The sequence below is a fragment of the Streptomyces venezuelae genome (assembly GCF_008642375.1).
Taxonomy (GTDB): Bacteria; Actinomycetota; Actinomycetes; order Streptomycetales; family Streptomycetaceae; genus Streptomyces; species Streptomyces venezuelae_G.
The window spans coordinates 2,271,419-2,329,089 of the sequence record NZ_CP029194.1 but is presented as its reverse complement, the minus strand read 5'-3'; the positions used below and the strand labels follow the sequence as shown (position 1 = coordinate 2,329,089).

Annotated in this window: 47 protein-coding genes (2 of these 47 running past the window's edge); 36 read left to right on the top strand and 11 right to left on the bottom strand. The window is 71.7% G+C overall.

Annotated elements, in window-relative coordinates:
• The 5 genes from DEJ46_RS10285 to DEJ46_RS10265 form a co-directional block, all read left to right on the top strand.
• Positions 1-1,145, top strand: the 3' end of a protein-coding gene (locus DEJ46_RS10285) for a DNRLRE domain-containing protein (RefSeq protein ID WP_150265425.1). Its footprint begins 7,102 nt before the window's first position; the window shows 1,145 of its 8,247 coding nt (coding positions 7,103-8,247); its start codon lies beyond the left edge, outside the window; it ends in the stop codon at positions 1,143-1,145.
• A gap of 94 nt (positions 1,146-1,239) precedes the next feature.
• On the top strand, positions 1,240-1,671 hold the full coding sequence (locus DEJ46_RS10280; protein WP_150265423.1) for a hypothetical protein: 432 nt from the start codon (positions 1,240-1,242) through the stop codon (positions 1,669-1,671).
• A gap of 4 nt (positions 1,672-1,675) precedes the next feature.
• Positions 1,676-2,257 carry a hypothetical protein gene (locus tag DEJ46_RS10275; RefSeq protein WP_150265421.1) on the top strand — a complete coding sequence of 194 codons (582 nt, stop codon included), beginning with the start codon at positions 1,676-1,678 and terminating at the stop codon, positions 2,255-2,257.
• Positions 2,258-2,422: 165 nt separating this feature from the next.
• Positions 2,423-3,952: a tRNA (N6-isopentenyl adenosine(37)-C2)-methylthiotransferase MiaB gene (miaB, locus tag DEJ46_RS10270; protein WP_150265419.1), complete on the top strand. Its 1,530-nt coding sequence runs from the start codon at positions 2,423-2,425 to the stop codon at positions 3,950-3,952.
• A gap of 138 nt (positions 3,953-4,090) precedes the next feature.
• Positions 4,091-4,798: a class III extradiol dioxygenase subunit B-like domain-containing protein gene (locus DEJ46_RS10265; RefSeq protein ID WP_150265417.1), complete on the top strand. Its 708-nt coding sequence runs from the start codon at positions 4,091-4,093 to the stop codon at positions 4,796-4,798.
• 145 nt (positions 4,799-4,943) lie between these two features.
• Here the strand turns inward: DEJ46_RS10265 and DEJ46_RS10260 are convergent, their stop codons facing one another.
• Both DEJ46_RS10260 and DEJ46_RS40740 read right to left on the bottom strand, forming a co-directional pair.
• A complete protein-coding gene (locus tag DEJ46_RS10260; RefSeq protein ID WP_150265416.1) occupies positions 4,944-5,201 on the bottom strand; it encodes an antitoxin in 258 nt (85 codons plus the stop codon).
• A 69-nt stretch (positions 5,202-5,270) separates the two neighbouring features.
• Positions 5,271-5,720 (bottom strand): hypothetical protein, encoded by a 450-nt coding sequence (locus tag DEJ46_RS40740; RefSeq protein WP_150274293.1) that lies wholly within the window; start codon positions 5,718-5,720, stop codon positions 5,271-5,273.
• Positions 5,721-5,859: 139 nt separating this feature from the next.
• Between DEJ46_RS40740 and miaA the strand changes: the two genes are divergently transcribed.
• The 6 genes from miaA (at position 5,860) to hflX (ending at position 14,088) form a co-directional block, all read left to right on the top strand.
• Entirely contained in the window at positions 5,860-6,798 is a 939-nt protein-coding gene (gene miaA / locus DEJ46_RS10250) for a tRNA (adenosine(37)-N6)-dimethylallyltransferase MiaA (RefSeq protein ID WP_150265414.1), read from the top strand.
• 108 nt (positions 6,799-6,906) lie between these two features.
• Positions 6,907-7,383 (top strand): hypothetical protein, encoded by a 477-nt coding sequence (locus DEJ46_RS10245; RefSeq protein ID WP_150274290.1) that lies wholly within the window; start codon positions 6,907-6,909, stop codon positions 7,381-7,383.
• Positions 7,384-7,511: 128 nt separating this feature from the next.
• Positions 7,512-8,420, top strand: a complete 909-nt coding sequence (gene dapF / locus DEJ46_RS10240) for a diaminopimelate epimerase (protein ID WP_150265412.1) — start codon at positions 7,512-7,514, stop codon at positions 8,418-8,420.
• Between the two features lie 140 nt (positions 8,421-8,560).
• The gene (locus DEJ46_RS10235; protein WP_150265410.1) at positions 8,561-10,807 is read left to right on the top strand and encodes a RelA/SpoT family protein; all 2,247 of its coding nucleotides are present in this window, start codon (positions 8,561-8,563) and stop codon (positions 10,805-10,807) included.
• A 155-nt stretch (positions 10,808-10,962) separates the two neighbouring features.
• Positions 10,963-12,453, top strand: coding sequence for a M1 family metallopeptidase (locus DEJ46_RS10230; protein WP_150265408.1), 1,491 nt, complete (start codon positions 10,963-10,965; stop codon positions 12,451-12,453).
• A 141-nt stretch (positions 12,454-12,594) separates the two neighbouring features.
• The gene (gene hflX, locus DEJ46_RS10225; protein ID WP_150265406.1) at positions 12,595-14,088 is read left to right on the top strand and encodes a GTPase HflX; all 1,494 of its coding nucleotides are present in this window, start codon (positions 12,595-12,597) and stop codon (positions 14,086-14,088) included.
• 99 nt (positions 14,089-14,187) lie between these two features.
• Here the strand turns inward: hflX and DEJ46_RS10220 are convergent, their stop codons facing one another.
• Together DEJ46_RS10220 and DEJ46_RS10215 are read right to left on the bottom strand one after the other, a co-directional pair.
• A complete protein-coding gene (locus DEJ46_RS10220) occupies positions 14,188-15,360 on the bottom strand; it encodes a trypsin-like serine peptidase (protein ID WP_150265404.1) in 1,173 nt (390 codons plus the stop codon).
• A 100-nt stretch (positions 15,361-15,460) separates the two neighbouring features.
• Positions 15,461-16,639: a trypsin-like serine peptidase gene (locus DEJ46_RS10215; RefSeq protein ID WP_190622550.1), complete on the bottom strand. Its 1,179-nt coding sequence runs from the start codon at positions 16,637-16,639 to the stop codon at positions 15,461-15,463.
• A 325-nt stretch (positions 16,640-16,964) separates the two neighbouring features.
• Here DEJ46_RS10215 and DEJ46_RS10210 point away from each other — a divergent pair, with 325 nt between their 5' ends.
• The 5 genes from DEJ46_RS10210 (at position 16,965) to DEJ46_RS10190 (ending at position 24,963) form a co-directional block, all read left to right on the top strand.
• Positions 16,965-18,401 (top strand): diaminobutyrate--2-oxoglutarate transaminase family protein, encoded by a 1,437-nt coding sequence (locus tag DEJ46_RS10210; RefSeq protein ID WP_190622547.1) that lies wholly within the window; start codon positions 16,965-16,967, stop codon positions 18,399-18,401.
• Between the two features lie 38 nt (positions 18,402-18,439).
• Positions 18,440-20,293, top strand: a complete 1,854-nt coding sequence (locus tag DEJ46_RS10205) for an IucA/IucC family protein (protein WP_150265402.1) — start codon at positions 18,440-18,442, stop codon at positions 20,291-20,293.
• A gap of 53 nt (positions 20,294-20,346) precedes the next feature.
• A complete protein-coding gene (locus DEJ46_RS10200; RefSeq protein WP_150265400.1) occupies positions 20,347-21,045 on the top strand; it encodes a GNAT family N-acetyltransferase in 699 nt (232 codons plus the stop codon).
• A 61-nt stretch (positions 21,046-21,106) separates the two neighbouring features.
• On the top strand, positions 21,107-22,936 hold the full coding sequence (locus DEJ46_RS10195) for an IucA/IucC family protein (RefSeq protein WP_411757739.1): 1,830 nt from the start codon (positions 21,107-21,109) through the stop codon (positions 22,934-22,936).
• A gap of 50 nt (positions 22,937-22,986) precedes the next feature.
• Positions 22,987-24,963: an ATP-dependent DNA helicase gene (locus DEJ46_RS10190; protein ID WP_150265398.1), complete on the top strand. Its 1,977-nt coding sequence runs from the start codon at positions 22,987-22,989 to the stop codon at positions 24,961-24,963.
• Positions 24,964-25,047: 84 nt separating this feature from the next.
• On the opposite strand, the gene lexA is transcribed toward DEJ46_RS10190, so the two are convergent.
• A complete protein-coding gene (gene lexA / locus DEJ46_RS10185; RefSeq protein WP_024754934.1) occupies positions 25,048-25,836 on the bottom strand; it encodes a transcriptional repressor LexA in 789 nt (262 codons plus the stop codon).
• Between the two features lie 450 nt (positions 25,837-26,286).
• Between lexA and nrdR the strand changes: the two genes are divergently transcribed.
• Together nrdR and DEJ46_RS10175 are read left to right on the top strand one after the other, a co-directional pair.
• On the top strand, positions 26,287-26,796 hold the full coding sequence (nrdR, locus tag DEJ46_RS10180; RefSeq protein WP_024754935.1) for a transcriptional regulator NrdR: 510 nt from the start codon (positions 26,287-26,289) through the stop codon (positions 26,794-26,796).
• Positions 26,797-26,968: 172 nt separating this feature from the next.
• Complete coding sequence (locus DEJ46_RS10175) at positions 26,969-29,869, top strand: vitamin B12-dependent ribonucleotide reductase (RefSeq protein WP_150265396.1); 2,901 nt, start codon at positions 26,969-26,971, stop codon at positions 29,867-29,869.
• Positions 29,870-30,009: 140 nt separating this feature from the next.
• On the opposite strand, the gene DEJ46_RS10170 is transcribed toward DEJ46_RS10175, so the two are convergent.
• Complete coding sequence (locus DEJ46_RS10170; protein ID WP_150265394.1) at positions 30,010-30,540, bottom strand: TerD family protein; 531 nt, start codon at positions 30,538-30,540, stop codon at positions 30,010-30,012.
• Between the two features lie 146 nt (positions 30,541-30,686).
• Between DEJ46_RS10170 and DEJ46_RS10165 the strand changes: the two genes are divergently transcribed.
• From DEJ46_RS10165 to DEJ46_RS10150, 4 genes are all read left to right on the top strand, one after another.
• Positions 30,687-31,517 (top strand): arylamine N-acetyltransferase family protein, encoded by an 831-nt coding sequence (locus DEJ46_RS10165; RefSeq protein ID WP_223834584.1) that lies wholly within the window; start codon positions 30,687-30,689, stop codon positions 31,515-31,517.
• A gap of 42 nt (positions 31,518-31,559) precedes the next feature.
• Positions 31,560-32,165 carry a YdbC family protein gene (locus DEJ46_RS10160; RefSeq protein WP_150265390.1) on the top strand — a complete coding sequence of 202 codons (606 nt, stop codon included), beginning with the start codon at positions 31,560-31,562 and terminating at the stop codon, positions 32,163-32,165.
• A gap of 104 nt (positions 32,166-32,269) precedes the next feature.
• Complete coding sequence (locus tag DEJ46_RS10155) at positions 32,270-32,929, top strand: histidine phosphatase family protein (protein ID WP_150265388.1); 660 nt, start codon at positions 32,270-32,272, stop codon at positions 32,927-32,929.
• Positions 32,930-32,941: 12 nt separating this feature from the next.
• On the top strand, positions 32,942-33,853 hold the full coding sequence (locus tag DEJ46_RS10150; RefSeq protein ID WP_150265386.1) for an ADP-ribosylglycohydrolase family protein: 912 nt from the start codon (positions 32,942-32,944) through the stop codon (positions 33,851-33,853).
• Between the two features lie 137 nt (positions 33,854-33,990).
• On the opposite strand, the gene DEJ46_RS10145 is transcribed toward DEJ46_RS10150, so the two are convergent.
• Positions 33,991-35,544: an MFS transporter gene (locus DEJ46_RS10145; protein WP_150265384.1), complete on the bottom strand. Its 1,554-nt coding sequence runs from the start codon at positions 35,542-35,544 to the stop codon at positions 33,991-33,993.
• Between the two features lie 135 nt (positions 35,545-35,679).
• Between DEJ46_RS10145 and DEJ46_RS10140 the strand changes: the two genes are divergently transcribed.
• From DEJ46_RS10140 to DEJ46_RS10130, 3 genes are all read left to right on the top strand, one after another.
• Positions 35,680-36,306 (top strand): TetR/AcrR family transcriptional regulator, encoded by a 627-nt coding sequence (locus tag DEJ46_RS10140; RefSeq protein ID WP_150265382.1) that lies wholly within the window; start codon positions 35,680-35,682, stop codon positions 36,304-36,306.
• Positions 36,307-36,358: 52 nt separating this feature from the next.
• On the top strand, positions 36,359-37,069 hold the full coding sequence (locus DEJ46_RS10135; protein WP_150265380.1) for a ribonuclease HII: 711 nt from the start codon (positions 36,359-36,361) through the stop codon (positions 37,067-37,069).
• A gap of 106 nt (positions 37,070-37,175) precedes the next feature.
• Entirely contained in the window at positions 37,176-37,802 is a 627-nt protein-coding gene (locus DEJ46_RS10130) for a hypothetical protein (protein WP_150265378.1), read from the top strand.
• An 89-nt stretch (positions 37,803-37,891) separates the two neighbouring features.
• Here DEJ46_RS10130 and DEJ46_RS10125 read toward each other — a convergent pair whose 3' ends face one another.
• Positions 37,892-38,521: a hypothetical protein gene (locus DEJ46_RS10125; RefSeq protein ID WP_150265376.1), complete on the bottom strand. Its 630-nt coding sequence runs from the start codon at positions 38,519-38,521 to the stop codon at positions 37,892-37,894.
• A gap of 377 nt (positions 38,522-38,898) precedes the next feature.
• On the opposite strand from DEJ46_RS10125, the gene DEJ46_RS10120 reads away from it, so the two are divergent.
• The 8 genes from DEJ46_RS10120 to DEJ46_RS10085 all read left to right on the top strand — a co-directional run bounded on the left by DEJ46_RS10120 (position 38,899) and on the right by DEJ46_RS10085 (position 51,545).
• On the top strand, positions 38,899-41,058 hold the full coding sequence (locus DEJ46_RS10120) for a RecQ family ATP-dependent DNA helicase (RefSeq protein WP_150265374.1): 2,160 nt from the start codon (positions 38,899-38,901) through the stop codon (positions 41,056-41,058).
• A gap of 168 nt (positions 41,059-41,226) precedes the next feature.
• A complete protein-coding gene (locus DEJ46_RS10115; protein WP_150265372.1) occupies positions 41,227-42,600 on the top strand; it encodes a DUF4192 domain-containing protein in 1,374 nt (457 codons plus the stop codon).
• Positions 42,601-42,715: 115 nt separating this feature from the next.
• Positions 42,716-44,794: a glycogen debranching N-terminal domain-containing protein gene (locus DEJ46_RS10110; RefSeq protein WP_150265370.1), complete on the top strand. Its 2,079-nt coding sequence runs from the start codon at positions 42,716-42,718 to the stop codon at positions 44,792-44,794.
• A gap of 109 nt (positions 44,795-44,903) precedes the next feature.
• Positions 44,904-45,683, top strand: a complete 780-nt coding sequence (locus DEJ46_RS10105; RefSeq protein ID WP_150265369.1) for an NUDIX hydrolase — start codon at positions 44,904-44,906, stop codon at positions 45,681-45,683.
• Positions 45,684-45,804: 121 nt separating this feature from the next.
• Positions 45,805-47,610 (top strand): ABC transporter ATP-binding protein, encoded by a 1,806-nt coding sequence (locus tag DEJ46_RS10100; RefSeq protein ID WP_150265367.1) that lies wholly within the window; start codon positions 45,805-45,807, stop codon positions 47,608-47,610.
• A gap of 160 nt (positions 47,611-47,770) precedes the next feature.
• A complete protein-coding gene (locus tag DEJ46_RS10095; protein ID WP_079037384.1) occupies positions 47,771-48,658 on the top strand; it encodes a FadR/GntR family transcriptional regulator in 888 nt (295 codons plus the stop codon).
• Positions 48,659-49,035: 377 nt separating this feature from the next.
• A complete protein-coding gene (locus DEJ46_RS10090; protein WP_055645983.1) occupies positions 49,036-50,583 on the top strand; it encodes an RNA polymerase sigma factor in 1,548 nt (515 codons plus the stop codon).
• Positions 50,584-50,726: 143 nt separating this feature from the next.
• On the top strand, positions 50,727-51,545 hold the full coding sequence (locus DEJ46_RS10085; protein WP_150265365.1) for a serine protease: 819 nt from the start codon (positions 50,727-50,729) through the stop codon (positions 51,543-51,545).
• 109 nt (positions 51,546-51,654) lie between these two features.
• Here the strand turns inward: DEJ46_RS10085 and DEJ46_RS10080 are convergent, their stop codons facing one another.
• Complete coding sequence (locus DEJ46_RS10080; protein ID WP_055640955.1) at positions 51,655-51,888, bottom strand: hypothetical protein; 234 nt, start codon at positions 51,886-51,888, stop codon at positions 51,655-51,657.
• A gap of 433 nt (positions 51,889-52,321) precedes the next feature.
• Between DEJ46_RS10080 and DEJ46_RS10075 the strand changes: the two genes are divergently transcribed.
• The 3 genes from DEJ46_RS10075 to DEJ46_RS10065 all read left to right on the top strand — a co-directional run bounded on the left by DEJ46_RS10075 (position 52,322) and on the right by DEJ46_RS10065 (position 56,679).
• A complete protein-coding gene (locus DEJ46_RS10075; protein WP_150265363.1) occupies positions 52,322-54,439 on the top strand; it encodes a type IIA DNA topoisomerase subunit B in 2,118 nt (705 codons plus the stop codon).
• A 231-nt stretch (positions 54,440-54,670) separates the two neighbouring features.
• Positions 54,671-55,087 carry a DUF485 domain-containing protein gene (locus DEJ46_RS10070; RefSeq protein ID WP_190623181.1) on the top strand — a complete coding sequence of 139 codons (417 nt, stop codon included), beginning with the start codon at positions 54,671-54,673 and terminating at the stop codon, positions 55,085-55,087.
• Positions 55,084-56,679, top strand: coding sequence for a cation acetate symporter (locus DEJ46_RS10065; RefSeq protein WP_150265359.1), 1,596 nt, complete (start codon positions 55,084-55,086; stop codon positions 56,677-56,679). The genes DEJ46_RS10070 and DEJ46_RS10065 overlap by 4 nt, the downstream gene beginning before the upstream one ends.
• 51 nt (positions 56,680-56,730) lie before the next feature.
• Here DEJ46_RS10065 and DEJ46_RS10060 read toward each other — a convergent pair whose 3' ends face one another.
• Both DEJ46_RS10060 and DEJ46_RS10055 read right to left on the bottom strand, forming a co-directional pair.
• The gene (locus DEJ46_RS10060; RefSeq protein WP_150265357.1) at positions 56,731-57,423 is read right to left on the bottom strand and encodes a response regulator; all 693 of its coding nucleotides are present in this window, start codon (positions 57,421-57,423) and stop codon (positions 56,731-56,733) included.
• A protein-coding gene (locus DEJ46_RS10055; protein WP_150265355.1) for a sensor histidine kinase crosses the window boundary here: on the bottom strand, positions 57,420-57,671 show its end. The gene runs 1,437 nt beyond the window's last position; only the last 252 of its 1,689 coding nucleotides appear in the window; its start codon lies beyond the right edge, outside the window; its stop codon occupies positions 57,420-57,422. Before DEJ46_RS10055 ends, DEJ46_RS10060 begins: the two co-directional genes overlap by 4 nt.

Below are 57,671 nucleotides of genomic sequence, written 5' to 3'. Positions count from 1 at the left end.
AGCACACCGGCGGTGGCGGCGAGGAACTCGGCGTCTACGGCTACAACAGCCACACCGACGCCGAAACCCTCACCGACAGCGCCGGTGACACCAAGGCCACCTACGGCTACACCGCCTACGGCTCCGACGACAAGTCCGAGTTCACCGGCATCGACAAGCCCGAGACGGCCGACCCCGACAAGGAGGCGTACAACCCGTACCGCTTCAACTCCAAGCGCTGGGATGCCGCCACCGGCACCTACGACATGGGGTTCCGCGACTACAACCCGGGGCTGAACCGCTTCACCACCCGGGACATGTACGACGGCGCACTCGCCGACATGAGCCTCGGCTCCGACCCGTACACCGGCAACCGGTACGCCTTCACCGGCGGCAACCCCGTCACCAACGTCGAGCTCGACGGTCACAGGACCGACGACGGCGGAAGCGCCCCCACCAGCGGATGCGGTTCGCCCGGTTTCATCGGGCCGTGCCCGACGACGTCGACCCCCAAGGCCGCGGCATCCTCCATCACGTCGAACACGCACTACATGGCCCAGCTGATCATGTTCGGCTGGCTCGAAGCCCAGGCCATCAAGAAGTACGGCCCCACCGGCGGATGGCGCGTTCAGATGGAGGCCCCGGTCGCGGGTGGCGCGAAGGACGGAAAGGGCGGCGAAGGAGCCGCGGACATCACCTACCGGGACGGGAACACGCTTTATGTGTGGGAGCTGAAGCACAAGGCGAAGCTTCCGTGGCTGAACAACCAGTACGCACCCGCGGAGGGATACGGCATCGATGATGTCGACTGGTACGTCGACTTCATGAAGCGGGATTCGCGTTATGCGGGGCTGGACGTCAAGCCGGGATTCCGGCTGCCGCACCCCCTCGTCGGTCCCGGCGGGAAGCGAGGTCAGTTCCTCGAACTCGAGAACTCCGACTTCTTCTCCGGTCAGCACGGAGTCGTCACGTATCAGGCGTTCTATCTGCCGACGTCCCGTACTCCCGGTCCCGCCACGGAACCGGCGACCGAACCGATGACGGTCCCGAACGAGGTCAAGGCAGGTGCCGGCGCCCTCGCGGTGGGCGGCACGCTGTGGTGGCTCGGGAAACTCCTCTCCCCGGCCTGCGGGCCCGCGATGCCTGCTTGCGCCGTGGTCCTGTAACACTGAGCACGAACCCGGTCGGGCACACTGTCCGTGTGCCCGACCGGGCCTTATCCGCCTCGCCCAGGGCGATTTCGCAACGATGGGAGCCACAGTGGGAGCATCCCGGTGGATTTACTTCACCGACAAGCACGACGATCCTCAGGCTGCGCTCGAAGAACTCCGTCAACAGGTTTTCGAAGAGTCATGGCGGAATGAGGATCCCTACCCGGAATCGATCGAAGAGCTGATCGAGGGCGGAGGTCTGGAAGCCGAGGGGGCTCATTCCATCCTCGATGTCGACCACGTGATCGTGTCGGACGACAGCGATTACGAGGAGACCGGTGCGATCAGGATCGTCAATCCTGAGGAACTGGTCGAATACTTCGGTACGGATCACCCGACCCGAGAGCGCATCGAGGACGTCTATCGCACGTCCGCCTCGGACCTTCCCCCCATGTTCCGCGGCTCGGGTTGCTGCGCACCCGTTTACCACGGTCAGGGAAACTGCGTCGGGTTGGTCTTCTGGGGAATGTCAGGGGACTGACCGCATGATTCAGCACTTCAGGCTCGCGCTGGCCCGGTTCGCGGCGGGCAAAGGTCACCAGGCGGTCCTGTCCCGCCTTCTCACCGGCGAGGATCTTCCCGGCCGATGGAAGACGGTCGACGAGCGCACCTGGCTGACCGGACGGGCGGGAGCGCCGACGCCCTGGGCCGATCGCGCGCGGGAGAGCGGCAGCGTCACCGCCTGGCGGTCCTTCCACGACGGCCACGACCGATGGGCCTGGATCCAGGTCGTGCCGCTGGCCTCCGAGTCCGACGCGCATCGCGCGCTGCACGAGGCAGGTGACCGGCTGCTCACCAACCCGCGAGCCGCGGTCGGGGTCGTGGACGAGCGCGATGTCGAGGCGAAGCCGTTCGCCGGAGCGACCGCGGTCTGGGCCCGCGAACAGCGAGCCGAGCGTGCCACCACGGGCGAATTCGCCGGACTCACCCTGCTCCTCGCCGGCGTGGTGGGGACGCACCTCGTCGTCCTCAGCCTCAGCGGCACTCCGGCCTGGGACTGGGAGGCGGCATCGGCGCTCGCCGGGCGCCAGGCGGAGCTGCTCACCCGCGACGCCGGCCGGGACTGAGCCGGTCACCGCGCGACAGGGACGGACCGTCCGGTCGAGCTGCCCGCCGATCCGGTCGATCGGCGGGCACACCGCGTTTCCGGGACGCCCGGGCCCCGGGCCGTCCAGGTCCTGTGGCGCCGAACCTCGGGCCTGGCAGCTTCCGGGAGCACCTACCCTTGAGCCATGACCAGCAGCAGCGACCGGAGTCCCGCAGTGAGCGTTGAAGGATCCAAGACCTACGAGGTTCGCACCTACGGGTGCCAGATGAACGTCCACGACTCCGAGCGGCTCTCCGGTCTGCTGGAAGACGCGGGGTACGTCCGGGCCCCCAGCGGGTCCGACGGCGACGCCGACGTCGTGGTCTTCAACACCTGCGCGGTCCGCGAGAACGCCGACAACAAGCTGTACGGCAACCTCGGCCGGCTCGCCCCGATGAAGACCACGCGTCCCGGCATGCAGATCGCCGTCGGCGGCTGCCTCGCCCAGAAGGACCGCGACACCATCGTCAAGAAGGCCCCCTGGGTCGACGTGGTCTTCGGTACGCACAACATCGGCAAGCTGCCGGTCCTCCTGGAGCGCGCCCGCATCCAGGAGGAGGCGCAGATCGAGATCGCCGAGTCGCTGGAGGCCTTCCCCTCCACGCTGCCGACCCGGCGCGAGTCCGCCTACGCCGCCTGGGTCTCGATCTCCGTCGGCTGCAACAACACCTGCACCTTCTGTATCGTCCCCGCGCTGCGCGGCAAGGAGGAGGACCGCCGCCCCGGCGACATCCTCGCCGAGGTCGAGGCGCTGGTCGCCGAGGGCGTCTCCGAGATCACCCTGCTCGGCCAGAACGTCAACGCGTACGGCTCGGACCTGGGCGACCGCGAGGCCTTCTCGAAGCTGCTGCGCGCCTGCGGCCAGATCGAGGGCCTGGAGCGGGTCCGCTTCACCTCCCCGCACCCCCGCGACTTCACCGACGACGTGATCGCGGCGATGGCCGAGACGCCGAACGTGATGCCGCAGCTGCACATGCCGATGCAGTCCGGCTCGGACTCGATCCTGCGGGCGATGCGGCGCTCGTACCGGCAGGAGCGTTTCCTCGGCATCATCGAGAAGGTCCGCGCGGCCATCCCGCACGCCGCCATCTCCACCGACATCATCGTGGGCTTCCCCGGCGAGACCGAGGAGGACTTCGAGCAGACGATGCACGCGGTCCGCGAGGCCCGCTTCGCGAACGCCTTCACCTTCCAGTACTCCAAGCGGCCCGGCACCCCGGCCGCCGAGATGGACGGGCAGATCCCCAAGGACGTCGTGCAGGAGCGCTACATGCGCCTCGTCGCGCTCCAGGAGGAGATCTCCTGGGAGGAGAACAAGAAGCAGGTCGGCCGCACGCTGGAGATCATGGTCGCCGAGGGCGAGGGCCGCAAGGACGGCGCCACGCACCGCCTCTCCGGCCGCGCCCCCGACAACAGGCTCGTCCACTTCACCAAGCCGGAGCAGGACGTCCGTCCCGGCGACGTCGTGACCGTCGAGATCACCTACGCCGCCCCGCACCACCTGCTCGCCGAGGGCCTGACGACGTCGGTACGCCGTACCCGCGCCGGCGACGCCTGGGAGAAGCGCAACACGGAGGCCGCCGCGAAGCCGGCCGGCGTGCTGCTCGGCCTCCCGAAGATCGGCGTCCCGGAACCCCTTCCGGCCGCCGACGCACCGGCCTGCGGAAGCCACTGAGCCGTCGGGGGCCGGTGACCCCGGGGCTCCGCTGAGCCACCGGGGGCGGGTGGCCCGAGGGCCCCGGTGACCCACCGGCCCGCGGCCCCAGGGCCTGTCCGGGTGGGCGTGGTGCGGCGGCGCAGTAGGGTGCGGATCATGCTTGTCGCCGCAGCCGTCTGCCCCTGTCCGCCGCTCCTCGTCCCCGAGGTCGCGACCGGCGCCGCCCCCGAACTGGACGCCGCGCGCACCGCCTGCGCCGACGCCGTCGGACTGCTCGCCGCCTCGCGTCCCGACCGGCTGTACGTCGTCGGCCCCGCCGGCGCGGGTGCCACCGGTGTTTTCCCGGCCGGTTCGACGGGCTCCTTCGCCGGCTTCGGGGTCGACCTCTCCGTACGCCTCGGCGACGGTCCCGCCGCCGACCGCCCGCTGCCCGCGAGCCTCGCCGTCGGCGCCTGGATGCTCGGCCGCGCCGACTGGGCCGACGCGCCCGTCGAGGGCCGGGGCGTGGACGAGCGGGAGGCGGCGGAGGCCTGCGCCGCGACCGGCCGTGAGCTCGCCGCCTCCGCCGACCGGGTCGCGCTCCTCGTGATGGGTGACGGCAGCGCGTGCCGGACCGTGAAGGCCCCCGGCTACCTGGACGAGCGGGCGGCCGGCTTCGACGCCGGGGCGGCCCGCGCGCTGGGCGCGGCCGACGTGGCCGCGCTGCTCGCGCTGGACGAGGAGCTGGCGTACGAGCTGAAGGCGGCCGGCCGCGCGCCCTGGCAGGTCCTTGCGGGCGCCGCCGAGGGCGCGGGGCTCGAAGGCCGGCTCCTCCACGAGGACGCGCCCTACGGCGTGGAGTACATCGTCGCCGCCTGGTCCTGACGGACCGCGCGACAGCGACGGACCGCGCGACAGCGACGGACCGCGCGACAACGCAGGACGCAGGAACGGCGGACGGCCGCGGAGCGCGATGCTCCGCGGCCGTCCGCCGTGCGGAGGGGCTGCGTCGTGGGGGTGACGCCGGTCGTCAGGCGGTCGGCGGCGGGGTCGTGCCGCCGCTCCCGGGCGTGCCGTCGTCCTTGTGACCGATCCGGTCCACCACGTTCTTGGCCTTGCCCGTACCGGACTGGATCTTGTCGCTGTACTTGCCCTTGGTCTTCTCGTCGACCAGCTTCGCGGCCTTGTCGAGACCGTTGTCGATCTTGCCCCCGTGCTGCTGCGCGAGGTCGGCCACCTTGTCCTTGGCCGGGGCGAGCTTGGCCTTCAGTGAATCCAGGAGACCCATGGGGCACCTTCCCTCCGCGGACCCTCGGGGGATCCGTGTTCCGTGTCCTGCCCCCAGGACCCCGGGGGCCTACTTGCGGGCGCCTTCGCCTGCCTCGTTGTCCGCGGCGGCCTCGGCCGACTGCTGCTTCGGGATCTCCACGACCTCGGAGGCCACCGTTCCTGCCGCCCGCTCGTCCGCGTCGACGCCTTCCGTGGCTTCCACGTCGGCCGCACCGTCCACCGGGTCCGCCGTCCCGGCTGCCGGAGACGCCGAGTCGTCGGCCGCGATCTCGGCGACGTCAACGGTCTCGGCTGCGACATCGACGTCACCATCGGCATCACCGTCGACCTCGACCTCGACCTTGACCTCGACGTCAACACCGACATCGGCCGCGACCTCGGCATCGGCTCCGGCCACGGCGTCCGTCTCGGTCGCGTCGGCGGCGTCGGCAGTCGGCGTCGCGACGGCCCCGGTCTCCTCCGACGAGGCCTCGACCACATCCTTCTTCTTACGGCGAAACACTGCAAAAACGCCCATATTCACTCCATAGCGTACTCGGATGGGAGGGGCTCGGCGGTGACCGACGGCCGGAACCTCGCAACAGGCAACGAAGCCGGAGGGGGCTCGTCACGTAGCTCATTCGGGGACGGGTCGGGAGGTTTGCGAGACTGGTGCGGTGAGAAGTGCAGCTCCCGCCCCGCGGGTCATCGCCGTCGTCGGTCCCACTGCAGCCGGAAAGTCCGATCTGGGGGTATATCTGGCTCAACAGCTCGGCGGCGAGGTCGTCAACGCCGACTCGATGCAGCTCTACCGGGGGATGGACATCGGGACCGCCAAGCTGACGATGGAGGAGCGGGACGGCGTCCCGCACCACCTCCTCGACATCTGGGACGTGACCGAGGCCGCCAGCGTCGCCGAGTACCAGCGACTGGCCCGCGCCGAGATCGACCGGCTCCTCGCCGAGGGCCGCAGCCCGATCCTCGTCGGCGGTTCCGGCCTGTACGTACGGGGGGCCGTCGACGCCCTGGAGTTCCCCGGCACCGACCCCGTCGTCCGGGCCAGGCTGGAGGCCGAGCTGGAGGAGCGCGGCTCGGGCGTCCTGCACGCCCGGCTCGCCGAGGCCGACCCCGAGGCGGCCCGCGCGATCCTGCCGAGCAACGGCCGCCGCATCGTCCGCGCGCTCGAGGTCATCGAGATCACGGGCAAGCCCTTCACCGCCAACCTGCCCGGACACGACTCCGTCTACGACACCGTCCAGATCGGCGTCGACGTGGCCCGCCCCGAGCTGGACGAGCGCATCGCCCTGCGCGTGGACCGGATGTGGGAGGCCGGCCTCGTCGACGAGGTGCGCGCCCTGGAGGCGCGGGGCCTGCGCGAGGGCCGTACCGCCGCCCGCGCCCTCGGCTACCAGCAGGTGCTCGCGGCGCTCGCGGGGGAGTGCACCGAGGACGAGGCGCGCGCCGAGACCGTGCGCGCCACCAAGCGCTTCGCGCGCCGCCAGGACTCCTGGTTCCGGCGCGACCCGCGGGTCCACTGGCTCAGTGGAGCCGCCGATCACCGCGGGGAACTCCCGCGGGAGGCGCTGTCGTTGGTCGAACGAGCGGTTACAGCCTGATCACGTGATGGCATCGGGACGCCCTGCCCGTCAGTTCGGCGGTCAGGAGCGTGCCATCATCGAGCATCGATCGACCAAGTGGAGTCCGAGTGGGGAGGGCGCGTGGCGATGGAGGCCGGCCCTCGCGACAGAGAACAGCAGGAAGCGGTCCTGGGTGACTCGACGGGCGCAGCCCCGGTCGGGGCCTCGGGCCTGACACCGGACGGTCCTGACGACGCGGAAGGCACCGCCGTCGAGGTGGACGCCGACGAGGTCGAGGTCGAGCTCAGACCGCAGCGGCGCCTGCGGATCTGGCAGCTCGCCCCGATCGTCGGCCTCGCGGCCGTCGGCTCCCTGATGTTCGCGTTCCCGCTCGCCTTCGGCTCGGGTGACGGCGGCGCCGTCCTCGCCATGCTCGGACTGCTCATCAGCTCCTGCGCGGCCGGCTGGGGCATGATGGCCGCGCGAAAGGTCGGCTACACCTGGCCCGGGCTCCCGCAGCGCGGCTCGGGCGAGCGCCCCGACTGGCGCGTCCTCGCCCTGTACGTGGCGACGATCACCGTCCTGGTCGCCCTGGCCGTCTGGCGCGTCGCCCGCCTCCGCTGAGTTCGTCCGTTCCCGTACGCCTCCGCACGCACGCCCCTCGCACGGCTCCCGTGCGACACGCAGCCCCTGCGCCTTTCGTGCGTGGACGCCCGCGCGGTCTGTCGGACAGGCCCCGTACAGTTGATCGCGTGACCAGCACGCAGACCTCGCCGCTCCCCTTCCTCAAGGGCCACGGCACCGAGAACGATTTCGTGATCGTCCCCGACGCGGACAACGCCGTCGAGCTGAGCCCCGCCTCCGTCGCGCGGCTCTGCGACCGACGGGCCGGCATCGGCGGGGACGGACTGCTGCACGTCGTGCGCAGCGCCGCCCACCCCGAGGCGCGGCACCTGGCCGACGAGGCCGAGTGGTTCATGGACTACCGGAACGCCGACGGCTCGGTCGCCGAGATGTGCGGGAACGGGGTCCGGGTCTTCGCCCGCTACCTCCAGCACGCCGGCCACGTCACCGCGGGCGAGGTCGCCGTCGCCACCCGCGGCGGCATCAAGCGCGTCCACCTCGACAAGGACGGCTCCGTCACCGTCTCCATGGGCCGCGCGGTCCTGTCCGAGGCCGAAGTCACCGTCACCGTCGACGGCCGCAGCTGGCCCGCGCGGAACGTGAACATGGGCAACCCGCACGCGGTCGCCTTCGTCGAGGACCTCGGCCACGCGGGCAACCTCTTCACCGAGCCGCCCTACGAGCCCGCCGCGGTCTACCCGGACGGGGTCAACATCGAGTTCGTCGCCGACCGCGGCCCCCGGCACGTCGCCATGCGGGTCCACGAGCGCGGCGCAGCCGAGACCCGCTCCTGCGGTACGGGCGCGTGCGCCGTCGCCGTCGCCACGGCCCGCCGCGACGGCGCCGACCCCCTCGCGAGCGGCACCCCCGTCACGTACACCGTCGAGGTCCTCGGCGGGACCCTCGTCATCACCGAGCACCCCGACGGCGAGATCGAGATGACGGGACCCGCCGTCATCGTCGCCGAGGGCACCATCGACCCGGAATGGCTGTCGGTGCCCACCGGAGTCCAGGAAATCGAAACAGTCAACGACTGATTTGTCGCTCGAATGGGTGATCCGGTTCACGCTGAGCGAGAGCGTGACTGCGCCACGTGGTGGGGTCGGTAGCATCAAGCACCGGCCCCCAGGGCTCGCCTGGCCCGCCCACCGCCGGTCGACGTTGCCGGAGGTGCCCCATGAGCGCAGAGGCCACCAACCCTGTGAGCGCGGCCGACGCCGCCGTCACCGACACGACCGTCCGCAGACGCGGACGCGCCCGCATCGACCTGCGCCGCCTCGGCCGCGCCGCCTTGCTGGGCGCCACCGCCGGACCTGCCCCCCGTGACCGGCTGCCCGACGCCATCAGCCATGTCGCCGAGGCACACCGGGCCCACCACCCCGAGGCCGACCTCGCGGTGCTGCGCCGTGCCTACGTCCTCGCCGAGTCCTCGCACCGCGGCCAGTTCCGCAAGAGCGGCGAGCCGTACATCACGCACCCGCTCGCGGTCACCCTCATCCTCGCCGAACTCGGCGCGGAGACCACCACCCTGACCGCCTCCCTCCTCCACGACACCGTCGAGGACACCGACGTGACCCTCGACCAGGTGCGCCGGGAGTTCGGCGACGAGGTCGCCTACCTCGTCGACGGCGTCACCAAGGTGGAGAAGATCGACTACGGCGCCGCCGCCGAGCCCGAGACCTTCCGCAAGATGCTCGTCGCCACCGGCAACGACGTCCGCGTCATGTCGATCAAACTCGCCGACCGCCTCCACAACATGCGGACCCTCGGCGTGATGCGCGCCGAGAAGCAGGCCAGGATCGCCAAGGTCACCCGGGACTTCCTCATCCCCCTCGCGGAACGGCTCGGGGTCCAGGCCCTCAAGACCGAGCTGGAGGACCTCGTCTTCGCGATCCTCCACCCCGAGGAGTACGAGAACACCCGCGCGCTCATCGCCGGCAACTCCCACGCGGGGGACGCCCTCGACGCCGTGGCCGAACAGGTCGGCGCCGTCCTGCGCGAAGCCGGCATCGGTGCCGAGGTCCTCGTCCGGCCACGGCACTTCGTCTCCGTGCACCGCGTCCGCCTCAAGCGCGGCGAACTGCGCGGCTGCGACTTCGGGCGGCTCCTCGTCCTCGTCGCCGAGGACGCCGACTGCTACGGGGTCCTCGGTGAGCTCCACACCTGCTTCACTCCGGTGATCTCCGAGTTCAAGGACTTCATCGCGGCCCCCAAGTTCAACCTGTACCAGTCGCTGCACACCGCGATCGCCGCCCCCGACGGGGCCGTGGCCGAGATCCTCATCAGGACCCACCGGATGCACACGGTCGCGGAGGCCGGAGTCGTCGCCCTCGGCAATCCGTACGCGGGTCAGGAACCGTACGCCGGTCCGACACCGCCCCCGGGGCGGCCCGCCCCTCCCGCCGCCTCCGGCCCCGTCCCGGCCCCCGTCCCGGCCCCCGTCCCGACCCTCGACCCGCAGCCCGAGGACGGCGAGCGCGTCGACCCCACCCGCCCCGGCTGGCTCTCCCGACTCCTCGACTGGCAGCAGTCCGCCCCCGACCCCGACACCTTCTGGAGCTCGCTCCGCGCCCACCTCGCCGAGGACGACGAGATCACCGTCTTCAGCGCCGACGGCAGCGCCCCCGGGCCGATCAGCCTGCCCGCCGGAGCCAGCTGTGTGGACGCCGCCTACGCCCAGCACGGCGAGGCCGCCCACGGCTGTCTCGGGGCACGGGTCAACGGCCGCCTCGCCCCCCTGAGCACCGTCCTCGGCGACGGGGACACCGTCCAGCTGCTGCTCGCCCAGGACACCGTGTCCGGGCCCTCTCCCGAGTGGCTCGACCACGCCCGCACCGCCGCCGCCCGGATCGCGATCAGCGGCTGGCTCCAGGCCCACCCCGAGGCCGCCGCGGCCCCCGCCGACGCGGGCCCCAGGCCCCGGGTCAACGTCCCGGCCGACCGGCGCTCCGGCGCCGTCCTCCACGCCGACCTGGACGGCGAGCCGCCCGCCGTCGTCCGCCCCGCCGGCTGCTGCACCCCCGTACCGCCCGACGAGATCACCGGATTCCGTGTCCGCGGCGGCTCGGTCACCGTCCACCGGGCCGGCTGCGCGGCCGTCGAGACCATGCGCGGCGTGGGCCGCGAGCCCGTCGCCGTCCGCTGGGGCGACACCGCCCAGTGCCGGGTCACGCTCGTCGCCGAGTCCTTCGGCCGGCCCCGCCTCCTCGCCGACCTCACCGAGGCCATCGCCACCGCCGGTGCTGCGGTCGTCGCCGCGACCGTCGAGCCGCCCAGCGAACAGCGTGTCCGTCACACGTACACCCTCCACCTCCCCGACGCGGCCGGTCTCCCCGCACTGATGCGCGCCATGCGGGACGTGCCGGGCGTGTACGACGTGAACCGCGCCCGGCGACGGGGGAGGACGGAGCCGCGCGATTCCTGACGCCGCACGCCGACCCACCCACCCACCCACCCACCGCGCGGCACGACACGACACGATCAGGCATGACCCCTTCGGGTGGCGGGCGAGCGCGCCGCCCCGTGCGGCGGGGAATCCCCTGGTAGCCGTAGGGCCAGTCCTCCGGAAAGGCCTGGCCCATGCCGCTCGTCCGAAACCCCCTGCCCCGTGCGCGCTGGCTCCGTGCCGCCGTCCTCGTCGCCGCCTCGACCGGGCTCGTCGCCGCCGCGCTGCCCGCCCCGGCGCCGCTCGGCATCGGCGACCCGCTCTTCCCGCACCTCGGCAACCCCGGCTACGACGTCCTCGCGTACGACCTCGACCTCACCTATCCGGGGGTCAACACGAAGCCGCTCGCCGCCGTGACCAGGATCGACGCCCGCGTCACCGCGGACCTGGAGCGGCTCAACCTCGACTTCACCCACGGGACCGTCTCCGCCGTCACCGTCGACGACATCCCGGCCGCGTACACCGGCCGCGGCGAGGACCTGATCATCACCCCCGCCGTGCCGGTCGACGCCGGCGAGCAGATCGAGATCACCGTCACCCACACCAGCGACCCCACAGGACCCGCCGACACCGGCGGCTGGGTGCGCACCGGCGACGGCCTCGCCATGGCCAACCAGGCGGACGCCGCCCACCGCGTCTTCCCCTCCAACGACCACCCCGCCGACAAGGCGTACTTCACCTTCCGGATCACCGCCCCCAGCACGCTCACCGCCGTCGCCAACGGCCTGCCCGCCGGCCGTGTCGACCACGGCGCCACCACCACCTGGACGTACCGCACACGCCACCCGATGGCCACGGAGCTCGCCCAGGTCTCCATCGGCAGCTCCACCGTCGTGCACCGGACCGGCCCCGGCGGCCTGCCCCTGCGGGACGTGGTGCGGACCGCCGACCGGGAGCTGATGGAGCCCTGGCTCCGCAAGACCCCCGGCCAGCTGGAATGGATGGAGCGGCAGGTCGGCCCGTACCCCTTCGAGACGTACGGCGTGCTCGTCGCCGACGCCGACACGGGCTTCGAGCTGGAGACGCAGACCCTCTCCCTCTTCGAGCGCGGCCTCTTCACGGAGCCGGGCTACCCGGAGTGGTACGTCGACTCGATCATGGTCCACGAGCTGGCCCACCAGTGGTTCGGCGACAGCGTCTCGCCCCGCACCTGGTCCGACCTCTGGCTCAACGAAGGACACGCGAGCTGGTACGAGGCCCTCTACGCGGAGGAGAAGGCCGGCAAGTCCATGGAGCAGCGCATGAAGGCGGCCTATGCGGCCTCCGACGGGTGGCGGGCCGACGGCGGCCCGCCCGCCGCCCCCGAGCCGCCCTCGCCCGGCCACAAGATCAGCCTCTTCCGGCCCGTCGTCTACGACGGCAGCGCCCTCGTCCTCTACGCCCTCCGCCAGGAGATCGGCACCGAGGCCTTCGGGCGCCTGGAGCGCCGCTGGGTCGCCGACCACCGGGACTCCACGGCCACCACCGCCGACTTCACGGCGCTGGCCGGCGAGATCGCGGGACGGGACCTCACCGCCTTCTTCCGTGACTGGCTGTACGCGGCCAAGACCCCGCCCATGCCCGGGCACCCCGACTGGCGCTCCCGCCCGGCCGAGGCCGTCAGGACGGCGGCGAAACCCGGGTGACGGGCACGGCAGGGCCGTGCCACCATCGTCAGGTCGGCGACGCGGCCGGAACCGGGAATCTTCCGGTGCCGTCACGCGTTGCGACGGATACAGATTCAACTTCGTCGCTGTCAGGCGACGTCATTTCGACGTAAGGACCCAATGACCTCCTCTTCTTCCCCTTCCCAGGACGAGCAGCGCTTCGCGGAGACGAACCGTACCGAGAGCCTTCGGGCCGATGCCCTGATGGAAGAGGACGTCGCCTGGAGCCACGAGATCGACGGAGAGCGGGACGGCGACCAGTTCGACCGCTCCGAGCGTGCGGCCCTGCGCCGTGTCGCGGGCCTCTCCACCGAGCTCGAGGACGTCACCGAGGTCGAGTACCGCCAGCTGCGCCTCGAGCGCGTCGTGCTGGTCGGCGTCTGGACCTCGGGGACCGTGCAGGACGCGGAGAACTCCCTGGCGGAGCTCGCGGCCCTCGCCGAGACGGCGGGCGCCCTCGTGCTCGACGGCGTGATCCAGCGCCGTGACAAGCCGGACCCGGCGACCTTCATCGGCTCCGGCAAGGCGCGCGAGCTGCGCGACATCGTCGTCGAGACCGGCGCCGACACCGTCGTCTGCGACGGCGAGCTCAGCCCCGGCCAGCTCATCGCCCTCGAAGACGTCGTCAAGGTGAAGGTGGTCGACCGGACCGCCCTCATCCTCGACATCTTCGCCCAGCACGCCAAGTCCCGAGAGGGCAAGGCACAGGTCGCGCTCGCGCAGATGCAGTACATGCTGCCGCGACTGCGAGGCTGGGGTCAGTCGCTGTCCCGTCAGATGGGTGGCGGCGGCGGTGGCGGCATGGCCACCCGTGGTCCCGGTGAGACCAAGATCGAGACCGACCGGCGCCGCATCCGCGAGAAGATGGCGAAGATGCGCCGGGAGATCGCGGAGATGAAGACCGGCCGCGACATCAAGCGGCAGGAGCGCCGGCGCAACAAGGTGCCGTCGGTCGCCATCGCCGGATACACCAACGCGGGCAAGTCCTCCCTGCTCAACCGCCTCACCGGGGCGGGCGTGCTCGTGGAGAACGCCCTGTTCGCGACCCTCGACCCGACCGTGCGCCGGGCCGAGACGCCCACCGGCCGCGTCTACACCCTGGCCGACACCGTCGGCTTTGTCCGGCACCTGCCGCACCACCTGGTCGAGGCGTTCCGCTCCACCATGGAGGAGGTCGGCGAGTCCGACCTCATCCTGCACGTCGTGGACGGCTCCCACCCGGCTCCGGAGGAGCAGCTCGCCGCCGTGCGCGAGGTCTTCCGGGACGTCGGCGCGGTGAACGTCAAGGAGATCGTCGTCGTCAACAAGGCGGACGCGGCGGACCCGCTGGTCCTCCAGCGTCTGCTGCGGATGGAGAAGCACTCCATCGCGGTCTCGGCCCGTTCGGGTCAGGGCATCGAGCAGCTGCTCGCGCTCATCGACGCCGAACTGCCGCGCCCCGAGGTCGAGCTCGAAGCCCTCGTGCCGTACACGCAGGGCGGTCTCGTCTCGCGGGTGCACGCCGAGGGCGAGGTGGAGTCCGAGGAGCACACCCCGGAGGGCACCCTGCTGAAGGCCCGGGTGCACGAGGAGCTGGCGGCGATGCTCGCGCCGTACGTTCCCGCCGCGCACTGACCCACGGCGAACGATCACAGAGGGCGCTGCCCCCTCCCTCGACGGGGAGGGGGCAGCGCCCTCTTTGGTGATGCGGTGCCGTACGCGGTGTCCCTCGGGTCAGCGGGCGAACTTCTTGCTGACCATCTCGTGCGCCGCCTTGGCGCCCCGGCCCAACTGTGGTCCGGCGAGCCAGCCGTTGCCGCCGGCCGGGCCGATCGAGGTGTTCGACACGAGGGCCGTCTTCCCGTTCGGCAGGACACGGAACCAGCCGCCGCCCGAGGAACCGGCGGTCATCGTGCAGCCGATCCGGTACATCGTCGGCGTGGCCGGGGCCGTGGTGAGCCGCGTCGCGCGGTCGAGGCACTTGTGCATGATCAGGCCGTTGTACGGCGGCGCCTGCGGGTAGCCCCAGGCGCCCATCGTCCCGGCCTGCGCGGCCGTCGGCGCGGAGAAGTCGACCGGCAGCGCGGCGCCGACGGTCTCCTCCAGCGACTTGCCGCCCCGCTCGGGCTGCACGTGCAGCACGGCGTAGTCGTACGGCCAGGCCTGGTTCGAACCGCCGCGCTGGATCCAGTCACCCGAGGTCACCGCCCAGTCGGCCCAGTACTGGCCGTAGGGCGCGATCTCGTGCGGCTGCGCGTTGCGCAGGGCCGAGGGCGACTTGCCGAGGTCGTTGTAGGCCGGCACGAAGGTGATGTTGCGGTACCAGCCGCCGCTCTTGCCCGCGTGGACGCAGTGTCCGGCCGTCCAGACCATGTTGGACTTCCCGGGCCGGCGCGGGTCCTTCACGATGGTGCCGGAGCAGACCATGTGGCCCTCGGGCGAGTCGAAGAAGATCTTCCCTACCGGGGCCGCGTTGCGATGGTAAGGCGTCTTCTCGCGCTGCGCGTTGACGGGCCGGGGCGTCGGGTCGGTGCCGCTCGCGCCGGCCTGCGCGGTGATCGTCTGATCCGGGCTCTTCGCCGACTGCATACGCGTCGGATCCCAGAGGCCGTCGATCACCGGGTTGACGAAGTCCTCGGCCTCACGGAGCCAGGTCGCCTTGTCCCAGTTCTTCCACTCGCCGTCCTTCCACTTGTCCAGGTCGACGCCGTGCTTCTTCAGCTTGTCGGCGAGGTCCTTGGCGAGGTCGTCACCGTCACCGGCGCCGTCGGCGGCGGGCGTGGAGCTGCTCGCCCCCACGGCCGGCGCGTCGGCGGCCGGGGTCTCGGTGGGGCCGCAGGCCGTGGCGGTCAGCGCGAGCGCCGTGGCCACGCCGAGTGCGGCGGATATGAGTCGTACAGAACGCATGAGGTGCATTCCCCCTGTGAGGTGTTCCGCGTCCGGGACGCGGGCCGTCGGCCGGACATGGGTGGAGGCGGGACCCATGGGCCCCGCCTCCGTGCCGTGCCTACTGCCCGGCGTACTTCTTGCTGACCTCGTCGAAGATCGCCTTGGCCTCAGGTCCGAGTCGCGGACCCGCGAGCCAGCCGGCCGTCGCCGGGCCGATCGAGGTGTTCGACACCAGCGCCGGCTTGCCGTCGCTGCCCTGGGCCACCCAGCCACCACCGGACGAACCACCGGTCATGGTGCAGCCGATCCGGTACATCGTCGGCTGCTCCGCCTTCAGCGACAGCCGGCCCGGCTTGTCCTGGCACTGGAACATCTTCTGGCCGTCGAACGGCGGCGCCGCCGGGTAGCCGGTCGCCGTCAGGCTCGCGATCTTCGGCACGGCCGGCGCGTTGAAGTCCACCGGGAGCGCCGAACCGACCGTCTCCTCCAGCGACTTGCCCGAGCCGCCCTTCTCCGGCGTCACCTGGATGACCGCGAAGTCGTACGGGGCACCGGCGCCGCCCGTGGACGCGCCCTCGGCGATCCACTCGTCGGAGGTCTTGACCCAGTCCGCCCACCACACGCCGTAGGGAGCGACCTGCTCCCGCGTCGCCTTCTCCAGTGCGGAGGTCGGCAGCGCGGAGTCGTTGTACGAGGGCACGAAGGCGATGTTGCGGTACCAGCCGCCCTGCTTGCCCTTGTGCACGCAGTGCCCGGCCGTCCAGACCATGTTGGACTTGCCCGGGTGGGCCGGGTCCTGCACCACGGTGGCCGAGCAGACCATCGAGCCCTCGGGGCCGTCGAAGAAGACCTTTCCGGCCTCGGCGGCGTTGCCGTGGTACTTCGGGGCGACGGCCTTCGCCTTGACCGCGGCCGGAGTCGGGTCGGTGACACCCTCGTCACCCGAGATGTCCTCCTCCTCGACCGGCTTGTCGGGGCGCTCGGCGTCCCGCATGCGGTCCGGGTCCCAGAGGTCCTCGATGATCGGGTTGACGAAGTCCTTGGCCTCACGGAGCCACTTGTCGCGGTCCCAGTTCTTCCACTCGCCGTCGCGCCACTTGTCGAGGTCGATCCCGTGTTCCTTCAGACGCTCCTTCAGGTCCTCCGGAATCTTGATCTTGTCAGCCGGGTTCAGGCTCGTGGGCGCGCTGGGCTTGTCTCCCGCGCCCACGTCCTCGGTCGGGCCGCAGGCCGTCGCGGTGAGCGTCAGCGCCGCGACGGCGGAAGCCGCCATCAGCAGCGGACGAATCGATCGCATCTCGTGATCCCCCTGGGACTACATCTACGTGTGTGCAATGGGTGAACGGCGGTCCCCGACCTCACGGACGGCGACCGACGGCCCCCAACTATGCCGGTGCCGGAGGGGACGGTACCCGCCCCGCCGCCGGTTCCGACTGTCGTTCAGCCGTTGCCGTGCCGTGATCCGGGACACGCCAAGTTCTTGCCACCGGCCCGTGATCCCCGGCAGTTCCCGTCGTTGGTACGTACGGGGGACACAACGGCGGCGTTCAGGAAGGCCCTTGCGGCGGCTCCACGACGCCCCGATGTGCAACGCAACCGTTACAGCGGGAGGACACCGAGCCGTGGCCGTGACCGAATCAGCTCCTGCCGTCGCACCGGCCGCGCAGGTGCGGAGCACGACGGGCGACGCGACGGACCAAGGCGGTGGGTACGAGGCGATCCTGCGCCGCCAGTCGCAGCGAGAGTCCGCCGCCCGCACCTACGCCCGCTCGCTGCCGATCGTCCCCGTGCGGGCTCGCGGCCTGACCATCGAGGGCGCCGACGGCCGCCGTTACCTGGACTGCCTCTCCGGCGCCGGGACCCTCGCCCTCGGCCACAACCACCCCGTCGTCCTGGAAGCGATCAGGAAGGTCCTCGACTCGGGTGCCCCGCTCCACGTCCTCGACCTCGCCACCCCTCTCAAGGACGCCTTCACCTCGGAGCTGTTCGCCACCCTGCCGGCCCGACTCGCCGACGACGCCCGCATCCAGTTCTGCGGGCCGGCCGGCACGGACGCCGTCGAAGCGGCCCTCAAACTCGTCCGCACCGCCACCGGCCGCGACGGACTCCTCGCCTTCACCGGGGCCTACCACGGCATGACGGCCGGAGCCCTCTCCGCCTCCGGCGGAGCCACCGACGTCCGCGTGACCCGGCTGCCGTACCCGCAGCAGTACCGCTGCCCCTTCGGCGTCGGCGGCGACCGAGGCGCCGAACTCGCCGCCCGCTGGACCGAGAACGTCCTCGACGACCCCAAGAGCGGTGTCACCACCCCCGCCGGAATGATCGTCGAAGCCGTCCAGGGCGAAGGCGGGGTCATCCCCGCCCCCGACGACTGGATGCGTCGGATGCGCAGGATCACCGCCGACCGCTCCGTCCCGCTCGTCGTCGACGAGGTCCAGACCGGCGTCGGCCGCACCGGCGCCTTCTGGGCCGTCGAGCACAGCGGCGTCGTGCCCGACGTGATGGTCCTCTCCAAGGCCATCGGCGGCTCCCTCCCGCTCGCCGTCATCGTCTACAGGTCCGAGCTCGACGCCTGGGAACCCGGCGCACACGCCGGCACGTTCCGCGGCAACCAGCTCGCCATGGCCGCCGGGACGGCCACTCTCGCGTACGTCCGCGAGAACAAGCTCGCCGAACGGGCCGGCATCCTCGGCGCCCGTATCCTCGGCCAACTCCAGGGCCTCGCCGCCGCCCACCCCTGCGTCGGCGACGTCCGCGGCCGGGGACTGATGATCGGCGTCGAACTCGTCGACCCCGAAGCGGCCGGCCCGGACGACCCGGTCCCGCCCGCCGCCCCGGCCCTGGCCCTCGCCGTCCAGCAGGAGTGCCTCGCCCGCGGACTCATCGTCGAACTCGGCGGCCGCCACTCCGCGGTGGTCCGGCTCCTGCCCCCGCTCACCCTCACCGACGAGCAGGCCACCGCGGTCCTCGACCGCTTCGCCGACGCCCTGGCCGCGGCCGAACGGGCCCACATCCCCGCGACGGGCGCCCTCCGGAACACCCCCGGACCGTCCCACTGACCCCGGACCGCCCCCGGCCCCACCCCAAGGAAGCCCCCGTGAACGCCACCCCCATCTCCCCGGCGACCGAGACGACCGCACCCCTCGCCGTCGAGGAACCCACCGTCCCGCGCCAGCACATCGGACCGTACGACCCGCGGCCGCCCCGCCCGGCCGCCGCCGACGCCACCGTGCCGGACCCGCTGGACGACCCCGACCCGCAGCGCGCCGCCGACGTGGCGACCGTCGAGAACCTGCTCCGCTGCTGGATCCGGGAGAAGAACCTGCCCGCCCCCGACTCCACCACCCTGCGCGTACCCCTCGACGCCAGCGGCACCGCCCTCCTCGTCCCCGTCCGCTACTGGTCGGCCACTGGTTGGCACCGCTTCGGCGCCCCCTCCCTCGAAGGCCTCCCGGCCTCCGCGCCCACCGCCGACGCCGTCACCGTCGCCGCGCTGCTCAGCCGCGAGACCGGCCGCCCCGAAGGCACCGAACTCGTCGGCCGGGTCGCCGACTCGGCCCGGCGCACCGCCGACTTCCTCACCGAGAGCCGCCGCGATCCCCACCCCCACCCGGACGCCGACCTCTTCCTCGCCGCCGAACAGTCCCTGCTGCTCGGTCACCCCCTGCACCCCACCCCCAAGAGCCGCGAAGGACTCTCCGAGGCCGAGGCGCGGCTCTACTCACCCGAACTCCACGGCTCCTTCCCGCTCCACTGGGTCGCCGTCGACCCCACCGTCCTCGGCTCCGACTCCGCCTGGACCGAGCAGGGCCGCCACGTCACCGCGGAACAGCTCACCGCCGGCCTCGCCGAGGGACTCACCCTCCCCGCCGGCACCGCACCCCTGCCCCTGCACCCCTGGCAGGCCCGCGAGCTCCTGCACCGCCCCGACGTCCGCGAACTCCTCGACGCCGGCCTCCTCCACGACCTCGGCCTCCACGGCAGCCCCTGGCACCCCACCTCCTCGGTCCGCACCGTGCACCGCCCCGGCGCCCGGGCGATGCTCAAGCTCTCCCTCGGCCTGCGCATCACCAACTCCCGGCGCGAGAACCTCCGCAAGGAACTCCACCGCGGCGTCGAGGTCCACCGGCTCCTGCGCACCGGCCTCGTCGACGAGTGGCAGGCGGCCCACCCCGGCTTCGACATCGTCCGCGACCCCGCCTGGCTCGCCGTGAACACCCCGGACGGCACCCCCGTCCCCGGACTCGACGTCATGATCCGCCACAACCCCTTCGGGCCCGGCGACGACGCCGTCTGCATCGCCTCCCTCACCACCCCCCGCCCCTGGCCCGGAGCCACCACCATGCGCTCCCGGCTCGCCGACATCATCGGCAAGCTCTCCACCCGCACCGGCCGCCCCACCACGGCCGTCGCCGCCGAGTGGTTCCTCCGCTACCTCGACCAGGTCGTCCGCCCCGTCCTCTGGCTCGACGGACACGCCGGCATCGCCCTGGAGGCCCACCAGCAGAACACCCTGGTGCTCCTGGACCCGGACGGTTGGCCCATCGGCGGCCGCTACCGCGACAACCAGGGCTACTACTTCCGTGAGTCCCACCGCGCCGAGCTGGAGAGCCGACTTCCCGGCATCGGCGCCCACAGTGACACCTTCGTCTCCGACCAGGTCACCGACGAGCGCTTCGCCTACTACCTCGGCATCAACAACATCCTCGGCCTGATCGGCGCCTTCGGTGCCCAGCACCTCGCCGACGAGCGCGTCCTGCTCGCCGCCCTCCGCAGCTTCCTCACCTCCGCCACGAGCCTGGGCTCGCCCCTGCCGCACCGACTCCTGGAGGCCGCGACCCTGCGCAGCAAGGCCAACCTCCTCACCCGCCTGCACGGCCTCGACGAGCTCGTCGGGCCGGTCGACACCCAGTCCGTCTACGTCACCGTCACCAACCCCCTCCGCACGTGAACCCATCGCCGGAGCACCCCCCCCGAGCACACCGCCGAGAGGAGAGCGACACCGTGCCGCCCACAAGACCCCCGGGAGAACCCCTGGGGGACGACACCCTCGACCTCAGGGTCGACGACCTCGTCGCCCTCCTCACCACCGGAGCCCCGCCACCGACCCCGAACGGCGACGCCTCCGGCGGAGACCTCCTCGACTCCGTCGCCGACTGGACCCCGACCACCACCCGATTCGGCACCTTCCAGCTCGTACCCGTACGCCTCGACCGTGACCTGCCGCTCCTCACCCGGTGGATGAACGACCCCGCGGTCGCCGCCTTCTGGGAGCTCGCGGGCCCCGAGACCGTGACCGCCGAGCACCTCCGCGCCCAGCTCCAGGGCGACGGGCGCAGCGTCCCCTGCCTCGGCGTCCTCGACGACGTGCCCATGAGCTACTTCGAGCTCTACCGCGCCGACCTCGACCCGCTGGCCCGGCACTACCCGGCCCGCCCCCACGACACCGGTATCCATCTCCTCGTCGGAGACGCCACCGACCGCGGACGGGGCGTCGGCACTGCCCTCCTGCGCGCCGTCGCCGAACTCGTCCTCGACCACCGCCCCCGATGCACCCGGGTCGTCGCCGAACCCGACATCCGCAACACCCCCTCCGTCTCGGCCTTCCTCCGCGCCGGCTTCCGCAACGCGGCGGAAGTCGACCTCCCCGACAAACGAGCCGCGCTCATGATCCGCGACCGCACCCTTCGTCACTCTCTGTGAAAACCCCTCTGCCTTACATACACCGCTCGACCCACAGCGGTTCCCACTCCGAGGAGTCCTCGTGTCGACGTCCCCTGCACCCCACGACTCCGCACAGCCCGGCACGCCCCTCGCCACCACGCCGGCACCCGAGCTGCTCGCGCCCCCCGAGCTGACCTCCGCCACCTGGACCAGGGTCTCCGCGCGTCTCCTCGCCAAGGCCCTCGGCGAGTTCGCCTACGAGGAGATCGTCGAACCCGTCCCGGCCGAAGACGGCGAGCCCGACCATCACGCCCTCACGCTCGACGACGGCACCACGCTCACCTTCCGAGCCCGCCGCGGCGCCTACGGAAGCTGGCGGGTCGACGCCGACTCGATCAGCCACGAGGGCCGGCCCATGACCGACCCCCTCGACTTCCTCGTCCGCGCCCGCAACCTCCTCCGGCTCGACGGCGCCACCCTCGGTCACCTCATCCGTGAACTCTCCGCCACCCTCGCCGCCGACGCCCATCTCGACCGCACGGCACTCACCGCCGACCGGCTCGCCGACCTGTCCTACGCCGAGCTCGAAGGCCACCAGACCGGCCACCCCTGGCTCGTCCTCAACAAGGGCCGCATCGGCTTCTCCGCCACCGACGCCGCCCGCTGGGCCCCCGAGGCCCGCCGCGCCACCCGACTGCCGTGGATCGCCGTCAGCAACCGCATCGCCGCCTACCGGGGCGTCGCAGGCCTCGAAACCCCCGACCGCCTCTACACCCAGGAACTGGACCCGGAGATCCACGCCGCCTTCCGCGCCGAGCTCGCCGCCCGCGGCCACGAACCCGACGGCTACCTTCTGCTGCCCGTCCACCCCTGGCAGTGGGACGAGGTCCTGCTCCCGCTCTACGCCCCGGCCGTGGCCGCCGGCACCGTCGTCCCGCTCTTCGCCGACGGCGACCTCCGTCTGCCCCAGCAGTCCGTCCGCACCTTCCTCAACACCAGCCGACCCGACCGCCACACCGTCAAACTCCCGCTGTCGGTGCTCAACACGCTGGTCTGGCGCGGACTGCCCACCGACCGGACCGTCGCCGCCCCCGCCGTGACCGCCTGGGTCCACGGACTGCGCGACGGCGACGCGTTCCTGCGGGACGAGTGCGGAGTGATCCTCCTCGGCGAGGTCGCGTCCGTCACCGTGGAGCACCCCCTCTACGACCGGCTCCCCGAAGTCCCGTACCAGTACAAGGAACTCCTCGGTGCGATCTGGCGCGAGCCGCTCCGGCTGCCCCCCGACGAGCGCGCCCGGACCCTCGCCTCGCTCCTCCACACCGATCCGAACGGCCGCGCCTTCGTCGCGGAACTCGTCGAGCGGTCGGGACTCGCTCCCGCCGTCTGGCTCCAGCACCTCTTCGGCGCCCTGCTGCCCCCGCTGCTGCACTTCCTCTACCGGTACGGCACGGTCTTCTCGCCGCACGGCGAGAACGCGATCGTCGTCTGCGACGGACAGGACGTCCCCGTACGCCTGGCGATCAAGGACTTCGTCGACGACGTGAACATCAGCGCCCAGCCGCTCCCCGAGCACGACGCCATGCCGGACGACGTCCGCGCGGTGCTGCTCACCGAGGAACCCGACTTCCTCACCCAGTTCATCCAATCGGGGCTCTTCGTCGGCGTCTTCCGCTACCTGGCGCCGCTCTGCGAGGAACAACTCGCGGTCCCCGAGACGGAATTCTGGGCCCTCGTCCGCGCGGAGATCCTGCGCCACCAGGCACGCTTCCCCGAGCTGAAGGAACGGTTCGAGCTCTTCGACCTCCTCACGCCCCGGATCGAGCGGCTCTGCCTCAACCGCAACCGTCTGCACCTGGACGGCTACCGCGACCGGCCCGAGCGCCCGCACGCGGCCGTCCACGGGACCGTCCCCAACCCACTCGCGTGAAGCGTGCGTGTGACCGGGCTGTCAGTGCCGCCCCGTAGGCTGGAAGCGCTATGACGAAGCCATCCCTCCCCGACCTCCTCCACGCCGCCGTCTCCGCCGTCGGCGGCACGGAGCGCCCCGGCCAGGTCACCATGGCCGAGGCCGTTGCCGAGGCCATCGACGACAATTCCCACCTCCTCGTCCAGGCCGGAACGGGCACGGGCAAGTCGCTCGGCTATCTCGTGCCGGCGCTGGCCCAGGGGGAGCGGGTCGTGGTCGCCACCGCCACACTGGCGCTCCAGCGCCAGCTCGTCGAGCGCGACCTTCCCCGGACGGTCGACGCGCTGCATCCGCAGCTGCGCCGCCGCCCGCAGTTCGCCATGCTCAAGGGCCGGTCGAACTACCTCTGCCTGCACCGGCTCCACGAAGGCGTCCCGCAGGACGAGGAGGACGGCCTCTTCGACCCCTTCGAGGCGGCCGCCCCCTCCAGCAAGCTGGGCCAGGACCTGCTGCGCCTGCGTGACTGGTCCGACGAGACGGAGACGGGCGACCGGGACGACCTGACCCCGGGCGTATCCGACAAGGCCTGGTCCCAGGTCTCGGTCTCCTCCAGGGAGTGCCTGGGCGCGAGCAAGTGCGCGTACGGCGCGGAGTGCTTCGCCGAGGCGGCCCGTGAGCGGGCGAAGCTCGCCGACGTCGTCGTGACCAATCACGCGCTGCTCGCCATCGACGCCATCGAGGGCGCTCCGGTGCTCCCGCAGCACGAGGTGCTGATCGTCGACGAGGCCCATGAGCTGGTCTCCCGGGTCACCGGCGTCGCCACCGGCGAGCTCACGCCCGGCCAGGTCAACCGCGCCGTGCGCCGGTCCGCGAAGCTCGTCGACGAGAAGGTCGCCGACCAGCTGCAGACCGCCGCCGAGGGCTTCGAGCGGGTCATGGAGCTCGCCCTGCCGGGCCGTCTGGAGAAGATCCCGGAGGACCTCGCCTACGCGCTGATGGCGCTGCGCGACGCGGCCCGCGCCGTGATCACGGCACTGGGCTCCACCCGGGACCGGTCCGTGCAGGACGAGGACGCCGTCCGCAAGCAGGCCATGGCCTCCGTGGAGACCGTGCATGGTGTCGCGGAGCGGATCACCCAGGGCTCGGAGTACGACGTCGTCTGGTACGAGCGTCACGACCGCTTCGGAGCGTCGCTGCGGGTGGCTCCGCTGACGGTCTCGGGCCTGCTGCGGGAGAAGCTCTTCACGGAGCGCTCCGTGGTCCTCGCCTCGGCCACCCTCAAGCTCGGCGGCGACTTCAACGGGGTCGGGGCGTCGCTCGGCCTCGCGCCCGAGGGCATCACGGGGGACGACCTCCCGGTCTGGAAGGGCATCGACGTCGGCTCCCCGTTCGACTACCCGAAGCAGGGCATCCTGTACGTCGCCAAGCACCTGTCGCGGCCCGCGCGGGACGGTGAGCGGGGCGACATGCTCGACGAGCTCGCCGAGCTGATGGAGGCGGCCGGCGGCCGCACGCTCGGCCTCTTCTCCTCGATGCGGGCGGCCCAGCAGGCTGCGGAGGAGCTGCGGAGCAGGATTCCGGAGCTGCCCATCCTCCTGCAGGGCGAGGACACCCTCGGCGAGCTGATCAAGAACTTCGCCGCGGACCCGAAGACCTGCCTCTTCGGCACACTGTCGCTCTGGCAGGGCGTGGACGTCCCGGGCGCCAGCTGTCAGCTGGTCGTCATGGACAAGATCCCGTTCCCGCGGCCGGACGACCCGCTGATGAGCGCGCGACAGAAGGCGGTCGAGGAGGCCGGTGGCAACGGCTTCATGGCGGTCGCCGCCACGCACGCGGCTCTGCTGATGGCGCAGGGCGCCGGTCGGCTCGTGCGGGCGACCGGCGACCGGGGTGTCGTCGCGGTGCTCGACCCCCGGCTGGCCACGGCGCGGTACGGCAGCTATCTCAAGTCCTCGCTGCCCGACTTCTGGTACACCACGGACCGCAACCAGGTGCGGAAGTCGCTGGCGGCGATCGACGCGGCCTCGAAGGCGGCGGCGAGCGACTGATCCCCCTGCCGTGCGTCACCGCGCACGACAGGGCCCCGGGACCGGCGCAGTGGGTCCCGGGGCCCTGTCAGGGCCGGCGAGGTGTCACACCCGCCGGAGGACCGCCACGACCTTGCCGAGGATGGTGGCCTCGTCGCCAGGGATCGGCTGGTACGCCGCGTTGTGCGGGAGGAGCCAGACGTGTCCGTCCTCGCGCTTGAAGCGCTTGACCGTGGCCTCGCCGTCGAGCATGGCGGCGACGATGTCGCCGTTCTCCGCGACGGGCTGGCGGCGGACGGTGACCCAGTCGCCGTCACAGATGGCGGCCTCGATCATCGAGTCGCCGACGACCTTCAGGACGAACAGCTCGCCGTCGCCGACCAGCTGCCGGGGGAGCGGGAAGACGTCCTCGACGGACTCCTCGGCCAGGATCGGCCCGCCGGCCGCGATCCGGCCGACCAGGGGGACGTACGACGCGGCGGGCTTGCCCGTGGTGTCCGTCGGCTGCGTGCTCGGCTGGTCCGAGCCGCGCACCTCGTACGCCCGGGGGCGGTGCGGGTCACGGCGGAGGAAGCCCTTGCGCTCCAGCGCCATGAGCTGGTGAGCCACCGACGACGTGCTGGACAGTCCCACGGCCTGGCCGATCTCGCGCATCGACGGCGGGTAGCCGCGCCGCTGGACCGAGTCGCGGATGACCTCGATCACCCGGCGCTGCCGGTCGGTGAGGCCGGAGCTGTCGGCCCTGATGCCTGGAGGTCGCCCGGGGAGGGCGCGGGCGGGTCGCCCGGGCTCCTCGCCGTTCATGGCTGCGTCATTCATGGCGTGCACCGGCTCGAGTCGGCCCTGGGAGCGGTCCTGGGCGGTGATGGTGGCACTGTCTGCGGTGGTGGTCACGTCGTCGGCCCCTCTCGAATTTGTCTCCCTGGCTGGCACAACGGTAGTGGCTTTCGAAAGGTTGCGCCAAACACACGTTCGAGTGAAAATTCGCAGATTGCCTTACGCGTGTATGTGTGGGGGTGTATGAGTACCGTCACTCCGCAGCACCCCGCGAACCCAATTCGGTCATTACGGTAGCCTTCGCCGCTGGGTCGCGGACATCCGGTGTGCCCTCCCAGTGTCGCACCCGGGAGGGGTGGGCCGTGGGAGCGTGGGATCCGCGACACGCGCAAGCGTCGGAATCGTCCCCAACCCAAGATCTAGTGGTTGGATGGCATCGACCGCCCAGGGGTAGTGGTCCCCGGTCTGCCGGGGCTGCTCGCATCGCCTATGCTGGAGGTCGCTTCGCAGGGCCTTGACGGGCCGGGCGAGGCTCATCAGTCGTGCCGTGAGGGAGGGTCGGAAGCCATGCACTGCCCCTTCTGCAGGCACCCCGACAGCCGTGTCGTCGACAGTCGCACCACCGACGACGGGACGTCGATCCGACGCCGTCGCCAGTGCCCCGACTGCTCCCGCCGCTTCACCACGGTGGAGACGTGCTCGCTCATGGTCGTGAAGCGGTCCGGTGTCACCGAGCCCTTCAGTCGCACCAAGGTCATCTCGGGCGTGCGCAAGGCGTGCCAGGGGCGACCGGTCACCGAGGACGCCCTCGCCAAGCTCGGCCAGCGGGTCGAGGAGGCGGTGCGCGCCACCGGCAGCGCCGAGCTGACCACCCACGACGTGGGTCTGGCCATCCTCGGCCCCCTGCAGGAGCTCGACCTCGTCGCGTACCTGCGCTTCGCGTCCGTGTACAAGGCCTTCGACAGCCTCGAAGACTTCGAGACCGCCATCGTGGAACTCCGCGAGCGGTCTCCCGCTGAGAACCGCGGGACCGGGGCGACCCCTGAGGTCCCCGTTCCCGCCACCGCCGCCGACTGATCGGCGGTCCGGGTCGACCACGGCCCGGCGATCGGCCGCCGAGCGGCCCGACAGACGTGCCCCGGGTGACCCGCGCGGTCCTCGTGGCAGCAGTACCGAAAGACGTACAGAAGACGGTGCCCTGGGACTTTCTGGGTGCCAAAGTGTGTTTTGCCCGTATATGGGAGGCGGCATGACAGAGACGGCGAGCGGCCCGGCACGTGGTTCCCGCAACAAGGGAGCCAAGTCGGCGAGCAAGGGCCTGCGTATCGAGCGCATCCACACCACCCCTGGCGTGCATCCGTACGACGAGGTGGCCTGGGAGCGTCGTGACGTCGTCATGACCAACTGGCGCGACGGCTCGATCAACTTCGAGCAGCGTGGCGTCGAGTTCCCCGACTTCTGGTCGGTGAACGCGGTCAACATCGTCACCAGCAAGTACTTCCGCGGAGCCGTCGGCACCCCGCAGCGCGAGACCGGTCTCAAGCAGCTCATCGACCGGATCGTGAAGACGTACACGAAGGCCGGCGAGGAGTACGGCTACTTCGCGTCGCCCGCCGACGCCGAGATCTTCGAGCACGAGCTGGCCTATGCCCTCCTGCACCAGATCTTCAGCTTCAACTCGCCGGTCTGGTTCAACGTCGGCACCCCGCAGCCCCAGCAGGTCTCCGCCTGCTTCATCCTGTCCGTCGACGACTCCATGGAGTCCATCCTCGACTGGTACAAGGAAGAGGGCATGATCTTCAAGGGCGGCTCCGGCGCCGGCCTGAACCTCTCCCGCATCCGCTCCTCCAAGGAGCTGCTCTCCTCCGGCGGCAACGCCTCCGGCCCGGTCTCCTTCATGCGCGGCGCCGACGCCTCCGCGGGAACCATCAAGTCGGGCGGTGCGACCCGCCGTGCGGCCAAGATGGTCATCCTCGACGTCGACCACCCCGACATCGAGAACTTCATCGAGACCAAGGTCAAGGAGGAGGAGAAGATCCGCGCCCTCCGTGACGCGGGCTTCGACATGGACCTGGGCGGCGACGACATCACGTCCGTCCAGTACCAGAACGCCAACAACTCCGTCCGCGTGAACGACACGTTCATGAAGGCCGTCGAGTCCGGTGGCAAGTTCGGTCTCACCTCCCGCATGACGGGCGAGGTCATCGAGGAGGTCGACGCCAAGTCGCTCTTCCGCAAGATGGCCGAGGCCGCCTGGGCCTGCGCCGACCCGGGCATCCAGTACGACGACACGATCAACCGCTGGCACACCTGCCCCGAGTCCGGCCGTATCAACGGCTCGAACCCGTGCAGCGAGTACATGCACCTGGACAACACGTCCTGCAACCTCGCCTCGCTGAACCTCATGAAGTTCCTCAAGGACGACGGCAAGGGCAACCAGTCCTTCGACGTCGAGCGCTTCGCCAAGGTCGTCGAGCTCGTCATCACCGCGATGGACATCTCCATCTGCTTCGCCGACTTCCCGACCGAGAAGATCGGCGAGAACACCCGCGCATTCCGCCAGCTCGGCATCGGCTACGCCAACCTCGGCGCCCTGCTGATGGCGACCGGCCACGCGTACGACTCCGACGGCGGCCGCGCCCTCGCCGGTGCCATCTCCTCCCTGATGACCGGCACCTCGTACAAGCGCTCCGCCGAGCTCGCCGCGGTCGTCGGCGCCTACGACGGCTACGCCCGCAACGCCGAGCCGCACCAGCGCGTCATGCAGCAGCACGCCGACGAGAACACCAAGGCCGTCCGCATGGACGACCTGGACTCGCCGATCTGGGCCGCCGCCACGGAGGCCTGGCAGGACGTGATCAGCCTCGGCGCCAAGAACGGCTTCCGGAACGCCCAGGCCTCGGTCATCGCCCCGACCGGCACCATCGGTCTCGCGATGTCCTGCGACACCACCGGCCTCGAGCCCGACCTCGCCCTGGTCAAGTTCAAGAAGCTCGTCGGCGGCGGCTCGATGCAGATCGTCAACGGCACCGTCCCGCAGGCCCTGCGCCGCCTGGGCTACCAGGAGGAGCAGATCGAGGCGATCGTCGCCCACATCGCCGAGCACGGCAATGTGATCGACGCCCCCGGCCTGAAGACCGAGCACTACGAGGTCTTCGACTGCGCGATGGGCGAGCGCTCCATCTCCGCGATGGGCCACGTCCGCATGATGGCCGCCATCCAGCCGTGGATCTCGGGCGCCCTCTCCAAGACCGTGAACCTGCCGGAGACGGCCACGGTCGAGGACGTCGAGGAGGTCTACTTCGAGGCCTGGAAGATGGGCGTCAAGGCGCTCGCGATCTACCGCGACAACTGCAAGGTCGGCCAGCCGCTCTCCGCCAAGAAGAAGGAGAACGAGAAGGCCGAGGTCACCGCGAAGTCCGAGGCGACGATCCGCGAGGCCGTCGAGAAGGTCGTCGAGTACCGCCCGGTCCGCAAGCGTCTGCCCAAGGGCCGTCCGGGGATCACCACCTCCTTCACCGTGGGTGGCGCCGAGGGCTACATGACCGCCAACTCCTACCCGGACGACGGTCTCGGCGAGGTCTTCCTGAAGATGTCGAAGCAGGGCTCGACCCTCGCAGGCATGATGGACGCCTTCTCCATCGCCGTCTCCGTCGGCCTGCAGTACGGCGTTCCGCTGGAGACCTACGTCTCGAAGTTCACGAACATGCGCTTCGAGCCGGCCGGGATGACGGACGACCCGGACGTCCGGATGGCGCAGTCGATCGTCGACTACATCTTCCGTCGCCTGGCGCTCGACTTCCTGCCCTTCGAGACCCGCTCGGCCCTCGGCATCCACTCGGCCGAGGAGCGTCAGCGTCACCTGGACACCGGCTCGTACGAGCAGTCCGAGGAGGACGACCTGGATGTCGAGGGGCTGGCCCAGTCCGCTCCCCGCGCCCAGGAACTGAAGGCCGTCGCGGCCCCGGTCCCGGCCCCGCAGGCCGAGGTCCCGGCCGTGAAGCAGGCGCACACCTCGGCGGAGCTCGTCGAGATGCAGCTCGGCATCAGCGCCGACGCCCCGCTCTGCTTCTCCTGCGGTACGAAGATGCAGCGCGCCGGCTCCTGCTACATCTGCGAGGGCTGCGGCTCCACCAGCGGCTGCAGCTGACAGCGAGCGGAACCGCGTCCGGGGCGGCGGTGAGCAACCACCGCCCAGGGCGCAACCGCCCAGGGCGCTGAGCCTCACCTGAGAGAGGGTGTCGACCATCGGTCGGCACCCTCTCTCGCGCATCGGGAGGGGGAGCGTCCTCAGGCGGGCGTGGAACCGAGGAGCGTCGCGAAGGCGCGGGGGTCGGCGTCGAAGCCGCGGCTGATCGCGCGGTACGACCAGCCGTCCGCGCCGTCCCGGGTGAACTCCACGACCGTCGCCGACAGGGCGCCCGCCACGTCCGAGAAGTCGTGGGTCAGGAGGTCGGTGTACCCCTCGCGGACGCGTATGCCGGTGTTCGCTATGTCGCCGAAGACCAGCCTGCCGCCACCCTGTTGCACGGTCACGCCCACCACCACGCGCGCGTAGTGGGGTGCCAGCCGGTCCAGCTCCAGCGTCATCGCCTCGTCGTAGCCGAAGCCCTGGCCCGTACGGCTGTCACGGTGGAGCGTGATCGTGCCGTCGGGGGAGCGGCTGCCGAAGTGCACCAGGTAGACCGGGGAGCCGTGCGGGTCGTCGGCCGTGAACACGCCGGCGACGAGGTCCAGGTCGTGGGCCGGCGTGCCCGTCGGGGCCGGGTCCCACTTGAGCGTCACCTCGACCTTAGCGACGCCCTTGTTGAGTCCGCTCACGGTGCTTCCCCTCTCCACGCACGCCCCCGCGTACGCCTCGCCTCGACCGTCGCCCCGCCACGCTCGAAAGCCCGTGGTGGCGGGGAGATTGCTCATGGTGTCATGGGCTTACGACAGTGGACCCGACGGTGGAGGGGGAGAGCGGTTTGTGGAGTGGTGACGAGCTGGATCTCGACGCTTATCTGGCTCGAATCGGCTACGACATCGGGCGGGACGGGGAACTCTCCACCGATCTGCGGACGTTGAAGGCGATACACCGGGCTCATGTCCGGTCCATTCCCTTCGAGAACCTCGACGTGGCTCTCGGCCGACCGGTCCCCCTTGATCTGAAGAGCCTTCAGAGGAAACTCGTCGGCCGTCGCCGAGGTGGCTACTGCTACGAACAGAACTCGCTCCTTGCGGCGGCGCTGGAGCGGATCGGCTTCCCGGTGGCCGGGCGTGGAGCCCGCAACCGCACCCGGGGTGCGGCGCTGCTGCCCGTCACGCACGCGCTGCTGGTCGTCCAGGCGGAGGGCGAACAGTGGCTCACCGATGTGGGGTTCGGCTGGCAGGGGCCGTTGGAGCCGGTGCCTCTGCGGGACGGCGCTCGCGTGGAGCAGGGCGGTTGGACGTTCGGGATCGGGGCCGAGGACGAGGGCATCCACGTCCTGCGCTCCCTGCGTCCGCACGGCTGGACCGATCTGTACGCCTTCTCCCCGCAAACCCTGTACCCGGGCGACTTCACGGTCATGAACCACTTCAGCTCCAGCCACCCGGAGTCGCGCTTCCTCGGACAGGTCGTGGCACAGCAGCCCGGGGCCGAGGTGCGCAGGGCGCTGGTGCGCGAGACGCTGACGACCACGCGGACGGACGGTGTCACCGAGGAACGGGTGGTGACCGTCGGCGAGTTGGCGGCAACGCTGGAGAAGGACTTCGGCATCGAGATGGACGACGAGGAGCGCGCGGGCCTCGAACGGCTGCATGCGATGGGAGTCTGACGCGTACTGCCGGGGCGCTCCCGGGGCCCGTACGATGGCGCGGTGCTGGTCAAGTGGATTCGCTGCACCGTGGTGGACCGTCGGGGGTTCGAGCGGGGACAGCGAAAATGGGCGGGGCTGCTCGGTGAGCCGGGATTCCGGGGCCAGGGCGGCGGGTGGAGCCGGGCTCGGCCGGACGTCGCCCACATCTTCGCGTTCTGGGAGAGCCGGGCCTTCTACGACTCGTTCATGGCGCGGTCGCACGATCGTCTGGCGGCCTCGCAGGTGGGCACGTTCAAGGACAACCAGGTGAAGCTGTTCGACCACCGCTTCGACGTGAAGACGGGATTCGAGCCGAAGTTCACCGACGCCGACGTGGCACGGGTGGCGCACTGCCGCGTCCACGAGGACCGGGCCGAGCATTTCGCGCTCATGCAGGAGAAGGTGTGGAACCCGGCGATGGCCGGATCCCCCGGCATGCTGCGGGGCCTGTTCGGCGAGGCGCCGGGCAGCGAGTTCCTGGTGCTCTCGATGTGGCGCTCCGCCGCGGAGCACGGCAAGTACCGGGTGGAGCGGGTCGAGCGGCTCGGCCTGCGTGCCAGGACCGATGCCGACGTGGCGGCGCTGTCCGGTGACGTGGTGCAGCTCGATCCGGCCTGGACGGTCTGAGGGCGAGTGGGGCCGCCCGGTCCACGTGCCGGGGCCTCCACCGGATGGGCTCCGACGGGGACCTCGGCCGAGCCTCCCACCGGCCCGCGATCTAGGGTCGGGGTATGGCACGACCGCGGCGCATCGTTCTCGTACGGCACGGAGAGTCCGAGGGCAATGTCGATGACACGGTGTACGAGCGCGAGCCCGATCACGCGCTCCGGCTCACCGAGACCGGGTGGCGGCAGGCGGAGGAGACGGGGGAGCGGTTGCGGGACCTGTTCGGGGACGAGCAGGTCAGCGTCTACGTGTCGCCGTACCGCCGCACGCACGAGACCCTCCGGGCCTTCCGGCTGCCCCGGGAGCAGATGCGGGTGCGGGAGGAGCCACGCCTGCGGGAGCAGGACTGGGGCAACTGGCAGGAACGGGAAGACGTACGCCTGCAGAAGGCGTACCGGGACGCGTACGGGCACTTCTTCTACCGCTTCGCCCAGGGTGAGTCCGGGGCGGACGTGTACGACCGGGTCGGGGCCTTCCTGGAGAGCCTCTACCGCAGTTTCGAGGCTCCCGACCACCCGCCGAACGTCCTCCTCGTCACCCATGGGCTGACCATGCGGCTGTTCTGCATGCGCTGGTTCCACTGGACGGTCGCGGACTTCGAGTCCCTGTCGAACCCCGGCAACGCGGAGACCCACACGCTCCTGCTGGGCGAGGACGGGAGATACCGGCTGGACAGGCCGTTCGAACGCTGGCGTACCCCGGAACCGTACGGGCACACCGGATAGAGTGGTTGAGCGATGACCGCTGACTCCTCACTCGACCGGCGCTTCGACCGCGCCCTGGCCAGCCTGCGCGGGCTGTCCGTGGGAGACGCCCTGGGCTCCCAGTTCTTCGTACCCGCCCACTACCCCCTGCTGAAGCGGCGCGAGCTGCCGCCCGGCCCCTGGCAGTGGACCGACGACACCGAGATGGCGTGCTCCGTCCTCGCCGTCCTCGCCGGCCACGACCGCATCGACCAGGACGCCCTCGCCCTGTCCTTCGCGAACCACCACGACTTCGACCGCGGCTACGGTCCGGCGGTCAACCGGATGCTCCGGCTCATCAGGGAGGGCGAGGACTGGCGGGAGCTGTCCGCCGCCCTCTTCAACGGGCAGGGGTCCTGGGGCAACGGCGCCGCGATGCGGATCGCCCCGCTCGGCGCCTGGTACGCGGACGACCCGGAGCAGGCGACGCACCAGGCCGAGATTTCCGCGTACACGACACACCAGCACCGCGAGGCCGTGGTGGGCGCGATGGCCGTGGCGGCCGCCGCCGCCCTCGTCGCCGACCCGGCCGGACCGCCCTCGCCCGAGGCGCTGCTCGACGGCGTCGTCGCGCTGGTGCCGCGCAGCGCGGTGGGGGCGGGCCTGCGCCGGGCGCGCGACATGCTCGACTACGGGGACGCGGGCACGGTCGCCGCGGTGCTCGGCAGCGGCCGGCGGACCAGCGCGCACGACACCGTGCCCTTCGCCCTCTGGTCGGCGGCGCGGGCCCTGGGCGACTTCGAGCGGATGTTCTGGACGACCGCGCAGGTCGGCGGCGACGTCGACACGACCTGCGCCATCGCCGGGGGCGTCGTGGCCTCCGCGGTGGACGGAACTCCGCCGGCCGAGTGGCTGCGGCAGACCGAGGACCTTCCGGGGTGGGTCCCGGACGGGTCGGCCGTCTGAGACCTGCGATGCCCCCGGCCCGGGCCGGGGGCATCGGCTTGCTCGGAGGCGTACGGACGCGCTCGGAGGCGTACGGGTGTACTCGGGGATACGGGCGTCCTCGGGGGTACGGGCGGGCCGACGTGGTGCCGCCCCGGTCAGGCCGCCGGGCCTGCCGCCTCCGCCCGGCCGCTGAGCGCTTCCAGGTCGCTCTTGCGGACCCGGATCACCAGCACCGCCGTGATCAGCGCGATCAGCACCATCCCGACGGCGGCGGTGAAGGCCGAGGAGATGCCCGAGGTCAGTACCTCGTGGCCCCAGGGCGGGGGCAGCTCCCCCGTCTTCGCGACCTCCGCCTGCTGCTCGGGCGTCGCGTTCGCGAGGAAGTCAGGCGCCTGCTTCACGCCCTCCTCGCGGCTCGCCGTGCCGAAGACCGTGACCAGGATCGACAGGCCGAGTGAACCGCCGACCTGCTGGGTGGCGTTGAGCAGGCCCGACGCGGCACCCGCCTCGTGCTGGGCCACCCCGGAGACGGCCGTCAGCGTGAGGGTCACGAAGTTGAGCCCCATGCCGAAGCCGAACAGGACCATCGGGCCGAGGACGGCCCCTGCGTAACTGCTGTCCGAGGTGATGAACGTCAGCCAGAAGAGGCCGATCCCGGTGATCGCGGAGCCGCTCACCATGAACGGCTTCGGCCCGAGGACCGGCAGCAGCCGCTGGGCCAGCCCCGCGCCCGTGACGATCGCGACCGTCACGGGAAGGAAGGCGAGACCGGACTGGATCGGGCTGTACCCGAGGACGTCCTGGACCCACAGGACGATGAAGAAGAACATGCCGAACATCGCGGCCGAGAGGCTGAGCATGATGACGTACGTGCCCGAGCGGTTGCGCTCGGCGAACATCCTCAGCGGGGTGATCGGCTCCTTGGCCCTCGACTCCACGAGCCCGAAGGCCACCAGCAGGACCACGGCGGCGACGAACGAGCCGATGGTCAGCGAGTCCTTCCAGCCCTTCTCGGACGCGCGGATGAACCCGTAGACCAGCGCCGCCATGCCGAGCGTCGACGTCATGGCGCCCGCGATGTCGAAACGGCCGGGGTGGCGCTCGGACTCCGCGATGTAGCGGGGCGCGAGGAAGGCGATCAGCAGGCCGATCGGTACGTTGACGAAGAGGACCCAGCGCCAGTCGAGCCACTCGGTGAGCATGCCGCCCGCGAGCAGTCCGATCGCGCCACCGCCGGCGGACACGGCGGCGAACACGCCGAACGCGCGGTTCCGCTCCGGCCCTTCGGGGAACGTCGTGGTGATCAGCGCGAGCGAGGTCGGCGAGGCGATGGCGCCGCCGACTCCCTGCAGGGCCCGCGCGGCGAGCAGCTGCCAGGGCTCCTGAGCGAAGCCGCCGAGCAGCGAGGCCAGGGTGAAGACGAGGATGCCGGCCATGAAGACCCGGCGGCGCCCCAGGATGTCTCCCGCGCGTCCGCCGAGGAGCAGCAGCCCGCCGAAGGTGAGCGTGTAGGCGCTGAGCACCCACGAGAGGTCGGTGGTCGAGAAGGAGAGCGCGTCCTGGATGTGCGGCAGGGCGATGTTCACGATGGTGGCGTCGAGGACGACCATGAGCTGGCAGGCGGCGATGACGGCCAGGGCGATGCCCGGCCGGCCTCCGGCGCGAGCAGGGCTGTTCTTGGTCTGTGTGTCCACCGGAGAAGTTGTCACTATGGATCCCCCACGGAAGAATTAGTGAACGTACCCGTTCACTGTTTTCCACGGTAGTGAGTCCCCCTCAGTGAACGCAACCGTTCACTGGGCGCTGCCGGTGCCCCGATCGACTTGCTCAACGGAGAGATCCTGATGGTTACTTCGCGCTCCACGGTCGCCGCTCGGCCGGAGGGGGTGTCTCCGCGGCGCCGCGGCGCCGTACTGGAACGGGCCATTCTGGAGGCCACGCTCGAACAGCTGGGCAGCGTCGGCTGGAACGGCCTCACGATGGAGGGTGTCGCGGTCGGCGCTCAGACGGGCAAAGCCGCGGTGTACCGGCGCTGGCCGTCGAAGGAAGACCTCGTCGCGGAGGCCCTCCAGGCCGGGCTGCCGAAGCTCGACGCGGCGCCGGACCTCGGGAGCGTCCGCGAGGACCTCTACGCGCTGTGTCTCAGGGTCCGTGACGTGATGTTCTCCAAGCCCGGCCACGCCCTGCGTGCGGTCCTTCACGAATGCGATGCGGAGTCCGCTCAGAGGTTCCATGAACTGATCGTCGCTGGTGTGACCGAACCCTCCACCCGACTCTTCAAGGACGTTCTGCGGCGCGGAATCCAGCGCGGTGACGTGCGGGCCGACGCGATCGGCGAGCTGGTGCTCGACGTGGTCCCCGCCCTGATGATGTACCGCTCCAAGGTGTGCGGGAGCGAATGGCCGGATCGCGAGATCGCCGACATGATCGACCGGGTCATGGTGCCGCTGCTCCGGGCCGGGGCCGCCTGAGGGGAATCCGGGTATCGCGGGCGGCACCGGGCGGCGTAACCTGGCTGGCGCCATGCCGTACCAACCTCCCACCCACACTGTCGAGCGATCGCTCCGAGCGACCACCGGCGCCAGGATCGTCGCCGGAGTCGACGAGGTCGGGCGCGGGGCGTGGGCCGGTCCCGTCACGGTGTGCGCGGCCGTCACAGGACTGCGCCGCCCACCCACCGGACTCACCGACTCCAAGCTGCTCACCCCCAAGCGCCGCACCGCGCTCGCCGCGGAGCTGGAGCAGTGGGTCACGGCGTACGCGCTCGGCGACGCCTCCCCGCAGGAGATCGACGAACTCGGGATGACCGCGGCGCTCCGGCTCGCCGCGGTCCGGGCCCTCGAAGGGCTCCCCGTCCGGCCGGACGCCGTGATCCTCGACGGCAAGCACGACTATCTCGGCAGCCCCTGGCAGGTCCGTACGGTGATCAAGGGCGACCAGTCCTGTGTCGCCGTGGCCGCCGCCTCCGTCATCGCCAAGGTCCGGCGGGACACCGTCATGGCGGAGCTGGAGGCCGGCGCGGAGGACTGCGCCGCGTTCGGCTTCGCGGCGAACGCGGGCTACCCTTCGCCGGTCCACAAGGCCGCGCTGGAGGAGCTGGGGCCCACCCCGTACCACCGTCTCTCCTGGTCGTACCTGGACGCGTTGCCCCGGTGGCGCCACCTCAAGAAGGTCCGCCTCTCCGCGGAGGCGGCCGCGCTGGAAAGCGGGGGCCAACTCGGCTTCGACTTCTGAACTTCCGGCTGCCGAGCCCTTCTCCAAGGCCGTCCGAGCAGCCGGGGCGCACCTGTGCGCCCACCCGCCGATGCCCCGCGCAGCGGCGTTTGATAGACATCCACCCATGCCTCTCACCCCCGAGGAGCCTCAGATTCACGAGAGCGCCCAGGGTCCCCGCGCCACCGCGGCCGCCGGCCGCCCCGCGTCGACCCCTCGTCCCGTACCCGGCCCGCGTTCCGCGGCCTCTCCGCGACCCGGACGTCCGGTCCCCGGCCCGGCGAAGCCCGCTCCGCCGGCCCCCCGCCCCGGAGCCGGGCAGTCCCCGGCCACCGGTCCGGAGAATCGTTCCGACCAGCGGTCCACCCCGCAGCTCCAGGTCATCCCGGCCCCGGCCGACGGTGCGCTGGACGCCGCCGAGGAGGCCCTGGACCTGCTCCTGGAGAGCGGCCGGGCGCCCGGCGAGGTCCTGGTCCTGACCACCGGCGACCAGCACCCGTGGACGGCTCACGAGCTGTCCTTCGGCGAGGCCGCCTACTGGGCCCAGCAGGACACCGGCGACGACGTGTTCTTCGCGGACGCGGCCGCCGTCGAGCGGGCCGCCGCCCGGCCCGTGGTGATCGTCGCCGTCAACGGCGGCGACGACGAGACCGCTGCCCGGGCCCTGCCGTCGGCGATGGCCCGCGCGGGCGCGCTGCTGATCGTCTGCGGCGAGCCGGAGCGGGTCGCGGCGCTCGTCGGCGCCGGGGTCTGACCGGTCCGGGGTCGACCGGCCTCTGCGCATGCCTGGTGAGTCTTTCCTCCCCGCCGAACCGGTCTCCGGTCCGGCGGGAGGGGTGACCGTCAGCGGGCGGCGGCGCGGCGCAGCGGCTCGGACGCGCCGCTCGCCGTTCTCGGCGTGTGGTGGCCCAGTTCGGCCGTCTCGCTCCCGAGCGGGACCGGGCGCGAGTCGGAGCTCGGCCGACGGCCTCCCCGGCCCTCGCCGAGCACCTGCCAGCCCCCGTGCGTCAGCGTGATGTACGCGCCGCAGCGGAGTCCGTGCAGTGTGCAGGCGTCCCGGAGCCCCCACATCCAGGCTCCGTCCTCCTCCGTCCAGCGCTCGTCGCCCTCGCGGCAGTACAGCAGGACCGCGGTCCGCACCGGGGTGCGGCGCCGGAGGTCGTGCGGAATGACGCGGCGCAGGGCCGCGAGGAGCGCGTTGCGGAACTCCCAGCCGTCCGCGGGCATGGCGCGCCGGACGAACGAGGCGCTGGCGGTGAGCCGCTCCTCGTGGTCCAGGACCGCCACGATCGCCGTCGAGGGCGTGGGGGTGTGGCGCGAGTGCAGGCCGCTGACGACCTCACGCGGATTGCCGAGCAGGGGGATTCCCGCCGCGGCCCACTCGGCCGGTTCGAGCGTCCGTGAGAGGCGGCTGGCGGACCCTGGCGACGAGGTGGTCGAGGTGGCTGTGGGCGGAGCGAATCCGAGGGTCACGGTCCTCCCTTCGGATACGCGCCCGCGCGGCGGGCAAAGTCGGGTGAGGGCGCACCACGGCACGGTCCTTCAAGGCCGCTGACGGGCCGTGCGGGGCGGTTTCCCAATTCTGGCGTGGCCCGTGCGCGAGCGGCAATGAGCAATTGAGGTCACTGACGGGATTGCGGCGGTATGCCTTTCATATCCCTGCCCAGTTGCCCATTGTTCACTCCCCGTTTCCCCTCCTGTTTCACCCCGAGGGCGCGAGCCGCAGCGGAAACATTCGTTCCGCCCTCAGGCTGTCCCCGACCGCTCGCGCGGCGGTCGAGCGGCGTGCGAGCAGAGGGTCACACTGAGTGAGTTGGGCGATTGTCCGTGCCATCGGGTTGCATGGAGGCATGGACAACCAGGAGCTCCGTGCCGAAGCCGATGCCATCCTCGCTGAGCTCGTCGGTGCGCCGGGAGGTTCGGCGCGGCTGCGGGAAGACCAGTGGCAGGCGGTGGCAGCCCTGGTGGAGGAGCGGCGCCGGGCCCTGGTGGTGCAGCGGACCGGCTGGGGCAAGTCGGCCGTGTACTTCGTCGCCACCGCGCTCCTGCGGCGGCGCGGCTCCGGCCCCACGGTGATCATCTCGCCGCTGCTCGCCCTGATGCGCAACCAGGTCGAGTCGGCCGCGCGCGCGGGCATTCAGGCGCGCACGATCAACTCGGCCAACCCGGAGGAGTGGGACACCATCTACGACGAGGTCGAGCGCGGCGAGACCGACGTCCTCCTCGTCAGCCCGGAGCGTCTCAACTCCGTTGACTTCAGGGAGCAGGTGCTGCCCAAGCTCGCGGCCACGACCGGTCTCCTCGTGGTCGACGAGGCGCATTGCATCTCGGACTGGGGCCACGACTTCCGGCCCGACTACCGCCGGCTGCGGGCGATGCTCGCCGAGCTCGCCCCCGGAGTGCCGGTACTGGCCACCACCGCGACGGCCAACGCGCGCGTGACCGCTGACGTGGCCGAGCAGCTGGGCACCGGAGCCGGCGAGGCCCTCGTCCTGCGCGGCCCGCTGGAGCGGGAGAGCCTGCGCCTGGGCGTGGTCCGCCTTCCGGACGCCGCGCACCGACTGGCCTGGCTCGCCGAGCACCTGGACGAGCTGCAGGGGTCGGGGATCATCTACGCCCTCACCGTGGCCGCCGCCGAGGAGGCGACCGCCTTCCTGCGGCAGCGCGGCTTCACCGTGGCCTCCTACACGGGGCGGACGGAGAACGCCGACCGGCTGCAGGCCGAGGTCGACCTGCAGGAGAACCGGGTCAAGGCCCTGGTCGCGACCTCGGCGCTGGGCATGGGCTTCGACAAGCCCGACCTCGGCTTCGTGGTGCACCTGGGGTCGCCGTCGTCCCCCATCGCCTACTACCAGCAGGTCGGCCGTGCGGGACGTGGCGTCGAGCACGCCGACGTCCTCCTGCTGCCGGGCAAGGAGGACGAGGCCATCTGGCGCTACTTCGCCGATACCGCCTTCCCGCCCGAGGCCCTGGTCCGGCAGACCCTCTCGGCCCTCGCCGACGCGGGACGGCCGCTGTCCGTACCGGCTCTGGAGGCGGCGGTGGATCTTCGCCGCACCCGGCTGGAGACCATGCTGAAGGTCCTCGACGTGGACGGGGCCGTCAAGCGGGTGAAGGGTGGCTGGACCTCCACCGGACAGCAATGGACCTACGACGCCGAGCGGTACGCGTGGGTGGCGCGGCAGCGGGCCGCCGAACAGCAGGCCATGCGCGACTACGTGAGCACCTCCGGGTGCCGAATGGAGTTCCTGCGCCGGCAGCTGGACGACGAAGGGGCCGTGCCGTGCGGCCGCTGCGACAACTGCGCGGGGCCCTGGGCGGATTCCTCCGTCTCCTCGGAGACGCTGACCGGAGCCACGAAGGAACTGGACCGTCCGGGCGTGGAGGTCGAGCCGCGCCGGATGTGGCCGACGGGGATGCCCGCACTGGGCGTCAACCTCAAGGGACGCATCCCCGCCGGAGAGCAGTGCTCCACCGGCCGCGCCCTGGGGCGGCTCTCGGACATCGGCTGGGGCAACCGACTGCGCCCGCTGCTCGCCGACAGCGCTCCCGACGGCCCGGTCCCCGACGACGTCCTGAAGGCCGCGATCGCCGTCCTCGCCGACTGGGCGCGCTCCCCGGGCGGCTGGGCGCCGAACGTCCCGGACGCGTCCGCCCGGCCGGTGGGAGTCGTCGCCCTGCCGTCCCGGACACGCCCGCAGCTGGTCGGCTCCCTCGCCCAGGGAATCGCCACCGTCGGACGCCTCCCCTTCCTGGGCACCCTGGGCTACACGGGGCCGGACGGTGCCCACGCGGCACGCCGCAGCAACTCCGCCCAGCGCCTCAGGGCACTCTCCGGCGCCTTGACCGTCCCCGAGGACCTGGCGGGCGCGCTGGCCGGAACCCCCGGGCCCGTCCTGCTCGTGGACGACTGCACCGACTCCGGCTGGACCCTCGCCGTCGCCGCCCGCCTGCTCCGCCAGGCCGGTGCCGAACAGGTCCTGCCGCTGGTCCTCGCCGCCGCGGGCTGAGCCTCCGATCCCGCCACCTCACGCACCGTCAAACCCTCACGAGCATAGGGGTTTCGAAGCCGCCAAGCCGTCGGCCCTGTGGACAACTCCACAGGGCAGGCGGTGTCGCGTTCCGGGAGTTATCCACAGGGGTTTCGCGATTCGGGAGATCACGAGACCGTCGTGACCATGAACGCGAATCACCACGAAACCAGCGGACCCTCCCACGGCCAGCGGGTCACCCTGCGCAGCCCGGCGGAACTGGCCGACGCCTTGCCCTACATGCTGGGCTTCCACCCCACCGACTCCGTCGTCCTGGTCGGCCTCCATGGCGAGCGCGGCCGCTTCGGCGGCCGGGTCAGGCTCGGCATTCCGCGCTCACCCCGCGAATGGGCGTCCACGGCGGACCACCTCGCCGAGTGCCTCGTCGAGAGCGGCGAGCGGAACGGCGACCGGCCGGACGGGATCGTCGTCTTCCTGTGCCAGGACCCGGAGCCCGGTGAGACCGGCAGCAGGGTCATGGAGCGGCTGCGCCCCTTCGCGCAGCGGCTGCGGACCGCCTGCGGAGCCCTCGACATCCCTGTCTACGAAGCCCTCTGCATCTCCGACGGGTTGTACTTCTCCTACTGCTGCCCCGACGACCGGTGCTGCCCGCCGGGCGGGACGCCCATGGGGCTCGTCGGCACCTCGGTGGCAGCGGCGACCGCCGCGTACGCCGGAATTCAGGTACGGGGCTCGCTGCGTGACATGGAGGCCCGGCTCAAGCCCCAGGGCGCGCCCGTGGACGAGCCGCAGCGCGCCGCACTCGACGCGGCCGCCGCCTCGATCGTGCCCCGGATCCTCGAAGGCCCGCCCGGCCGGGGACGGGAAGAGGTGCGCGAGACGACGCTGCGCACCGCCCGTGAGATCCTCCGCCGGTTCGCCGGCCCGGACGCCCGCACACAGCCTCCCGGCGGGGTGGCGGCGGCCGACGCGGCCGACGACGCCCTGATCGGTACGGAGGAGGCCGCCGCGCTCATCCTCGGACTTCAGGACCGGGCCACCCGGGACCGCGCCGCCGAATGGATGGAGGGCTGGGAGGGCACCGCCGCCCTGCGGCTCTGGCGGGTCCTGGCCCGCCGTTGCGTCACCCCGTACCAGGAGCACGCCGCCGCGCCGCTCACCCTCGCGGGCTGGACGGCCTGGTCCACGGGCGACGAGCCGACCGCCCGGGTCGCCCTGGGACTCGCCCTCGACGCCGACCCCGAGTACGTCTTCGCCCGACTGCTGCACCAGGCCTGCAACGAAGGACTCGACCCGGAGTCGCTGCGCTCCTGCCTGAGGAGCGAGCGGGACTCCCGCGCCGCGGCGGGTCAGGCCGCTCCCGCGTCCGGCCGACGGATCGCGCCCCGGGCCGCCGCCAGCCCCCGGCCCCCCCGGCACAGCCTCAGGAAGCCCGGACGCCAGACCGGCGGGGAGCGCCGGGCACCGGCCGGTGCCCGGCCGAGCGGCCCGGCCACCGGCAGGCCGAGGAGCGCGGCCCCGCGCCCCGGCGGGCAGCGCGGCAGCAGGAGCGGCCGATGACGACCGTGACCCGGCCGCCCGCGCGCGCGTTCACCTCTCTGGCGGAGTCGGACGCACCGTCCCGCCGACACCGCGCCGGCCGCCCGGACCGCACAGAGAGCACCCCACACCCGCCATGGCCCTCAGCCCCGTCCCGGCCCCCGGGCGCCCCGCAGGACACCCGATGGCGTCCCCGCACGGACACCCGTCCGGCGTGGGCGCCACGCCCCCACGGGCGGTGCGGCCTGGCGAACTGCCTTCGGTGCACGGCGCACTCCTCTGTGTGGCCCTGCCGGCCCTCGCCGTCTGCGCCGAACATGGCCAGCTCACGGGAGACGGACCCGAGGGCGTGTACGCGGCGGGACGACGGCTCCTCTCCCGCTGCGTCCTGCGGGTGGCGGGGCGCGAACCCCTCGCGCTCCAGGGCCGGATGGCGGGCGCCGACCGGGCGGTCTTCCTCGGGGTCCTGCGCGTCCCCGGGGACGCGGGACCCGATCCCGGGCTCGCCGTCGAGCGCTCGCGCGGCGCCGACGGAAGCGAGCGCATCACCCTGCGCAACGCGACAGGCCGCATCCTCCGGCTCCCCGTGGAGATCGCTCTGGGCACGGATCTCGCGGACCTGGGCGCGGTGGCGTCCGGGCGGACAGGACCCGACCTCACCCCGAGCGTCCACGGCACCGGACTGCGCTGGACCGCGGGAGACGGCCGATCCGTCGCCGTCACCGCGGACCCGCCGCCCATGGACTCCCTGGCAGCGGCCGGTGTTCTCCGGTGGGAGGCCGAGCTGGCGCCCGGCGCGCCCTTCACGATCCGGCTGCAGGTGCGCGGCGACCGGGCGGCCGGCTCCGCCGCCGCCTCGGGAGCCGGCGCAGGGCGACCCGGCGGCCATCTCGTCGCCGAGGCACGGGCAGAGGGCGACGATCCGCGCCCGGGGGAGCTGCTCAGAGCCTCCGTCGAGGACCTGCGGGCGCTCCTCCAGCGCGACCCCGCCCACCCCGCCGACGTCCATCTCGCGGCCGGCGTCCCCTGGCGCTGCGGACCGGTCACCGCCGAGGCCCTCTGGGCGGCCCGCATGGTCCTCCCCCTCGGGACCCGGCTGGCCGCGACCACGCTCCGCGCACTGGGCCGCACCCAGCTTCAGGGCACCGGACCCGAGTCCGGACGCCTCCCCGGCCCCCTCCGGGACGCAGGCCCGCATCTCCCGCCCCGCTGCACGGGCGTCGAGGCCACGCTCGCCTTTCCCGTCGTGCTCGCGGAGGCCCGCCGCTGGGGGCTGCCCGCCGCCGACCTGGAGGAGCTGCTTCCCGTGGCCGAGCGATGCCTCGGCTGGCTGCGCCGCACGGCAGCAGGCACCAGCGGCCTCGTGCCCGACCCGGGGCCCGCCGGGCCCTGGCGGGCCGAGACCCAGGCCCACGCGCACCGTGCGGCCCTGCTCGGCGCAGACCTGCTCTATGCCTGCGGGCGGCCTGGGGGAGACGCCCTGCGCGACGGCGCGCGAACACTGCGGGAGCGGTTCCGGCGCGAGTTCTGGCTCGACGACCGGGCGGGGGGCCGGCCCGCCGTCGCCCGCGCGCCGGACGGCCGGGCCTGGTCCCAGCTGGGCGGCTGGGCGGCGCACCTGCTCGACACCGGCCTGCTGGGCGGCGGCAGGTACGCCCAGGGCCTGCTGGACAGGGCAGAGGCAGAGCAGCTGGCCAGACTGCTCGCCACCCCGGCCCTCGACTCCGGCTGGGGACTGCGCGGACTGGGGACCAAGGAGCCCGGCCACAACCCCTTCGGGCACCGGGCCGGCGCGGTCCGGGTGCACGAGACGGCGGTTGCCGTGGCCGGTCTCGCCGCCGCCGGCCACGAGAAGGAGGCCGCCTCCCTGCTGCGCGGGCTGCTCGACGCCTCGGCTGCCTTCGCGTACCGGCTTCCCGAGATGTACGCGGGAGAGCAGCGGACGGCGGGAGGGCGTCCGGTGCCGCACCCGGCCGCCTGCAGACCGGCGGCCGTCGCGGCGGCCGGAGCGGTCCAGGCTCTCGTCGCCCTCGCCGGGATCCGCCCCGACGTGCCGGGGCGCTCCGTCTCGGTGCATCCCATGCCCTCGGCCCCGCTCGGAGCGATCCGGCTGTCGGGACTCGTGGTGGCGGGAGAGCCCTTCGCCGTGCGGGTCGGCAGGCTCGGTCTCGGTATGGTCGAGGAGGCCGCAGAGGGCCTTCAACTGGGGGTGTGACGGGATGCCGGGCGCAGACACGACGGAAGCTTCACGGCGCGGCGAAGAAGTCGTCGCAGATCCTTCCGCGAGGCGTGTTTATCGTCAGGGAGACGACTATGATCGCGGCATGCCTCCCTACGACCCGTCGGCCTACCCGCCTTTCGCTGTCACCGTCGATCTGGTCGTGCTCACCGTGCGGCGCCATGCGCTGTGCACCTTGATCGTGAAGAGAGGGGAACCGCCGTTCCAGGGACGGTGGGCACTCCCCGGCGGCTTCGTCCGCGAGGGCGAGGACCTCGGCGCCGCGGCCGCCCGCGAGCTGGTCGAGGAGACCGGCCTGCGCGCCCACGATCCGGGCGACCCGCCGCCCGTACCGGGCAACGGCGCACACCTGGAGCAGCTGGCCACCTACGGGGCTCCCGACCGCGACCCGCGCATGCGGGTGGTCAGCGTCGCGCACCTGGCGCTGGCCCCGGACCTTCCCGCGCCGCGGGCGGGCGGAGACGCGAACAGCGCCCGCTGGGCCACGGTCGGGGAGCTGCTCGGTGAGGACGGGCCGGTCGGTGACGAGGGGGCCGCGGGCGGGGGAGCCGAGCCGCTCGCCTTCGACCACGCCCAGATCCTCGCCGACGGAGTGGAACGGGCCCGTTCCAAGATCGAGTACTCCTCCCTGGCCACAGCTTTCTGTCCGCCGGAGTTCACCGTCGGAGAGCTGCGGCGCGTCTACGAGGCCGTCTGGGGTGTCGCCCTCGATCCGCGCAACTTCCACCGCAAGGTGACCGGCACGCCCGGCTTCCTGGTCCCGGCCGGCGGCACCACGACCCGTCAGGGAGGCCGTCCCGCCCAGCTCTTCAGAGCAGGTGGAGCCACCCTTCTCAACCCGCCGATGCTGCGCCCCGAGGTCTGACCGACCCGGCCGCCCGGTGCCCAGGACGCCAACCCTGCACCGAAAGTCCGAAATGTAGCGTTATCTTGCTGCGATAGCGCCGCCCTGCCGCGGAGCGGTGTCACCTACCGCGAGAGAAGCGATGCTCCAGGCAATCGGACTGACCAGTACGCCCCGCCGCGATCGCCCGCCCGCCGTGGACGATCTGACCTTCGAGGCGCGGCCGGGGGCCGTGACCGCGCTCCTCGGCCCCCCGGGCTCCGGCAAGACCACCACGCTGCGGCTCATGCTCGACCTCGATCCGGGCCGGGGGATCACGCACTTCCGGGGCCGGCCGCTGCACGGCGTGGCCCATCCGTCGCGCGAGGTCGGTGTGTTCCTCGGCGACGTCCCCGGGCACCCCTCCCGCACGCTCCGCGGGCAGCTGCGCATGCTCGGCGCAGCGTCCGGAACTCCCCGCGCGCGGGCCGGTGAAGTGCTGCGGGCCGTCGGGCTCGCGGGTCTCGAAGGGCGACGGATCGGCACCCTTCCGCTCGCGGCGGAGCGTCGACTCGGCCTGGCGTGCGCGCTGTTGGGCACCCCGCATGCCCTGCTGCTCGACGAGCCGGGCGCCGGACTCTCCCTCGCCGACAGCGCATGGCTGTACGAACTCCTGCGCGCACACGCGGCCGGCGGGGGAACAGTGCTCTACACGACACAGGACCCCAAGGACGCGGCGCGCAACGCCGACCGGGTCGTGACCCTCGACCGCGGCCGGATCGTCGGAGACCAGGATGCGACCGAGTTCGCGCGCACCCGGCTGCGACCCCGCGTCGCCGTCCGCACCCCCCACGTCGCGCGCCTGGCCGCCGCCGTGACCCAGGAGGCCAGGGCCGCCCGCCGACCGGTCGAGGTGGTGGCGGAGAACGGCAACCTGCTGTCGGTCTACGGCAGCGACTGCGCCGCCGTCGGCGACACCGCGTTCCGGCACGGCGTCGTGGTCCACCGGCTCGCCGACGAGATCGGCGACACGGCCCCCGCGCCCCGATCGCAGGAGGACGGCGCGTCCGCGCGTGACACCTCCGGGCAAGAGGCCCCCCAGCGACCGGTCCCGCCCTCCCGGGACGCAGGGCAGGCGTCCGGCGCCACCGCGACCGGCGACTCGGCCGAGGAGAGGCCTCGCGCACGGAAACCGGCGCGCTCGCCCTCGCGCCCCCTGCGGTACGAGCTCCACCGGCTCGTCGGCGTGCCGAGCACCCCGCTCGTCGTGGCGATGGTCCTGCTCGTCTCCGCGACCCTCGCCCTGCTCCTCGCGCGCGGGGGATCGGCCGCCCTGCCCGTCGTCCTCGCCGGATGGCCGGCGATCTCCCCGCTGCCGCCCGCCGCCCTCGGGGCGGGGCTGATCGGCGCCTTCTCCTTCGGCGAGGAGTACCGCTACCCCGCGCTCACCGTCGGCCGCGGCGCCGTGCCCCGACGGCTCGGCCTGCTGTTCGCCAAGCTCGTCGTGGCGGCGGCCGTCGCCCTCGGTCTAGGGGTGCTCGTCGCGGCGGCGGACCTGGGGGCCCTCAGGCTCGTCTACGGTGCCGAGTTGATTCCCGTACCGTCCAACTGGCCATCGCTCTGTGCGAGTTGGCTGGGACTGCTCGTGGGGTGTGCCTGGGCGGGGGTACTGGGCGCCGGGGTGTTCCGGGCGGCCGCCGCCGGTGTGGCAGCGGTCCTCGCCGTACCCGTCGCCTTCGTTCCGCTCCTGCAGCAGGTGCTCACCGGTCCGTCGGTGCGCTCGGTCGCCGGGCTGCCGGCGCGGTTGCGCGAGATCGCCGGTCCGCAGTGGTCCCCGGGGGCCGACCGGTGGTTGGCGGGTGCGCTGCGAGTGGTCGGTCAGCCCGCGGGAGTGGCGCTCTCGCTGGTGTTGACGGGCCTGCTCTGTGCCTATGTGTTCACGGGGCTTCGCCGGAGGGCCCGTTGGTGATCACTTTCGGACCGAAAGATTCCGGTCTTCGGGCAACTCCCTTAAAAATTGCCCCCTATGTCCGAATAATCGTCAATTGTGTAGGGGGTGCCGATCACCCTTTCGTGTGCTTTTCACCAAAGACCTCAAGGGTCACGGAAGCAACGCCGACAAAGGATGCGTGAGTACCCTTGCGCACACCATGATGACCGCCGCCCGTCCCGTCGAGTCCGGCCTCGGCGCCCCGGGCGATCTCGACCGCTACCCCTACGCGGAGGCGCCCGGCGCCGGTCGCGTGGGCCCGCCCTCCTGGGAGGGTGTGGACACCGACCTGGGCCGCGTCGGCCGCCGCAGCGCCGGCAGCCGGGGCCGCGGGCTCCACGGCCAGCTCGTCCAGCAGCTCGGTCAGATGATCGTCTCCGGCGACCTCGGCGCCGACCGCCCCCTCGTCCCCGAGGAGATCGGCCAGCGCTTCGAGGTCTCACGCACCGTCGTGCGCGAGTCGCTGCGCGTGCTGGAGGCCAAGGGCCTCGTCAGCGCCCGCCCCAACGTCGGCACCCGCGTGCGGCCCGTCAGCGACTGGAACCTCCTCGACCCCGACATCATCGAGTGGCGCGCCTTCGGCCCGCAGCGCGACGACCAGCGCCGCGAGCTGAACGAGCTGCGCTGGACCATCGAGCCCCTGGCCGCCCGCCTCGCCGCCGGGCACGGCCGCGAGGACGTCCAGCAGCGCCTCGCCGACATGGTCGAGATCATGGGGCACGCGTACGCCCAGGGTGACGCGATCACCTTCTCCCGCGCGGACACCGAGTTCCACTCCCTGCTCATCCAGCTCGCCGGGAACCGCATGCTGGAGCACCTCTCCGGCATCGTCGGCGCCGCGCTCCAGGTCTCCGGCGGTCCCGTCACGGGCTGTGACCGCCCGAGCGAGGCGTGCCTCGGCCACCACGCCCGGATCGTCGACGCGCTGGCGGCGGGGGACGCGCAGGGCGCCGAAGCCGCCATGCGCCAGCTGCTGACGGTCCACCCCGAGGTGGAGCGCGTCGTCCCCGCCCCCCGCGAACACTGACCGCGGGCCGTGGCCGGGAGCGCGGAGGCGCACACATCGCGTGCCGCCGGGTCCGAGCGCGGTCCGGGGAGCCCGGTCGGGTCTCCCCGGATGGCGCCAGGGTTCCGGCGGCGCGAATGTGCCATGATCTACCGCTTCGGCCGTTTCGCCGCGAATGAGGTGTGACTCGGGCCACGAAGATTGGGCGTAACACTCCTCCGAGCCGTGCGATGACCTAAGAGGTGACAGCCGAGGAAGGAATACAGCAGCCGCTCGAGGCGCTGTGCAGTTCCCCGGCCCAACCCGCGCCGTCGGCACACTTCCCGCCGACGGTCGTCGGCCCAGTCCCTATCCAGGGCGGGGCCGGAAGCCGTTTCCATCGTTCCGAGAGGTTGTTCGTGTCGGCCAGCACATCCCGTACGCTCCCGCCGGAGATCGCCGAGTCCGAGTCTGTGATGGCGCTCATCGAGCGGGGAAAGGCTGATGGGCAGATCGCCGGCGATGACGTGCGTCGGGCCTTCGAAGCCGACCAGATTCCGCCAACCCAGTGGAAGAATGTTCTGCGCAGCCTCAATCAGATCCTCGAGGAAGAGGGTGTGACGCTGATGGTCAGTGCAGCGGAGTCGCCGAAGCGCGCCCGCAAGAGCGTCGCTGCGAAGAGCCCGGCCAAGCGCACCGCCACCAAGACCGTCACTGCCAGGACGACCGTGACGAAGACCACCGTCACGGCCGCGACGGCTGCCGCGACGGACGGCGACGACCTGGCCGACGAGGCCGGATCGCCTGCCAAGAAGGCGGCCGCGAAGAAGACCGTCGCCAAGAAGACGGTGGCCAAGAAGACCGTCGCCAAGAAGACGGCGGCCAAGAAGACCACGTCCAAGAAGGACGCAGACGAGCTCGCCGAGGGCGAGGAGCTCCTCGAGGACGTCGCGCCCGGCAAGGGCGAAGAGGAAGAGACCGAAGGCGAGAGCAAGGGCTTCGTCCTGTCCGACGAGGACGAGGACGACGCTCCGGCGCAGCAGGTCGCCGTCGCCGGTGCCACCGCCGACCCGGTCAAGGACTACCTCAAGCAGATCGGCAAGGTCCCGCTGCTCAACGCCGAGCAGGAGGTCGAGCTCGCCAAGCGCATCGAGGCCGGCCTGTTCGCCGAGGACAAGCTGGCGAACTCGGACAAGCTCGCTCCGAAGCTCAAGCGCGAGCTGGAGATCATCGCCGAGGACGGCCGCCGGGCCAAGAACCACCTCCTGGAGGCCAACCTCCGTCTGGTGGTCTCCCTGGCCAAGCGCTACACCGGCCGCGGCATGCTCTTCCTGGACCTGATCCAGGAAGGCAACCTGGGTCTCATCCGCGCGGTCGAGAAGTTCGACTACACCAAGGGCTACAAGTTCTCCACGTACGCCACCTGGTGGATCCGTCAGGCGATCACCCGCGCCATGGCCGACCAGGCCCGCACCATCCGTATCCCGGTGCACATGGTCGAGGTCATCAACAAGCTCGCGCGTGTGCAGCGTCAGATGCTCCAGGACCTGGGCCGTGAGCCCACCCCGGAGGAGCTGGCCAAGGAGCTCGACATGACCCCTGAGAAGGTCATCGAGGTCCAGAAGTACGGCCGTGAGCCGATCTCCCTCCACACCCCGCTGGGTGAGGACGGAGACAGCGAGTTCGGCGACCTCATCGAGGACTCCGAGGCGGTCGTGCCCGCCGACGCGGTGAGCTTCACGCTCCTCCAGGAGCAGCTGCACTCCGTGCTCGACACCCTCTCCGAGCGTGAGGCGGGTGTCGTCTCGATGCGCTTCGGCCTCACCGACGGCCAGCCGAAGACGCTGGACGAGATCGGCAAGGTCTACGGCGTGACGCGAGAGCGGATCCGCCAGATCGAGTCGAAGACGATGTCGAAGCTGCGCCACCCGTCGCGTTCGCAGGTCCTGCGCGACTACCTCGACTGATCCTTCCGAGGTGTAGAGCGGTACGCGAAAGACCCGGTTCCCCGAGAGGGAGGAACCGGGTCTTTCGCGTGTGCGCGTATGCGCGGGGCGGGTGCGTGCAGGACGCTGGGTGAACCGACATCACCGGAGAGTCAGGAGGCTCCATGCGTGGTCCCTTCACCCGCGCCTTGACGGGTGCCCTGGGCCTGATCACGGCTGCGGCGGGGCAGCTCGCCACCGCCGCCCCCGCAGCCGCCGACAGCGTCGTCGTGGGCGGCCGGCAGGCACTGATCACGGACGCGCCGTGGGTCGTGGCGCTGTCCAGCCGTGACCGGTTCGGGGGTACGCGGGCGGGCCAGTTCTGCGGCGGCGTGGTCGTCGCGCCGACCAAGGTGCTCACGGCGGCCCACTGCCTGGGCCGAGAGGTCCTCGGCGGAGAGCCGTGGGAAGTGCGCGACTTCGTGGTCATCGCGGGCCGTGCCGCGCTGCGCGGGCAGGGCGGGCAGGAGGTCGGGATCTCGGACACCTGGGTCGATCCCGACTACGACCCGACGTCGAACTCGGGCGATCTCGCGGTGCTGACGCTCGCGAGCGCGCTGCCGCAGTCGTACGTGATCGGTGTCGCCCCCGCGGGGGACCCGGCGCACACGCCCGGTACGGAGGCGGACGTCTACGGCTGGGGTGACACGACCGGCAACGGGACCTACGCCTCCACGCTGCGGACGGCCCGGATCCAGGTGCTGCCGGACACGGCGTGCGAGCGGGCGTACCCGGGCGGTTTCGGCGTCCGGTACCGCAGCGACACGATGCTGTGCGCGGGCGACCCGCAAGGCGGCAGGGACGCGTGCCAGGGGGACAGCGGCGGACCGCTGGTGGCCAACGGGCTTCTCGTCGGCCTGGTGTCGTGGGGGAGCGGCTGCGGGCAGGCGGAGAACCCGGGTGTCTACACGAGGGTCTCGGCGGTGCTGCCGGAGCGGATCTGACGAACACCCGCGCTCGGGGTCACGAGAACGGGCGGCCACCCCCCTTGCTTGCGGGGGTGGCCGCCCGCCGTCCGGTCAGCGACCGGCACTGGGCTCGTCGTGCAGGGTGTCAGGCGTGGTCTTCACCCATCGTGCGGGCCGGCACGTCGGTGAGCCGGTCCGTCTCATCCTGTATCTCAGCGGCGATCTTCTTGAGTTCCGGCTCGAACTTGCGGCCGTGGTGGGCGCAGAAGAGCAAGTCACCTCCGCTGGTCAGGACGACACGCAGGTATGCCTGGGCGCCGCAGCGGTCGCAGCGGTCAGCGGCCGTCAGGGGGCTCGCGGGGGTCAGAACAGTAGTCACGTCGCCTCTTCTCTAGCTCGACGAGCTGTCGTACCAGGGTCAACATCCAACCAGGCCGGAAACGTTCCCGCTCGTGGCTTTTCCTCGAAACTTTTTCCCAAGGTGGCTGTCTGCTGCCGGTTGGCGGCGAATGAGCCGTATTGCGTTGCTCTACGGATTTCGCGTTGCTTGTGTCGGTGCGTCCTCCCGGCGTGGTTGCCGGTTGTTGATGAGGACGTGCCCGGAGCCTAAATGGTTCATGCCTGGAAGGGAACGTGATGTTCGCGTCACCCCTTCGAGGGATCGAACATCCATACGACTCTGGACTAGCATGAGGAAACGGGGAGGGTGGCGTGACAACGGCTCTACCAGGCATCGGTACCCTCTGACCGGTGAACGACGCCGGGCCTTACCCCACCGGGCCAGTTTTCAAATTCAGCGAGGAGCGAACCGCGTGACCGCCGAAACGTCCGTGCCGTCCAGTGCGCTGCTGACCGCAGACCGTGACGCTTCCAACTACACCGCGCGGCACCTGCTCGTACTCGAAGGGCTCGAAGCGGTCCGCAAGCGCCCCGGTATGTACATCGGGTCCACCGACAGCCGCGGCCTGATGCACTGCATCTGGGAGATCATCGACAACTCGGTCGACGAGGCCCTCGGCGGCTACTGCGACCACATCGAGGTCATCCTCCACGACGACGGCTCCGTCGAGGTCCGGGACAACGGCCGGGGCATCCCGGTCGACGTCGAGCCGAAGACCGGGCTCTCCGGCGTCGAGGTCGTCATGACCAAGCTGCACGCCGGCGGCAAGTTCGGCGGCGGCTCCTACGCGGCCTCCGGTGGTCTGCACGGCGTCGGCGCGTCCGTGGTCAACGCCCTGTCGGCCCGTCTCGACGTCGAGGTCGACCGGAACAGCTCCACGCACTCCATCAGCTTCCGCCGCGGCGTGCCCGGCATCTTCACGGAGCAGGGCCCCGACAGCCCCTTCGACCCGGGCAACGGCCTGCGGAAGGGCAAGCGCGTCCCCAAGACGCGTACGGGCACGCGCGTCCGCTACTGGGCGGACCGGCAGATCTTCCTCAAGGACGCCAAGCTCTCGCTGGAGACGCTCCACCAGCGCGCCCGGCAGACCGCCTTCCTCGTGCCCGGCCTCACGATCGTCGTCCGCGACGAGCGGGACCTGGCCGGGATCGGCAAGAGCGAGGAGACCTTCCGCTTCGACGGAGGCATCAGCGAGTTCTGCGAGTACCTCGCGCAGGACAAGGCCGTCTGCGACATCCAGCGCCTCACCGGCCAGGGCACCTTCAAGGAGACCGTCCCGGTCCTCGACGAGCGCGGGCACATGACCCCGACCGAGGTCACCCGTGAGCTCGCCGTCGACGTCGCGCTCCGCTGGGGCACCGGCTACGACACCACGGTCAAGTCCTTCGTCAACATCATCGCCACCCCCAAGGGCGGCACCCACGTCTCCGGCTTCGAGCAGGCCATCACCAAGACGGTGAACGAGGTCCTCCGCTCGGCCAAGATGCTGCGCGTCGCCGAGGACGACATCGTCAAGGACGACGCCCTGGAGGGCCTCACGGCCGTCGTGACGGTCCGCCTCGCCGAGCCGCAGTTCGAGGGGCAGACGAAGGAGGTCCTGGGCACCTCCGCCGCCCGCCGGATCGTGGCCGCCGTCGTCGCCAAGGAGCTCAAGGCCTTCCTGACCTCCACCAAGCGGGACGCCAAGGCGCAGGCCCGCGCCGTCCTGGACAAGGCCGTCGCCGCCGCCAGGACCCGGATCGCGGCCCGCCAGCACAAGGAGGCGCAGCGCAGGAAGACCGCGCTGGAGTCCTCCTCGCTGCCGGCCAAGCTCGCCGACTGCCGCAGCGACGACGTCGAGCGCAGCGAGCTCTTCATCGTCGAGGGGGACTCCGCCCTCGGCACCGCCAAGCTCGCGCGCAACAGCGAGTTCCAGGCGCTGCTGCCGATCCGGGGCAAGATCCTCAACGTCCAGAAGTCCTCGGTCTCGGACATGCTCAAGAACGCCGAGTGCGGCGCGATCATCCAGGTCATAGGAGCGGGCTCGGGCCGCACCTTCGACATCGACGCCGCCCGCTACGGAAAGATCGTCCTGCTGGTCGACGCCGACGTCGACGGCGCCCACATCCGCTGCCTGCTGCTGACGCTCTTCCAGCGCTACATGCGGCCCATGGTCGAGGCCGGACGCGTCTTCGCGGCCGTGCCCCCGCTGCACCGGATCGAGCTCGTCCAGCCCAAGAAGGGCCAGGACAAGTACGTCTACACGTACTCGGACAACGAGCTGCGCCAGACCATCCTGGAGTTCCAGCGCAAGGGGGTCCGCTACAAGGACTCCATCCAGCGCTACAAGGGTCTGGGCGAGATGGACGCCGACCAGCTCGCGGAGACCACGATGGACCCGCGCCACCGCACCCTGCGCCGGATCAACATCGGCGACCTGGACTCGGCGGAGCAGGTCTTCGACCTCCTCATGGGCAACGACGTGGCGCCCCGCAAGGAGTTCATCACGAGCTCGGCGGCGACCCTCGACCGCTCGCGCATCGACGCCTGACGCGGGCGGGCCTCGCGGGATCGGGCCCGGCGCAGACGAATGCCCGGTGACCGAAAACGGCCGGGCCGTGCGGTACGCATATCAGCACGGTCCGGTCAGGCCAACCACGAGAACTGTCACCTGATGGGGTGAAGAGGGGGAGGAGAAGAGTCCGGGATCTTCCCGCTCTGTCCATCCTTGGGCACGCGGCCGAAACGGTTCGCTGACAAGGAGAGTTGGCCGGTGGAGCAGGTGGACAAGCAGGAGGGGTCCGACGTCTCGGCAGTGCCGATCGAGGACCCCTGGCACGACACGGCAGTGCCGCGGCAGCGCGAACCCGGCGCCGCGGAGATCTACCTGGAGGTTCAGCGGAGCCCCGCCTTCCAGGAAGTACGCCGCCGCTACCGCCGGTTCGTCTTCCCGGCCGCCCTCGCGTTCCTCCTCTGGTACCTCGCCTACGTCGTCGCGGCGACCGCGGCGCCCGGGTTCATGGCGCGGCCCGTCGCCGGCGCGGTGAACGTGGCGATGGTCGCGGGCCTCGGGCAGTTCCTCACCACCTTCCTCCTGACCTGGGCCTACGCGCGCCACGCGCGGCTGCGCCGGGACCGGGCGGCCCTGGAACTCCGCTGGGACACCCAGGAGATGACCCGAGGGGTGGCGCAGCGGTGACCGGAGACCACCAGACCCTGGCGCTCGTCCTCTTCAGCGTCTTCATCGCCGTCACGCTGGGGATCACCACCTGGGTGAGCCGCAACCGGCACGGGTCGGCGGAGGAGTTCTACGCCGGAGGCAGGCTGTTCTCTCCTCTGGAGAACGGTTTCGCCATCGCCGGCGACTACATGTCCGCGGCCTCCTTCCTCGGCATCTCCGGGCTGATCGCGCTCTACGGCTACGACGGCATGCTGTACTCCGTCGGCTTCCTCGTCGCCTGGCTGGTCGTCCTCCTGCTCGTCGCGGAACTGGTCCGCAACTGCGGGCGGTTCACGCTCGCGGACGTCGTCGCCGCGCGGATGGCCGAACGGCCGGTGCGGATCGCCGCCGGAACGTCCTCCGTGGCCGTCTCCGTGCTGTACCTCGTCGCCCAGATGGTCGGGGCCGGCAGCCTCGTCGCGCTCCTCCTCGGCGGCACGAGCGAGGCGGCCCGCTCCTGGACCGTGATCGGTGTGGGCGCGCTGATGGTGATCTACGTGTCGCTCGGCGGCATGCGGGCCACCACCTGGATCCAGATCGTCAAGGCGGTCCTGCTCATGGCGGGGACGATCACGCTCACCGTCCTCGTCCTGCTCCGCTTCCACGGCGACGTGAACAGCCTGCTCTCCGCCGCGGCCGACCGCAGCGGTCACGGACGGGACTTCCTCGCCCCCGGGCTGCGCTACGGCGGCGACTGGACCTCACGCCTCGACTTCATCAGCCTCGGCATCGCCCTCGTCCTGGGCACCGCGGGACTCCCGCACATCCTGTCGCGCTTCTACACCGTGCCCACCGCCAGGGCGGCCCGCCGCTCCGTCGTCTGGTCGATCGGCCTCATCGGCAGCTTCTACCTGATGACCATCGTGCTCGGCTTCGGCGCGGCCGCGCTGATCGGGCCGGCCGAGGTCCGCGCCTCCAACGCGTCGGGGAACACGGCCATCCCGCTGCTCGCCCTGGACCTCGGCGGCGGCGCGGGCTCCACCGGCGGCACGGTGCTCTTCGCCGTCGTCGCCGCCGTCGCGTTCGCGACCATCCTCGCCGTCGTCGCCGGGATCACGCTCGCCTCCTCGGCCTCCGTCGCCCACGACCTGTACAGCTCGCTGCGCCGCCGGCACGCGAAGCGGCAGTACAGCGAGGTGACCGTGGCGCGGCTCGCGGCCGCCGGGATCGGCGCCGCCGCCATCGGCCTCGGGCTGCTCGCCCGCGATCTCAACGTGGCCTTCCTCGTCGGCCTCGCCTTCGCGGTCGCCGCCTCCGCCAACCTGCCCGTCCTGCTCTACTCGCTGTTCTGGCGGAAGTTCACCACCCGGGGCGCGGTCTGGTCGGTCTACGGCGGGCTCGTCCCCGCTGTCCTGCTCGTCCTGCTGTCGCCGGTGGTCTCGGGCAGCCCGGAGTCGCTGTTCCCCGGTGTCGACTTCCATGTCTTCCCGCTGCAGAACCCCGGAGTGATCTCCATCCCGCTCGGATTCCTCGCGGGCTGGATCGGTGCGGTCACCTCGGCCGAGCCGCCCGACGCGGCACGGCACGCCGAGACGGAGGTCCGGGCGCTGACGGGGGCGGGGGCTGCGTGAGAGGGAGGGCTGCTGCGTCGGGCGGGGCCACGTGAGCGGGCGGAGCCGGGCTCAGGCGGCGGGCGGTGAGGACGTCCAGGCGTAGCGATGCTCGGGGCGGCCCGTCTCGCCGTACCGGAGGGAGAGGCTCACCCGGCCCGTGCGTTCGAGGAGCTTGAGGTAGCGCTGGGCGGTCTGGCGGCTCACACCGGCCCGCTCGGCGATCTCCTGCGCGGAGAGCGGGCCGCCGGCGGCGAGCAGGACCTGCCGGACCAGCTCGGCCGTGGTCGGGGAGTGCCCCTTCGGCAGGTCGGGGGCGACGGTGCCCGCCGCCAGGACACCGAAGATCCGGTCGACCTCGGCCTGTTCCGCCTCGCCGCCGGCTCCTCCGAGGGCGCGGCGGAGCGCCGCGTACGCCTCCAGCTTGGAGCGCAGCCCGGCGAAGTTGAAGGGCTTGACCAGGTACTGGAGGGCGCCGTGGCGCATCGCCGCCTGCACGGTGGCGACGTCCCGGGCGGCGGTCACCATGATCACGTCGCACTGGTGGCCGCGCGCGCGGAGCTCCCGTACCGCGGCGAGGCCGTTCTCGTCCGGCAGGTAGTGGTCCATGAGGATCAGGTCCACCGGATGCGCGTCCAGGGCGGCCAGTGCCTCGGCGGTCGAGTGGGCGGTGGCGGACACCCGGAAGCCCGGGACCTTGGCGACGTACGCGGCGTTGATCCGCGCCACGAGTACGTCGTCGTCCACGACGAGCACGTCGATCATCGCGACTCCCCGGCCGGCTCGGCTGCGAAGGACTCTCCGGGGGCGGGAACATCGGGTTCGGGATCGGTCAGGGCGTCCGGGAGGACGACGGTGAACTCCGCGCCTCCGTCCGGGCCCCCGGCCACGCGGGCCGTGCCGCCCCTGCGCTCGGCCAGGCGGCGTACGAAGGCGAGGCCGAGCCCGCGCCGGCCGTGGGACGGCGGCTCCTTCGTCGACCAGCCCTCGGTGAAGATCATCTCGCGGCGGTC

Excerpts from the sequence above, each read along its gene's own strand:
- DEJ46_RS10275 (WP_150265421.1), top strand. The coding sequence starts at position 1,676 with ATGATTCAGCACTTCAGGCTCGCGCTGGCCCGGTTCGCGGCGGGCAAA.
- miaB (WP_150265419.1), top strand. The coding sequence starts at position 2,423 with ATGACCAGCAGCAGCGACCGGAGTCCCGCAGTGAGCGTTGAAGGATCC.
- DEJ46_RS10265 (WP_150265417.1), top strand. The coding sequence starts at position 4,091 with ATGCTTGTCGCCGCAGCCGTCTGCCCCTGTCCGCCGCTCCTCGTCCCC.
- DEJ46_RS10260 (WP_150265416.1), bottom strand. The coding sequence starts at position 5,201 with ATGGGTCTCCTGGATTCACTGAAGGCCAAGCTCGCCCCGGCCAAGGAC.
- DEJ46_RS40740 (WP_150274293.1), bottom strand. The coding sequence starts at position 5,720 with ATGGGCGTTTTTGCAGTGTTTCGCCGTAAGAAGAAGGATGTGGTCGAG.
- DEJ46_RS10245 (WP_150274290.1), top strand. The coding sequence starts at position 6,907 with ATGGAGGCCGGCCCTCGCGACAGAGAACAGCAGGAAGCGGTCCTGGGT.
- DEJ46_RS10235 (WP_150265410.1), top strand. The coding sequence starts at position 8,561 with ATGAGCGCAGAGGCCACCAACCCTGTGAGCGCGGCCGACGCCGCCGTC.
- DEJ46_RS10230 (WP_150265408.1), top strand. The coding sequence starts at position 10,963 with ATGCCGCTCGTCCGAAACCCCCTGCCCCGTGCGCGCTGGCTCCGTGCC.
- hflX (WP_150265406.1), top strand. The coding sequence starts at position 12,595 with ATGACCTCCTCTTCTTCCCCTTCCCAGGACGAGCAGCGCTTCGCGGAG.
- DEJ46_RS10220 (WP_150265404.1), bottom strand. The coding sequence starts at position 15,360 with ATGCGTTCTGTACGACTCATATCCGCCGCACTCGGCGTGGCCACGGCG.
- DEJ46_RS10215 (WP_190622550.1), bottom strand. The coding sequence starts at position 16,639 with ATGCGATCGATTCGTCCGCTGCTGATGGCGGCTTCCGCCGTCGCGGCG.
- DEJ46_RS10190 (WP_150265398.1), top strand. The coding sequence starts at position 22,987 with ATGACGAAGCCATCCCTCCCCGACCTCCTCCACGCCGCCGTCTCCGCC.
- nrdR (WP_024754935.1), top strand. The coding sequence starts at position 26,287 with ATGCACTGCCCCTTCTGCAGGCACCCCGACAGCCGTGTCGTCGACAGT.
- DEJ46_RS10175 (WP_150265396.1), top strand. The coding sequence starts at position 26,969 with ATGACAGAGACGGCGAGCGGCCCGGCACGTGGTTCCCGCAACAAGGGA.
- DEJ46_RS10155 (WP_150265388.1), top strand. The coding sequence starts at position 32,270 with ATGGCACGACCGCGGCGCATCGTTCTCGTACGGCACGGAGAGTCCGAG.
- DEJ46_RS10150 (WP_150265386.1), top strand. The coding sequence starts at position 32,942 with ATGACCGCTGACTCCTCACTCGACCGGCGCTTCGACCGCGCCCTGGCC.
- DEJ46_RS10140 (WP_150265382.1), top strand. The coding sequence starts at position 35,680 with ATGGTTACTTCGCGCTCCACGGTCGCCGCTCGGCCGGAGGGGGTGTCT.
- DEJ46_RS10135 (WP_150265380.1), top strand. The coding sequence starts at position 36,359 with ATGCCGTACCAACCTCCCACCCACACTGTCGAGCGATCGCTCCGAGCG.
- DEJ46_RS10130 (WP_150265378.1), top strand. The coding sequence starts at position 37,176 with ATGCCTCTCACCCCCGAGGAGCCTCAGATTCACGAGAGCGCCCAGGGT.
- DEJ46_RS10120 (WP_150265374.1), top strand. The coding sequence starts at position 38,899 with ATGGACAACCAGGAGCTCCGTGCCGAAGCCGATGCCATCCTCGCTGAG.
- DEJ46_RS10115 (WP_150265372.1), top strand. The coding sequence starts at position 41,227 with ATGAACGCGAATCACCACGAAACCAGCGGACCCTCCCACGGCCAGCGG.
- DEJ46_RS10110 (WP_150265370.1), top strand. The coding sequence starts at position 42,716 with ATGGCCCTCAGCCCCGTCCCGGCCCCCGGGCGCCCCGCAGGACACCCG.
- DEJ46_RS10105 (WP_150265369.1), top strand. The coding sequence starts at position 44,904 with ATGCCTCCCTACGACCCGTCGGCCTACCCGCCTTTCGCTGTCACCGTC.
- DEJ46_RS10100 (WP_150265367.1), top strand. The coding sequence starts at position 45,805 with ATGCTCCAGGCAATCGGACTGACCAGTACGCCCCGCCGCGATCGCCCG.
- DEJ46_RS10085 (WP_150265365.1), top strand. The coding sequence starts at position 50,727 with ATGCGTGGTCCCTTCACCCGCGCCTTGACGGGTGCCCTGGGCCTGATC.
- DEJ46_RS10060 (WP_150265357.1), bottom strand. The coding sequence starts at position 57,423 with ATGATCGACGTGCTCGTCGTGGACGACGACGTACTCGTGGCGCGGATC.